The following is a 55,458-nucleotide window of genomic DNA, read 5'->3' as shown; positions in this document are numbered from 1 at the left end:
GTGGGCGGCCACGGTAGGCATCGCGCTGCTGGCGGTGGTGGGCGTCGCCTCGATCACCCTGTACGGGTCCCACGCGGCCCGCGTCGAGCGGCGGATCCCGCTGTCGGCGGCGACCGCCCGCTGAGACGGGAGGTCCAGGAGGGGCCAGGAGGAGACAAAAGGGGTTCCGGTGCGGTCGGCGCCGGGAAATCCCAGGTCGTTACACAACTTCCCCTGTCCTTGCGCGCACCCGTGCCCCAAGATGCGGTGCAGGACAAGGGGAGGGTGAATGGCCGCGATACGCACGCGTGCGAAGAAACGGGCAGCAGTGGTGTTCGGCGGGGCGTTGGCACTGGCCGCGCCCCTGGTGGTCGCGGGCGGCGGGGCGGCTCAGGCCGCTTCCTGCAACGTGACCACGGGGCCGTACCAGCGGCAGGTGGAACAGTTCCTGGGCAGGCCGGTGGACGGCGTCCAGTCGGCGGCCGACTGCAGTGCCATCCAGTCGTTCCAGGCCGCCCACGGGATAACCCCCACAGCGGGGTACGCGGGGCCTCTGACCTGGCAGACGATGAACACGATGCTGGCCCAGCGGGCGGCCGGGAAGAACCCGAACGCCGACCGCAAGTGCCCGACCAATCTGGGGCGGATCGCCTGCGTCGACCTGACCCGGCAACTGACCTGGATCCAGGACGGCGCGACGCTCAAGTACGGGCCGGTGCCCGTGCGCACCGGCAAGGCCGAGACCCCGACGCGGACCGGCCTGAAGAAGATCTACTACCGCAGCATCAACCACTGGTCGACGCTCTACAACGTCGCGATGCCGTACTCGCAGTTCTTCGACGGCGGGATCGCCTTCCACTCCACGCCCAAGAGCATGTGGAACCCCCCGGGTTCGGGCGGCTGCGTCAACATGACCACCGCCGACGCAAAGGCGTACTGGAGCATGCTGACCAACGGCGAGGACGTGTACGTGTACGGGCGCAAGCCCGGAACCTGATCCACCGGGCCGCTCGCGGCTGCCGTTGTCGGTGCCCTCGGGTAGTTTCCGAAGCATCGGAATCCTTCTGGGGAAACGGCAGCCATGAGCGACCTCGCTACGACACCACCGGAAGCGGACCTCGACGCCGCGATGGACCGCTACCGGGTGGAACTGACCGGATACTGCTACCGGATGCTCGGCTCGGCCTTCGACGCCGAGGACGCCGTGCAGGACACGTACATCCGCGCCTGGCGCGGCTTCGACAAGTTCGAGGGCCGTTCCTCGCTGCGCTCGTGGTTGTACCGGATCGCCACGAACGTCTGCCTGGACCTGCTGAGCGCGGGGAACAAGCGGGCCCGTCCGATGGACCTCACCGCCCCGCAGCACCAGGCCTCCGCCGTGCTCAACGAGCGGTCCGAGGTGACCTGGCTGGAGCCGGTGCCCGACGGCCGGGTGCTGCCGCACACCGCCGACCCGGCGGAGATGGCGCTGGCCAAGGAGTCCGTCCGGCTGGCGTTCGTCGCGGCGCTCCAGCACCTGCCGGCCAAGCAGCGGGCCGTGCTGATCCTGCGCGAGGTGCTGGCCTGGAAGGCCGACGAGGTCGCCCTGCTCCTGGACACCACGGTGGCCTCGGTGAACAGCGCGCTCCAGCGGGCCCGGGCGACGCTGGCCGGTCGCAGGATCCAGGAGAGCGAGGCGGCGGACCCGCTGGACGGGGAGCAGGCGAAGCTGCTGGAGCAGTACCTGTCCGCCTTCGAGGCGTACGACATCTCCCGCCTCACCGCCCTGCTCCACGAGGACGCGGTGCTGTCGATGCCGCCGTTCGACCTGTGGCTCCAGGGGCACGCGGACATCGCGGCGTGGCACCTGGGCCAGGGCATCGGCTGCAAGGGCTCCCGCCTGGTCCCGACGACGGCGAACGGCATGCCGGCGTTCGGCCAGTACCGGCCGGACCCCTCGGGCAAGGGGCACACGCCGTGGGCGCTCCAGGTGCTGGAGGTCTCAGGGGGGCGGATCGTCGGGCTGAACGCCTTCCTGGACACCGCCCGGTGGTTCCCGCTGTTCGGGCTCCCCGAGCAGCTCGACGAGACCGACGAGGCGCAGTAGGCCGCGCAGCCGCGGGCCCGCTCCGGTGACGCGGAACGGCCGGTCCCGGGCGGTGAGCCGCAGCCGGGCCAGGGCCTCGACGGCGCCCAGGCCCGGGGCGGTGACGGCCTCGGCGTCGCACACCACCGCGGCCGCGCCGGCCTCGTACAGCAGCTCCAGGCGGGCGCACAGCCCCGCCACGTCCTGCGGGGCCGGTCCGGGGCCGGGCAGGACGAGTCGCATGATCTCCACGCAGGGGTGACTGCCGGGCCCGACCGAACTCATCGCCGCCGGGCGCTCAGGTCACGGCGCGGGGTTCGTCGGCCCCTGCTGTGCGGTGCGTGCGCTCATGGTGTCGCTCATCAAACTGTTGACACCGAGCCCAGCATGGCGAAACGGGACCGGTGGGCGTCCACCGGTCCCGTTCACCCGTACGGGAAGCCGCAGGTCAGGCGATGCGGTCCAGGACGATCGGCGTGGCGGAGGACGCCGTGCCGGCCGGGGCCACGTCGTAGGAGCCCTCCAGGGAGGCGAGGGCGTACTCGAACTTCTCCGGGGTGTCCGTGTGCAGGGTCATCAGGGGCTGGCCCGCGGTGACGGTGTCGCCCGGCTTGGCGTGCAGCTCGATGCCGGCGCCGGCCTGGACCGGGTCCTCCTTGCGGGCGCGGCCCGCGCCCAGCCGCCAGGCGCCGACGCCGACGGCGTACGCGTCGAGGCGGGTCAGGACGCCCGAGGCGGAGGCGGTGACGACGTGCCGCTCACGGGCGACGGGCAGGGCCGCGTCCGGGTCGCCGCCCTGGGCGGAGATCATCCGGCGCCACACGTCCATCGCGGAACCGTCCGCCAGGGCCTTCGCCGGGTCGGCGTCCTTGATCCCGGCCGCGTCGAGCATCTCGCGGGCCAGCGCCAAGGTCAGCTCGACGACGTCGGAGGGGCCGCCGCCGGCGAGGACCTCGACGGACTCGCGGATCTCCAGGGCGTTGCCGGCGGTCAGGCCGAGCGGCGTGGACATGTCGGTGAGCAGGGCGATCGTCTTGACGCCGCTGTCGGTGCCGAGGGCCACCATCGTGGAGGCGAGCTCCCGCGCGTCCTCGATGTTCTTCATGAAGGCGCCGGAGCCGACCTTGACGTCGAGGACGAGCGAGCCCGTGCCCTCGGCGATCTTCTTCGACATGATCGAGGAGGCGATCAGCGGGATGGCCTCGACGGTGCCGGTGACGTCGCGCAGGGCGTAGAGCTTCTTGTCGGCGGGGGCCAGGCCGTCGCCGGCCGCGCAGATGACGGCGCCGGTGGTGTCGAGGACGTTCAGCATCTCCTCGTTGGACAGCAGCGCGCGCCAGCCGGGGATGGACTCCAGCTTGTCCAGGGTGCCGCCGGTGTGGCCCAGGCCGCGGCCCGACAGCTGCGGTACGGCCGCGCCGCAGGCGGCGACGAGCGGGGCGAGCGGGAGGGTGATCTTGTCGCCGACGCCGCCGGTGGAGTGCTTGTCGGCGGTCGGGCGGGAGAGGGAGTCGAAGTTCATCCGCTCGCCGGAGGCGATCATCGCGGCGGTCCAGCGGGCGATCTCGGCCCGGTTCATGCCGTTCAACAGGATGGCCATCGCCAGCGCCGACATCTGCTCGTCGGCGACGACACCGCGCGTGTACGCGTCGATGACCCAGTCGATCTGCTCGGGGCTCAGCTCACCGCGGTCCCGCTTGGTCCGGATGACGGAGATGACGTCCATGAGGTGACTTCCTTCTACGCGCATAGAGATGAGGGGTGGAACGAGGAGGAGAAGCCGACGGCCCTCCGCCCCGGCGGGGGCGGAGGGCCGTCGACACGGCTATCTCAGGTGGTCGGGCCCGAAGGCCTGCGGGAGCATCGCGCTCAGCGGCAGGATCCCGTCCGGGGTCTCGACGAGCAGCTCCGGCCCGCCGAACTCGAACAGCAGCTGGCGGCAGCGCCCGCACGGGACGAGGATCTCGCCCTTGCCGTCCACGCACGTGAAGTGCGTGAGCCGGCCGCCGCCCGTGGCCTGGAGGGAGGAGACCAGGCCGCACTCGGCGCACAGGCCGAGGCCGTAGCTGGCGTTCTCGACGTTGCAGCCGGTCACGACGCGGCCGTCGTCCACCAGGGCCGCGACGCCGACCGGGAAGCCGGAGTAGGGGGCGTACGCACGGGTCATCGCCTCCCGGGCGTACGTCCGCAGGGCTTCCCAGTCCGCCGCGCGGGGCGGGGTCACTTGCCCTGGCCCTTGCGGTACGGCATGCCGTCCGCCTTGGGCATCCGCAGGCGCTGCGCCGACAGGACGAGCACGAAGAGCGTCGTCAGGTACGGGGCGGCGTCCACGAACTGGCTGGGCACCTGGTCGGTGAAGGCGTACCAGAGGTACAGCAGGACCGCGAAGGCGCCGGAGACGCCGGCCTGGACGTACTTCTTCTTGTACAGCTGCCAGGCGAGGAGCAGCGTGAGCAGGATCGCGACCAGCAGCAGCATGGCGTGGACGTTCTCCGCGCCGCCGCGCAGCTTGAGGCTGTCGGTGAAGCCGAAGAGGCCCGCGCCCAGCGCCATGCCGCCCGGCATCCAGTTACCGAAGATCATCGCGGCGAGGCCGATGTAGCCGCGGCCGCCGGTCTGCCCCTCCTGGTAGATGGGGCTGGCGACGATCGACAGGAAGGCGCCGCCGAGGCCGGCGAGGCCGCCCGAGACGATCACGGCGATGTACTTGTACTTGTAGACGTTGACGCCGAGCGACTCGGCGGCGACGGGGTTCTCACCGCAGGAGCGCAGCCGCAGGCCGAAGGTGGTGCGCCACAGCACCCACCAGGTGCCGGGGATCAGCAGCAGCGCGACGACGGTCAGCAGCGACAGTTCGGTGACCAGGCCGCCGATGACGCCCGCGAGGTCGGAGACGAAGAACCAGTGCTTTCCCTGGAGGTCCTTCATCCAGTCGGACAACCCCGGCACGGTGATCTTGTAGATCTCCTCGACGCGCGGCGACTGCTTGGAGGAGCCGCCCTCCGCCTCGGCGAACGTGAAGTTCGACAGGTACTGGGTGAAGCCCAGCGCGAGGATGTTGATGGCCACACCGGAGACGATGTGGTTGACGTTGAAGGTGATCGTGATGATCGCGTGCAGCAGGCCGCCGATGGCGCCGCCGGCGATGCCGACGAGGACACCGGTCCAAGGACCCCACTGGTAGCCGGCCCAGGCGCCGAACCAGGTGCCGAGGATCATCATGCCTTCGAGGCCGATGTTGACGACGCCCGCGCGCTCGGCCCACAGACCACCGAGGCCGGCGAGGCCGATCGGGACCGCGAGGGAGAGGGCGCCGGAGACCTGGCCGACCGAGGTCAGGTCGTCGGCCCCGCTGATCAGGCGGACCAGGGAGACCAGCGCGAGCCCGCCCGCGATGATCAGCATGATCCAGGGGAGGGTGAGCTTCTTGCGGCCGCCCGGCTTCTTCGGGGCGGCGGATTTCGCGGAAACGGTGCTGGTGCTCACGCCGCGACCTCCTTGTCGGTCTTGATGGCGTGGCCCGCGGCCAGTTCCGCGCCGACCTTCTGCTGCTGGCGGCGGATTCCGTAGCGGCGGACGAGTTCGTACGAGACCACGACCGCGATCACGATCAGGCCCTTCATGATCGTGCCGATCTCCTTCGCGTACCCCTCGGTGTCGAGCGAGGCCGAGGCCTTGTCGATGAAGGCCATCAGGAACGCGGCGAAGAGGATGCCGACCGGGCTGTTGCGGCCGAGCAGCGCGATGGTGATGCCGGTGAAGCCGACGCCCACCGGGAAGGACAGGTTGTACGTGTGCGTCTCGCCCAGCAGCTGCGGCATGCCGGACAGGCCGGCGACCGCGCCCGAGATGAGCATCGAGGTGATGATCATCTTCTTGGCGTCCACGCCGGAGGCCTGCGCGGCGGACTCGCTGGCGCCGGTGGCGCGCAGGTCGAAGCCGAAGCGGGTGCGGTTGAGGACGAACCAGTAGACGATGCCGAGCGCGAAGGCCACGAACGTGAAGCCGTAGACCTCCAGGCCGTCACCGATCGTCAGGGCCGGGAACCAACCGGACTGGGCGATGTCGCCGGTCGTCAGGTCGTTGGAGCCCTCGGGCTGGACGCCCAGGTTCTTCGGCAGGATCAGCCAGGCGATCAGGCTGGTCGCGATGGCGTTCAGCATGATCGTGGAGACGACCTCGCTGACGCCGCGCTTGGCCTTCAGCACGCCCGCGATGCCGGCCCAGAAGGCACCGGTGAGCATGGCCACGACCACGATCAGCAGGATGTGCAGCGGACCGGGCAGCGCGACGGCGGTGCCGACCACGGCGGAGACCATCGCGGCGAGGCGGTACTGGCCGTCGACGCCGATGTTGAAGAGGTTCATCCGGAAGCCGATGGCCACGGCCAGGGCTGCCAGGTAGTACGTACCGGCCTGGTTCAGGATCAGGACCTGGACGTCCTCGTAGCCGGCGTTCTCCACCATGAGGCGCAGCGGCTCGATCGGGTCGATCCCCGTCGCGGCCAGCACGATCACGGTCAGCAGGAAGGCGCTCAGCAGGGCGAGCACGGGCCCGGCGAAGCCGAGGAGCAGCCGGTCCTTGTCGAATTTCTTCATCGGGCCTCGTCCTCCGGTGCAGCGGTACCCGCGTCGGTACCGGCGGCGGAGTGGTTGTCGGTGGCTTCCAGGTGCCCGGAGGCGGCGCCCGTCATGGCGGTGCCGAGCTCTTCGGGGGTGACGGTCGCGGGGTCGGCGTCCGCGACCAGGCGGCCGCGGTAGATCACGCGCAGGGTGTCGGACAGGCCGATCAGCTCGTCCAGGTCCGCGGAGATCAGCAGGACGGCCAGGCCCTCGCGGCGGGCCTCGCGGATCGCGTCCCAGATCTGCGCCTGCGCACCGACGTCCACACCACGGGTGGGGTGGGCGGCGATGAGGAACTTCGGGTTGTGGCTCATCTCGCGGCCGACGATCAGCTTCTGCTGGTTGCCGCCGGAGAGCGAGGACGCGGTGACGTCGATGCCGGGCGTGCGGACGTCGTACTCGCGCACGATCCGCTCGGTGTCCTTGCGGGCGGCCTTCGGGTCGAGGATGCCGCGCTTGGAGTTCGGCGCCTCGGTGACGTGGCCCAGGATGCGGTTCTCCCACAGCGGGGACTCCAGCAGCAGGCCGTGCCGGTGGCGGTCCTCGGGGATGTAACCGATCCCGCCCACGCGGCGCTTGCGCACCGTGTCCTTGGTGATGTCCCGGCCGTCCAGCGTGATGACGCCGGAGTCGGCGGCGCTCATGCCCATGAGCGACTCGATGAGCTCGGTCTGGCCGTTGCCCTCGACGCCGGCGATCCCGAGGATCTCGCCCTTGTGGATGGTGAAGCTGATGTCGTCCAGCAGGAGGCGTCCCACCGCGGTGTGCTCGCGCAGGGAGGAGTCCTGCGGGTCCGCGCCCGCCATGGTCTCCGGCTCGACGGAGACGACGTCGCCCGCGGCGACGGTCAGGTTCGACACCGTCAGCATCGGGGTGGTCGTCACGGTCGACTCGCGGGTCTCCGGCGAGGGCAGTTCCGCGCCGACCATCAGCTCGGCGAGCTGCTTGGTGGTGGCGGTCTTCGGGTCGGCGGTGCCGACCGTGGTGCCGCGCCGGATGACGGTGATGTCGTCGGCGACCTTCTTGACCTCGCCCAGCTTGTGCGAGATGAAGATGACCGTCAGGCCTTCGGACTTGAGCTCGCGCAGGTTGTCGAAGAGGGCGTCCACCTCCTGCGGCACGAGCACGGCGGTCGGCTCGTCGAGGATGAGGATCCGCGCGCCGCGGTAGAGGACCTTGAGGATCTCCACGCGCTGCCGGTCCGCGACACCGAGGTCCTCGACCAGGGCGTCGGGGCGCACGCCGAGACCGTAGGCCTGCGAGATCTCCAGGATCTTCTTGCGGGCCTTGGAACCGATGCCGTAGAGCTTCTCGCCGCCGAGGACCACGTTCTCCAGGACGGTGAGGTTGTCGGCGAGCATGAAGTGCTGGTGCACCATGCCGATCCCGCGGGCGATGGCGTCGCCGGGGCTGGAGAAGGTGACCTGTTCCCCGTCGATCGCGATGGTTCCCTCGTCCGGCTTCTGCATGCCGTAGAGGATCTTCATCAGCGTCGACTTGCCGGCGCCGTTCTCGCCGATCAGGGCGTGGACGGTGCCCTTGCGAACGGTGATCGCGATGTCCTTGTTGGCGACGACGCCGGGGAAACGCTTGGTGATGCCGTGCAACTCCACGGCGGGGGGCGGGCTGGACGCGTTGATGACGCACTCTCCTTGGCGCGGAAGGAGCTGGAGGCAGGGGAAGACAGGGCGGTCGATCGGCCGGGCGGGTGGGCGGGAGCTGGACGGTATCGCGTCCCCGATGCCTCTACGCGCGTAGCACTGTCGAAAGTGAAAACTTGCGACCAACTGGCCACGAGTGAACACGGAACGTGTCCGACGCGGTGCGGGGCCCGGGAGCGGCGATGACCGCTTCCCGAACCCCGAGCACCACAACGAACTGTCGAGCTGTCAGACGGAACCCTACGGGGCGGTCTTGACGGTGATCTTCTTGGCGATGATGTCGGCCTTGGCCTTCTCCACCGCGGCGATGACGTCGGTCATCTTCTTGTACTCCGGGTTGGAGTCGGCCAGGCCGACGCCGTCCTTGTCCAGGCCGTAGCGGATCTCACCGGTGGTCGGCTTGCCGTCCTTGACCGACTTGATCAGGTCGTAGACGGAGTCGGAGACGTCCTTCGTGACCGAGGTCAGGATGGCGTTCTTGTACTTCGACAGACCGGCCTGGTTGTACTGGTCGGAGTCGACGCCGATGGCCCACTTGCCCTTGGCCGAGGCGGCCTCGATGGCACCGGAGCCGGCCAGGCCCGCGGCGGCGTAGACCACGTCGGCGCCACCGGCGTCGATCTGGCCCTGCGCGGCGGCCTTGCCCAGGTCGGGCTTGGCGAAGCCGTCGAAGTTCGGCGGCTGGGTCAGGTAGGTGGCGAGCACCTTGGCGTTCGGGTTGGTGTCCTTGACGCCCTGCTCGAAGCCCGCCTGGAACTTCTTGATCAGCGGAACCTCGACGCCGCCGATGAAGCCGACCGTACCGGTCTTCGAGACCTTGGCGGCGGCGACGCCGGCCAGGTAGGAGCCCTGCTCCTCGTTGAAGACCAGGTTGGCGACGTTCTTGTCCTGCACCGAGGTGTCGTCGATGATGCCGAACGTGGTGTTCGGGAACTTCGGGGCGACCTTCTTGATGGCCGGACCGTAGGCGAAACCGACGCCGATGACCGGGTTGTTGCCCTTGCGGGCCAGCTCGGTGAGGCGCTGGACCTTGTCGGCCTCGCCCTCGCCGTCCGTGGGCTCCGCCTCGGCGCCCTTGACCTTCAGCTCCTTCTCGGCCTTTTCGAGGCCCGCGAAGGCGGCGTCGTTGAACGACTGGTCGCCGCGGCCACCGATGTCGTACGCGATGGCGGCACTGGCCTCGGAGGAGCCGGAGCTCGACGAGGAGGTGGTGCTGTCCGAGGACTTCTTACCGCCACAGGCGGTGGCCGAGAGGGCCAGCGCCGCGGACGCGATGCCCACGGTGGCGATCCTGGTGATCCGGCGCAAGGGGAGGCTCCTTCAAAACCTGACCGAAGCGCCACGACCGGCGCTGGTTTCGCGGCGATCGTAACGCGCGTAGATGTCAGTTAAAGGCCCGTTCATGAGTCGTTATCGGATCGTCGCGAACCGGACAGTGACCGATCGGTAACTGTTCCGTGTCCCAGCCCTTGCGTACCAAGGGCTGGACACCTCCACCCGATCTCCGGCGGTTGTCGTGGAGACCTCCGCCGGGCGTCGAACGGGACGCCCCCGACGGCCCGGTCCGGCGGCCGGATCGGCCATTGGATCGGGCACCGGATCGACTACCGGGCCGCCCCCGCGCCGGCCCCCGCGCGCAGCCCGTCGAGCAGTGCCGCCGCGGTGAAGAACTCCACGCCGACGCCGATCGCGGACTCGTCCACGTCGAAGTCGCCCCGGTGCAGGTCCCGCTTGGTGGGGTCACCGGGCGTGCGGGTGCCGAGGCGGGCCATCGCGCCGGGGACGTGCTCCAGGTACCAGGAGAAGTCCTCGCCGCCCAGGCTCTGCTCGGTGTCCTCGACGGCGTCGGCGCCGCGGCGGACCGCCATGGCCTCGCGCAGCAGCTCGGTGACCGCCGGGTCGTTGACCACCGGCGGGACCCCGCGGACGTGGTTGATCTCGAACTTGGCCCCGTGCATGGTCGCGACCTCGTCGATCGCCGCGTGGATCATGTCGGGTGCCTCGTGCCAGGCGCCCAGGTCCAGGCAGCGCACGGTTCCGGACAGCTCCGCGTGCATCGGGATGACGTTGCAGGCGTGCCCGGCCTCGATCCGGCCCCAGGTGACCGACATCCCCGAGCGCGCGTCCATCCGGCGGGTGAGCAGCGCCGGTACGTCGACGGCCACCCGGGCGGCGGCGGTCACCAGGTCGGTGGTCAGGTGGGGGCGGGCGGTGTGCCCGCCGGCGCCGGAGAGGCTGACCTCCAGGCGGTCGCAGGCCGAGGTGATCGGGCCGGGGCGCAGCCCGATCCGGCCGGCGTCGACGCGGGGGTCGCAGTGCACCGCGATGATCTTGCCGACGCCGTCCAGCACGCCGGACTCGATGGCGTCGCTCGCCCCGCCCGGCAGTACCTCCTCGGCGGGCTGGAACAGCAGGCGCACGGGCCGGGGCAGCAGCCCCTGCCGATCGAGCTCGGCGAGCACGAGGCCGGCGCCGAGGACGACCGTGGTGTGGACGTCGTGGCCGCAGGCGTGGGCGCGGTCGGGGACGGTGGAGCGGTACGCGACCTGCGTCTTGGCGTCCGGAATGGGCAGGGCGTCGATGTCCGCGCGCAGGGCCAGCACGGGCCGTACGCCGTCCCACTCCCCCACGTCACAGATCAGGCCGGTGCCGGACTTCAGCACGCGCGGGTGCAGGCCGGCCTGCTCCAGCCGGGCCTTGATCGCGGCCGTGGTGCGGAACTCCTGGTGTCCTAGCTCGGGATGCATGTGCACATCCCGTCGGAAGGCGATCAGTTCGGCACGCAGGTGGTCCGGAAGCTTGCCGGGCAGCTCGGGCCGGTCGGGCGTGCCGGGCAGGGCGGTCTGGGACTCGCGGGACATCAACTGGTTCACCCGTTGAAGGGTAGGCCCACGAACGGGTCAACTGGCCGGAGATCACAAAAAGTTCATGCCGTCAGGGGAAAGAATCCCCGCCTCTGGACGCATGATCGGATGCGACCGGGGGTAAACTCGCGCGCTCATCGGGCCGCGGGGGCGGCCTGCGCGGGCAGTCTGCGCACATCGCGGGCGGTGTCGGTGACTCCGGCCAGGAAGCTGCGGGCCCTCGGCGAGGCGGCTCCGGTGAGCCAGGCCGGATCGAGGGGGCACACGGCGACGGTGACCCCGGTGCCGGCCAGGGCGTACGGCAGCGTGTGGACGACCGTGGACGGGAAGCTGACGACGGTTCGGCCGATCGGGCCCCGCCGGGCGATCAGTTCCAGCGGCAGGTCGGGCCGGACGATCTCCAGCCCGCTCGCCTCGCTCAGCGCGCGCAGCTTCTCCGGGGACTCCCTGCGGTGCGCGAAGTAGCGGGTCACGCCGTGCTCGCGGGTCAGGGCGCGGACCGCCTCCAGGTAGCGGTCCGGGTCGACGACGCCGGTCTCCACCAGCGAGGTGCCGACCAGGTCGGTGCCCCGGGTCAGCCGCGGCGGCCCGAAGCGGGAGCGGGTCCAGGCGAAGTCGTTGACCCGCAGCTCCATGCCGGGCAGGGCCTCGACGGGCATGGACGTGAACACCTCCACCCGGCGGCGCGTCCCCGGGGTGAGCCGGCGGCGGGCCGTACCGGAGACCGGGGCGTACACGAGCTCGCGCGCCCGGGCGGCGGGGCCGCCGGTGGCGCGGTGCCAGCGGCGCAGTCGTTCGCCCCGGCCGAGCTGGGCGACGAACTCCATGGTGGCGGTGCCGTCGTCCACGACGACGAGTTCGGCGGCCCGGGCCGGCGCCAGCAGGAGCTGCACGAAGCGGGAGAACGGGTCGCCGACGACGATCCGTTCGGCGCCGCGCACGGCGGCGGTGAGCGAGGCCAGCGCCTTCAGGGGGGCGCCGGAGCCGCCGCGGGCCTCCTGCCAGTGGACGTCGTACCCCTCGTCGCGGGCGATCGAGGCGACGCGGCGCAGCTGGCCCCGGGACATGGGGTCGGTGGGTGGCAGCACCACGATCCGCGGCGCGGCGACGGCGGGGGTCGGCGCGCCGGCGCGCCGGTCGCGCTGGGGCGGTACGCCGTCGAGCAGGGGGCCGGCGCCGTTCGGGCGGGCGCCGGCGGGGGCGGCGTCGCGGGCGTACGCCCACTCCAGCACGTTCAGGAGCTGGACGGGGCTCTCGACGAAAGCCAGGGTGGGGGCGGCTGAGGCAGACACCACGTACTCCTCGTCAGGGGGCGGGGCCGGGGCGGGCGTCAGACGGCTGTCGGGACCGGGGCCTGGACGCGGCGGAGCTTCTTCATCGGGCCGAGTTCGGACGCGTAGACCCGCTTGACGCCGTCGCCGAGGGCGGTCTCGATGGTGCGGATGTCACGGACGAGGCGGGTAAGGCCGCCGGGTTCGACGGAGGCGGCCTGGTCGGAGCCCCACATCGCGCGGTCCAGCGTGATGTGCCGTTCGACGAAGGCGGCGCCGAGGGCGACGGCGGCCAGGGTGGTCTGCAGGCCGGTCTCGTGGCCGGAGTAGCCGATGGGCACGTTCGGGTACTCCTCCTGGAGGGTGTTGATGACCCGCAGGTTGAGCTCCTCGGCCTTGGCCGGGTAGGTCGAAGTGGCGTGGCAGAGCAGGATGTTGGCGCTGCCGAGCACCTCGACGGCGTGCCGGATCTGCTGCGGGGAGGACATCCCGGTGGACAGGACCACGGTGCGGCCGGTCGCCCGCAGGGTGCGCAGGAGTTCGTCGTCGGTCAGGCAGGCGGAGGCCACCTTGTGGGCGGGCGGGTCGAACTTCTCCAGGAAGGCGACGGCCTCGGTGTCCCAGGGGGAGGCGAACCAGTCGATGCCGCGCTGGGCGCAGTGCGCGTCGATGGCGAGGTAGTCGGCCTCGCCGAACTCGACGCGGTGGCGGTAGTCGATGTACGTCATCCGACCCCAGGGGGTGTCGCGTTCGATGTCCCACTGGTCGCGCGGGGTGCAGATCTCCGGGGTGCGCTTTTGGAACTTGACGGCGTCGCAGCCGGCTTCGGCGGCGGCGTCGATCAGGGCGAAGGCGTTGCCGAGGTCGCCGTTGTGGTTGATGCCGATCTCGCCGACGACGTAGACGGGGCGGCCGGGGCCGGCGGTGCGCGAACCGAGGCTGCGCAGGCGGGAGTCGGGGGTGACGGTCATGGCAGGGGGTGTCCTTCGTTCGATGCGGGCCGGGACCGGCGCTGCGGGCGCCGCGGGGGCGGGGTCGAAGAGCGGGGCGAGGAGGCGGGCGCGGGCGAGGTCGTGGGGGTCGTCGATCTCCAGGACCCGCGCCGGGTCGGTGGCGACGGGCAGGGTCCGCCCGAAGAAGCGGTGCCGGGCGGCCCGGAGGCCGGGTACGGACATGGCGTAGGCGGCGCCGGTCTCCAGCATTTCCGCGGGGCGGTCCTGGCGGCGGGGCCGGTACGCGGCGTCGTGGTTGACCCCCGTCCCGGAGCCGTCGGGCCCCGGACGCCAGAGGAACCCGTGGAACGGGGCCGCGGTCAGGGCCGAGTCGGCCGCCCCGCGGGCGACGGCGGCGGCCACGGACTCGACGTCCGAGGGCGTCAGGAAGGGGCTGGTGCACTGGACCAGGACCACCACGTCCACGCCCGCGCCGCCGGCCCCTCCCGCGGCGCCCGGAGCCTCCGCGGCCTCCGCGGCCTCCTCGGCCTCGAAGGCGTCGAGGGCGTGCAGGACCGCGGCCTCGCTGCTCGCGGTGTCCCCGGAGAGCGCGGCCGGTCGGCGGATCACCCGGGCCCCGGCGGCGCGGGCGGCGTCGGCGACCGCGTCGGAGTCGGTGGAGACGGCGACGTCGGTGACGGTGGGCGCGGCCAGGCAGGCGCGGACGGCGCGGGCGACGAGCGGTACCCCGCCGACCGGGGCGGTGTTCTTCCCCGGTACCCCCTTGGAGCCGCCCCGGGCCGGGATCACCGCGAGGACCCTCACAGCTCCCCCAACCGGCGGATGGCGGGGGCGACGCGCTGGACGCCGTGCCGGTAGGCACCGCGGGCGCCCTCGCGCAGCCGGGCGCGCAGCCAACGGCGCGGCCCGGACCCGGCGACCGACTGGCGGGCGGCCCCGGGCAACGGGGTCCCGTCGACGTCGAGGTGGTGGCGGGCCAGGATGCCGGGCAGGTACCCGGGCGCGGTGGCGGCGGTGTAGTACGGGGCGACGGCGGGGAGCCGGTCGCGGGAGAGCAGTTCGGCGAGCCGGGCCCGGGCGACGGCGTGCGCGTCGGGGGTCCCGCCCGGCGCCGGGGGGGTGCCCGGCGGGTGGGCCGTGACCCCTTGGGCGGCGAGCCAGTACGGGTCGGCCCGAGGCAGCAGGCCCTCGTCGAGGCGGTCCCAGGAGGTCAGGCAGCCGGAGCCGAGGAAGTGGTGGTTGCCGAGCGCCTCGCGGATGCCGAGGTCGGTCAGGACGGCGGTGGGGATGCCCCGGTGCAGGGACTCCAGGGCGGCGGTGGAGGAGACCGTGACCAGCAGGTCGGCGGAGTCCAGCACCTCGCCCATGTTCCCGTACACCAGGCGGCAGTTGGCCGGCAGGCCGCCGGGGAGCCGCTCGGCGAGCCGCTGGTAGGGGTGCTCCTCCAGGTGCGTGGTGTGCTCGCCCGGCTTGCTGCGCAGCTTGATCAGCACCTCGCGGCCCGGGTGGAGCCGGGCGTGCCCGGCGGCCCGCTCCAGGAGGTACGTACGGTCGGCGCGGCTCTCGGGGACGGAGGGCTGCACGGCGAAGACGACGGTGGGGGCGCGGCCGCCGGTGGGGGCGTACGGGGCGCCGCCGAGGAAGGGCAGGGCGGTCTCGGTGACGGCGCTCGGGTCGGCGCCGACGCCCTCGTACACGGCGCGGAACCGACCGGCGTCGTGCCGGGAGTTGGCCAGGACGAGGTCGGCGCCGTGCCGCAGCAGCAGTCCGTCGGCGAGCTTCTCGTAGACGACGCCGACGTACCCGGTGACGAGGACGGGCCGGTCGGCCGGGCCCGGCCACAGGGCGCGGACGCCGTGCAGGACGGCCTGGACGGCGCCGCCGACGAGCGCGAGGACGACCACGTCGTACCGTTCGCGCCCGAGGGCGTCGAGGAACTCCGCGCAGGTCACCTCGGTCGGCAGGCCGTCTGCCCCGACGCCGGCCTCGCCGAGTTGGCGCGGTGTGGGGGTGGCCCGGCCGCGCAACAGGTAGCCGGTGACCCGGCGGTGCTCCGGGTCCGGGGCGAGGCGGCGGGCCGTGAGCGCGCCCCATTTCCACCGCGTGTCGGAATCGGCGATGACGGCGACGCGGAGTTCGGTTCGGAAACTGCTGCTGAGTGGCACTGGCACCCGGCAGAAGTTATTCCGCATTTCCGGTGTTCGGCCCAACGAGCGCACAACGGCGGGTTAACAACCCGTCGACGACATGCGAATGCGTGCGGGTTAACGCGCCCGCCGCCCGTCGTTCACATGGAATCCGCGTACGGGCCATGGTGAATGACGGGCCGCCGCCTATTGTCTCGCAGGTGCTCAAGCTCTCTGTCGTCGTGCCGTTCTACAACGTGCGGACATACGCACCGGATGCCCTGAAGAGTCTCGAACTGAACGCCCGTGAGGATTTCGAGTTCCTGCTGGTCGACGACCGTTCCACGGACGGGACGTCCGAGCTGCTGGAACGGGCGGCCGTCGCGCTGCCCGGGGCGGTGCGCCTGAGACGGGACCGCAACGGCGGGTTGGCCTCGGCGCGCAACACCGGTCTGGACGCGGCCCGCGGCGAGTACATCACCTTCCTGGACGGCGACGACTGGCTGGAGCCGGGGCACCTCGCCCGTACCCTGGCCGCCATCGAGGCCCTGAACTGCGACTTCGTCCGTACCGACCATGTGCAGGTGACGGGTCGGACCCGGAGCGTGCAGCGCGTTCCGTACGGGCCGCAGGGCGTGCCGGCCGATCCGCGCGCGGGGATCCTGCCGGTCTCGCGGGCCACCTCGGTGGACTATCCGTACGCCTGGGCCGGGATGTACCACCGGCGGCTGCTGGACCGTGGGTTGCTGCACTTCACCGACGGACTGCGGACGGCCGAGGACCGGCCGTGGATCTGGCGGCTGCACCGGGAGGCGCGGTCCTTCGCCGCGGTCGGAATGCCCGGGATCTTCTATCGGCGCGGCATTTCCACGTCGTTGACGCAAATCGGCGACGAACGGCAGCTCGATTTCATCCGGGCATTCGATCAGGTCCTGTCGGACACGGCCGCCGATCCGGATTGCGAACTCTTGATCCACAAAGCGGTTCGAACGTATTGCGCGATTATCGCGCACCATGTCGGGTCCATCGAAAGGTTCGAACCGGCCGTGGCCAGAAAACTTCGGTCGATGAGCGCGGACGCGCTCGACCGCATGCCCCGGGCGGTACTGGACCGCACCCTGGCCTCGATGGACGCCGAACGCGCGGCCCTCCTGCGCACACTGCGCCGCCGTGCGCCGTACCGCCGCGGCGGCGCCGCCCGGACCGCGGGAGCCGTCGCGTGAACGGCCGCGGAGTCACCCAGCTCTTCCTCGCCTCGACCCTCTACGGGACGGCCACGCTCGCCGCCGCCCTCGACTCCGGCGCCCTCCCCCCGGCCGGCCGCCGGATCCTGCTGACCAGCAACCACTCCCCCACCCCCGAGATCACCCCGGGCCTGCCCGCCCTGCCCGGCTTCGCCGCGCTGCGGACCCGCTTCGACGAGGTGCTCGACTGGAACGCCGTCATCGCCCCGCAGCACCCCAGCAGCTGGGCGCCGCGCCCCGAGGACGTCCCGCTGTGGGAACGCCAACTGCGCGCCCTGTGGGGGCTCGGCGAGGACCGGGTCGAGCTGATCGTGGAGTCCCTCCAGGTGCCGCCCGCGCAGAGCCTGTGCCGGCTCTTCCCGGGCGCCGCGGTCGAGGTGTACGCGGACGGACTGATGTCCTACGGCCCCACCCGCTTCCGGCTCGACCCGCAGATCGGCATGCGGGTGCGGCGCGTCCTGCACCTGGACCTCGTACCGGGCCTGGAACCGCTGCTGCTCACCGAGTTCGGGGTGCCGGCGGAGGTGGTGCCGGCGGCGGCCGTCCTCAAGGTGCTCGCCGAACTCGCCGAACTCGCGGAACTCGCCGAACCGGCCACGGCGTACGAGGGACCCCGACCCGCGGCCGACGGCGAGGGCCCCGCCCTGCTGCTCGGCCAGTACCTCTCCGCGCTGGAACTCATGTCCCCGGCGCAGGAGGAGGAACTCCACGTGGACATGGTGCGGGGCGCCGTCGCCCGCGGCCACCGGGACCTGGTCTTCAAACCGCACCCCAGCGCCCCCGCGGCCTACTCCCGCGGGGCGGAGGCGGAGGCCGAACGCCTCGGAGCGCGCCTGACCGTGCTGGACGCCCCGGTGCCGGCCGAGACCCTCTACCAACAGCTGCGTCCGGCCCTGGTCGTGGGCTGTTTCTCGACGGGCCTGCTGACGGCCCGGGCGCTGTACGGGATCCCCGTCGCCCGCACCGGGACGGGCGACGTACTGGCCCGGCTGAGCCCGTACCAGAACAGCAACCGGATCCCGCTGACGCTGGTGGACGCGCTGGTCCCGGACCTGGCGACGGGAACGCCGGCCGCCGGGGCCGCCGACGCCGAGGAACCGGAACCGGCCCACCTGTCGGCGCTCGTCACCGCGGTCGGGTTCACCATGCAGCCGAAGGTGCTCGCGGAGCGCCGCGCGGACGCCGAGCGCTACCTGGCCCGGAGCCTGGACGACACCACCCGGCGGTACTTCACTCGCCGCCGGCTGACCACGCTGGGCCTGCCCGGCGGCGTCCCCGCCCCACTGGCGTTCCTGCCCCGCAGCCCGGCCGTGCGCCGGGTCGCGCACCGGCTGCGCCGCCGGTTCGGGGCGGTGCCCGGCAGCCGGCCGTAGCGGCGGCGCGCCTCGCCGCAGGGGCCGCCGCTCAGCTGGTGGCGAGCTTGGCGGCGAAGCCCAGGAAGAGCACGCCCGCCGCCGAGGTCGCCCCCGCCGAGAGGCGCTTGCGGCGGCGGAAGGCGGCCGACAACCGGGTCCCGGTGAAGATCAGGGTCGACAGGTACACGAAGCTCACCAGTTGCGACACCACGCCCAGCAGCAGGAACGACAGCGCCGGGTAGGCGTAGCCGGGGTCCACGAACTGCACGAAGAACGACAGCAGGAACAGGATCGCCTTCGGGTTGACCAGGCTGACCACCAGCGCCCGCCGGTAGGGCCGCTCGGCGGCGCCCGTCGGCTGCTCGCCGGTCAGCAACTCCTCCTGGTGGACCTTGCGGTCGCGCCACATGGCCCACGCGGCCCGCATCATGCCGACCGCCAGCCAGCCCAGGTAGCCGGCGCCGAGGAACTTCACGACGGTGAACACCAGCGGGCTGGCCTGGAGCAGCGCGCCCGCGCCGGCCGCGGTCAACACCATGAGGACGGTGTCCCCGGTGAACACCCCGGAGGCCGCCTTGTAACCCTCCTTCACCCCGCTGCGCGCGGCGACGGACAGCACGTAGAGCGAGTTCGGCCCCGGCAGCAGCACGATCAGCACCAGGCCGGCGAGGTACGTAGGAAGGTCTGTGACACCCAGCATGGGCAGGAGTGTCCCACAGGGACGCACCTGTACCGCCAGTGAGTTTCACGGGGTGGTCGGAGGGACCCGCGAGGACCGCCGGGGCGCCGCTGCGCGGGCGGGTCCGGGGGCTGGTACAACCGTCCCCCGACGGCCTCCGGTCACAATGGCGCAACATCCCGGAACCCTCCGCAACTCTCCGCGCCCCCGAAGCATCACTTGCATACACACGACGTTGAAATCGGGGGACCGCGATGTACCGCCAGAAAGTCATGATCCGTACGCTCGCCCTGGCCGCATCGGTCGCGCTCGCCGCGACCGCTTGCGGCCCGCAGGGCTCCGCTCCGGCCGCACCGGGCTCGTCCGCGTCGGCGCCGGCGGCCTCGCCGTCCGGGTCGGACAACAAGCCGGGCGGGTCCTCGCCGGCGCCCGGCGCCTCGGCATCGGCCTCGGCCGGACAGCCGTCGGCGCAGGGTGGCGCGAAGCCGATCATGGCGAACGGCGACGAGAGCGACCAGATCCGCGACCTCCAGGCCCGGCTGCGGCAGCTCAATCTGGTGTCGGTGGCCCCCACCGGCTTCTACGGGTCGAAGACCACGGCCGCGGTCAAGACGTTCCAGTCGAACAACGGGCTCCCGGCGACGGGCGCGGTCGACGAGGCCACCTGGCAGAAGGTCCAGAGCCTCAGCAAGGCGCCGACCGAGGAGGAACTGCGTCCGCCGACCAGCAACGAGCTCGCCGCCCCGGACCCGCGCTGCATGGAGGGCCGGGTCATGTGCATCAGCAAGGAGAGCCGCACCCTCGCCTGGATGATCGACGGCAAGGTGGTCTCGTCGATGGACGTGCGCTTCGGTTCGGAGAACACCCCGACCCGCGAGGGCCTGTTCAAGGTGGACCGCAAGGAACGGAAGTGGACGTCGACGCTCTACCACACGTCGATGCCGTACTCGATGTTCTTCAGCCAGGGTCAGGCGGTGCACTTCTCGCAGGACTTCGCGAACCGCGGCTACAGCGGGGCCTCGCACGGCTGCGTGAACGTCCGTGACATGGCCAGGCTGTCGGCCATGTTCGAGCAGGTGCAGGTGGGCGACAAGGTCGTCGTCTACTGGTGATCCGCTCCCGGTGATCCACCGGGCGGAAGTTGAGGGCGCGGGCAGGGCCGGGGGAACGTGCCCCGCCCGCGCCGGTTGCGCAGAGCCCAGGGGTACGGGGGGAACCCCGGCTCATGCGCGGCCGATGACCAGTCGGCTCGTTATGTACTGCGCCGGCGGTTCGAAAAGTGTTACTGGGGGTGTGCGAAGCCGTTCCCGGCGACGCGCCGGCCGGTTCAGCGACGGTTGCGGGAGCCGAGCGAGACGCCCGGGGCCGGGACACCGGTGGCGGGGGCGGGGACCTTCAGGACCTCGCCGCCGGGCCCGTCCCAACCGCCCTGCGGGAGGCCGTCGCGGGGCCCGTCCAGCACGGACTCGCAGTACCGGGGGATCTTCGCGAGGGCCCCGGCGAGCTTGCTGAGGCGCGAGCGGCGGTCGTCGTTCATCCGGCCCGCGCGGTAGTCCTCGCACAGGTCCGCGGCCCGCGCCAGCTTGTCACGGTCACGGTCCTTGCCGGCGCCGCCGCCGGCGCCCGGATCCGGCTTGCCGGTCCGGTCGGTGAACAGTTCCCGGCCGGCGTCCTCGGTCTCGTTAGCGCCCGATCCGGTGCTCGCGCTCGTGCCGGTCCCCGCGCCACCGCCGGGGAAATGGGACGCGGAGCCACTGCCCGAGGTGGTGCCCGGAGTCGTACGGCTGTCCGTGCCCGGCATCCGCGAGGTGCCCGGGGAGGCCACGAAGCCGTCGCCGCGCAGCGGGGCGGTGGGGTCCGGGCGCGGGATGAGCGGGGCGGGCTCGTCGCTCCCGTCGCCGGCGGGGCGGTCCGTGTCGGCGCTGACGGAGACGGCCGGCGCGGGGCCGGCGGCGTGCCGGGCCTCCCGGTCCAGCAGCCCGCTGCCCGCGACGGCCGCGATCCCGCCGACCGCGACGCCCGCCAGGGCCGCCGCGAGACCGAAACGGACCGGGGTGCTCGTACGCCGCTGCGCGGGGATCCGTACCCGGGGCACCGGGGTGAGGGAGATCAGGGGTTCGGCGGCGGCGGGGACGGGTGCGACGGGGGTGGGGCGCGGCGCCGGGGCCGTAGCGCGCGCGGCGCGGAAGGCGGCCAGGGCGGCGTCCTCGCCGGGCAGTTCCCGGTCGGGCCGCGCGGGCACGGTGAGGGAGTCCAGGGCGGCGCGCAGCCGGGCCTCGTCGGCGCGGGCCCGCGGGTCGGCGCCCGGTCCGGCGGGTTCTCCGCGCAGCAACCTGTCCGCCGCGGCTGCGTCCAGCCACCCGTTGTGCTCGTCGGCCATCACATGTCCTTCTGCGTCCGCCAACGTGAATGCGTCACACCGGTTTGTTCCACGAGGCCCCCGGCGCGGCCGCGTTGCGCCGGTACGGCGTCCAGATCGCGCTCCCGTGCCTGATCATCGGCATTATGGCCGACGCGGAAGGCGGATTCCGCTTCGTTTTCGGAACTGGCCAGCAGTTCCGCGAGTCTCTTCAGTCCCCGGTGCGCGGCGGTCCGGACCGCGCCGGGCCGCTTGCCCAGGGTCTCGGCCGCGCTCTTCGCGTCCAGGCCGACCACCACGCGCAGCACGACGGCCTCGGCCTGGTCCTGCGGGAGCTGGGCTATCAGCGCCATGGTGCTGCCGGTGGACAGGGCCTCCATGGCGGCGCCCGCGGTGTCGCTGTCGGCGGCGTGAGCGGTGAGTTCGCTCTCGTCGCCGCCTATGGCGGGCCGCCGGCCGCGCATCCGGATGTGGTCGAGGGCCCGGTTGCGGGCGATGCGGGCGGCCCAACCGCGGAAGCGGTCGGCGTCCCCGGTGAAGGAGTCGAGGTCGCGGGCGATCTGCAGCCAGGCCTCGGACGTCACGTCCTCCGCGTCGCCGTCGCCGACGAGCGTGCGTACGTATCCGAGCAGGCGCGGGTGCACGGCGCGGTACACAGTCCGGAACGCGTTCTCGTCGCCGTCCTGTGCCGCGAGCACCGCGGCGGTCAGCTCCGCGTCGTCCCCCAGCAAAGTCCCCAACCCGTTCACTGTCCTGTACGTGTGGCGCAAATCCGCACGTTACGGCTTTCAAGCACCTCTCGTCCACGAGTTGTACAACCTGCAACCAACCCTGCGCGGAGCGGGGTGTGACACAAAACGCACTCGCGGCGCTGACAGGGGTACGGGCTTGTCGCACGAGTCCGTGTCGGATGGCGACCGGGGCCTCTCCTGTGGGGGGTGGCGGCCTCGGTCGTCCTCCTCCTTTGCACATCCTCCCGGGTGCCGCGGGGCGCACCCGCCGGATCCGGCCACGCGCCGGCGACGGACACCTCCGGACACCGGGGGACATCGCCGGACGGCCGGCCCGTCGCGGCACAACTCATCCTTTCGGCTCACTTCCGGGTGAAATCTCCGCACGGGTACGACACTCTCCCGGGGAGATCGCTAGCGTGGCGGTACACCCGCGCCGCGCCCCGAGGAGAACTCCGCTGTCCAGCCACCTTCCGGCACAGGTCCGCGGCACAGCCTCCGGTTCCGGGCCGGCCCGGTTCAACTCCCTGGCCCCCGAAGCCGCCCGGGCGGCGCTGCTGCACTGCTGCGGCAGCCGACGCTGGGCGCACCGGGTCGCCACCCACCGCCCCTACCCGGACACCGCCTCGCTGATCGCCGCCGCGGAGGAGGCCTCCTACGACATGTCCCAGGCCGACCTCACCGAGGCGCTGGCCGCGGAGTCCTCGGCGGAACTGGGGCACGGGGCCCCGTACGCGGCGATGCTGGCGCTCGACGCGGCCCGGGCGGAGTACGAGCGCACCTTCCGGCACGCCTTCGTGATCTGTCTGGACGACCACCCGCCGGAGGAGCAGGTGGACCAGCTGTTGGCCGCGATCCGCCGCAGAATGGCTCACGAGATCGACGAGGAACGCTCGATCTCGGCCGAGGAACTGCGCCTCGTCGCCCGCGGCCGGCTCCTCCGACTGCTGGACCGGCTGCCCTCGGCGCCGGAAGGCTCGACCGGGACGGTCCCCGACGGTGGACCATATGAGGCCGATTTCGGGCTATTCGCCCCTGTGGGATAGTCCGTCCGTGCCTGTTTGATCACACCGATGGCCCCCGCGCAAGGGAACCGACAAAGCGTCGCTACGATGTCCGGGGCCGGAGGACCGTACCCGGCCGGGCCCGACCGACAAAGAAGCCGGCTGGCCCCCGCCCCGCTTCCGGAGGGTTTTCCGTGCCGGCTGGAACGTTGTACCGCGGCCGGGAAGGAATGTGGTCCTGGGTGGCTCATCGAGTCACCGGCGTCCTCATCTTCTTCTTCCTGTTCGTACACGTCCTCGACACCGCTCTCGTTCGCGTCTCACCCGAGGCGTACGACGATGTCGTGGCTACCTACAAGACTCCGATCGTCGCGCTGCTGGAGTACGGCCTCGTCGCCGCAATCCTGTTCCACGCGCTCAACGGTCTTCGTGTCATCGCTGTGGACTTCTGGTCCCAGGGTCCCCGTCACCAGAAGAAGATGCTCTGGTCCGTCGTGGGCATCTGGGTCGTGCTGATGGTCGGGGCGCTGTACCCCGTCCTCGGCCACGCCTACCTCGAACTGTTCGGGAAGTGACACGCATGTCTTCTGACACTTCTTTCGACAAGGGCATCGGCGGCGTGGAGGGCGTGTCCCTCTACGACGTCGACAACCCGGCGCCGTACATCGAGGCCCCGCGCAAGCGGACCAGCAAGACCCCGCGCTCGACCCGGGGCAACTTCGAGATGGTCGCGTGGCTCTTCATGCGCCTCTCGGGCATCGTCCTGGTCGTGCTCGTGCTCGGCCACCTGCTCATCCAGCTGGTGCTGGACGGCGGCGTCTCCAAGATCGGCTTCGCCTTCGTGGCCGGCCGCTGGGCGTCCCCGTTCTGGCAGATCTGGGATCTGCTGATGCTGTGGCTGGCCATGCTGCACGGCGCGAACGGCCTGCGTACCGTCATCAACGACTACGCGGAGCGTGCCAACACGCGGCTGTGGCTGAAGGGCCTGCTCTACACCGCCACGGTGTTCACCATCCTTCTGGGCACGCTGGTGATCTTCACCTTCGACCCGAACATCCGCTAGGCAACGGGGCTGAGGCGAATCCCATGAAGATCCACAAGTACGACACCGTCATCGTCGGCGCAGGTGGCGCCGGCATGCGCGCCGCCATCGAGGCGACGAAGCTCAGCCGCACCGCCGTGCTGACGAAGCTCTACCCCACCCGCTCCCACACGGGCGCCGCGCAGGGCGGCATGGCTGCCGCGCTGGCCAACGTGGAGGACGACAACTGGGAGTGGCACACCTTCGACACGGTCAAGGGCGGTGACTACCTGGTCGACCAGGACGCCGCCGAGATCCTGGCGAAGGAGGCCATCGACGCGGTCCTCGACCTGGAGAAGATGGGCCTGCCGTTCAACCGCACCCCGGACGGCACCATCGACCAGCGCCGCTTCGGCGGGCACTCCCGCAACCACGGCGAGGCGCCGGTCCGCCGGTCCTGCTACGCCGCGGACCGCACCGGCCACATGATCCTCCAGACGCTGTACCAGAACTGCGTCAAGGAGGGCGTGGAGTTCTTCAACGAGTTCTACGTCCTGGACCAGCTCCTGGTCGAGGAGGACGGCGTCACGAAGTCGGCCGGCGTGGTCGCGTACGAGCTCGCCACCGGCGAGATCCACGTGTTCCAGGCGAAGTCCGTCATCTACGCCTCCGGCGGCACCGGCAAGTTCTTCAAGGTGACCTCCAACGCGCACACCCTCACCGGTGACGGCCAGGCGGCCTGCTACCGCCGGGGTCTGCCGCTGGAGGACATGGAGTTCTTCCAGTTCCACCCGACGGGCATCTGGCGCATGGGCATCCTGCTGACGGAGGGCGCCCGCGGTGAGGGCGGCATCCTCCGCAACAAGGACGGCGAGCGCTTCATGGAGAAGTACGCGCCGGTCATGAAGGACCTCGCGTCCCGTGACGTCGTCTCGCGCTCCATCTACACGGAGATCCGTGAGGGCCGCGGCTGCGGTCCCGCCGGTGACCACGTGTACCTGGACCTGACGCACCTGCCGCCGGAGCAGCTCGACGCGAAGCTCCCGGACATCACCGAGTTCGCCCGCACGTACCTCGGCATCGAGCCGTACACGGACCCGATCCCGATCCAGCCCACCGCGCACTACGCCATGGGCGGCATCCCGACCAACGTCGAGGGTGAGGTCCTGCGCGACAACACCACCGTCGTCCCGGGCCTGTACGCGGCCGGCGAGGTCGCCTGCGTGTCGGTGCACGGCGCGAACCGGCTGGGCACGAACTCGCTGCTGGACATCAACGTGTTCGGCAAGCGCTCGGGCATCGCCGCGGCGAAGTACGCCCACGCGCACGACTTCGTCGAGCTGCCGGAGAACCCGGCGCAGCAGGTCGCCGACCTGGTCGAGCAGCTGCGCGACTCCACGGGCCACGAGCGGGTCGCCGACCTGCGCCTGGAACTCCAGGAGACGATGGACGCCTGCGTGATGGTGTTCCGTACGGAGCAGACCATCAAGACCGCGGTCGACAAGATCGCTGAGCTGCGCGAGCGGTACAAGAACGTCTCCGTCCAGGACAAGGGCAAGCGCTTCAACACGGACCTGCTGGAGGCCATCGAGCTGGGCAACCTGCTCGACCTGGCCGAGGTCATGGCCGTGTCCGCGCTCGCGCGCAAGGAGTCCCGCGGCGGTCACTACCGCGAGGACTACCCGAACCGCGACGACGTCAACTTCATGCGCCACACCATGGCGTACCGCGAGGTCGACTCCGACGGCAAGGATTCCGTCCGGCTGGACTACAAGCCCGTCGTCGTCACCCGCTACCAGCCGATGGAGCGTAAGTACTGATGGCCACCCCGACCCTGTCCAAGACGGACCAGATGGAGGCGGCCGCCGCCGCTTCGCCGTTCATCACGGTGACGTTCCGGATCCGCCGGTTCAACCCGGAGGTCTCGGAGGAGTCGACCTGGCAGGACTTCCAGGTCGAGATCGACCCGAAGGAGCGCGTGCTCGACGGTCTCCACAAGATCAAGTGGGACATCGACGGCACGCTGACCTTCCGTCGCTCGTGCGCGCACGGCATCTGCGGCTCCGACGCGATGCGGATCAACGGCAAGAACAGGCTCGCCTGCAAGACGCTGATCAAGGACATCAACCCGGAGAAGCCGATCACCGTCGAGGCCATCAAGGGCCTCACGGTGATGAAGGACCTCGTCGTCGACATGGAACCCTTCTTCCAGGCGTACCGGGACGTCATGCCGTTCCTGGTCACCAAGGGCAACGAGCCGACGCGCGAGCGCCTGCAGTCCGCCGAGGACCGCGAGCGCTTCGACGACACCACCAAGTGCATCCTGTGCGCCGCGTGCACGTCCTCGTGCCCGGTGTTCTGGAACGACGGCCAGTACTTCGGCCCGGCGGCGATCGTCAACGCGCACCGCTTCATCTTCGACTCGCGCGACGAAGCCGGTGAGCAGCGGCTGGAGATCCTGAACGACAAGGACGGCGTGTGGCGTTGCCGCACGACCTTCAACTGCACCGACGCGTGCCCGCGTGGCATCGAGGTCACCAAGGCGATCCAGGAAGTCAAGCGCGCGCTCATCACGCGCCGCTTCTGATCCTCCCCGTCGCCGCGCCGGAGGCCCGCACCCCCGAGGGGGTGCGGGCCTCCGGCGCGTCCCGGCCGGCGCCGCGCCGGCTCGCGGCGGCCCGAAGGGGCCCGCCGGGCGGGTACGGAGGCACCGGCCGCTGTGGAAAGATCGGCCGTATGAGTGAGCAGCAGCCGAATCCGTATGCGGGCGGGCCGGGCGGGCAGCCCGGGCCGGGTGACTACACGTGGGGCCCGGGCGAGCCCAGTTACGGTTACCCGCAGCCCTATCCGACCGCGCCGCCGCCCTACCAGCCGACCATGGGCGCGGGCCTGCCCGCGCCCGTTCCCGGCCCGATGGGCGGCTCGTTCGCGCTGGGCGACATCACCATCGCGGGCGACCAGATCATCACGCCCTCGGGGACGATGCCGCTGCGGGGCGCGATGTGGAACGCCACCGACTTCTCGCGGACCGAGGAGAAGATCCCGACGCACGCGATCGTGCTGGCCATCGTCTTCGCCCTGTTCTGTCTGATCGGCCTGCTGTTCCTGCTGATGAAGGAGAAGGTCACCACCGGCTACATCCAGGTGACGGTGACCAGCGGCGGTCGCCACCACTCGACGATGATCCCCGCGAGCGACCCTTACGCCATGCAGTGGGTCATGGGGCAGCTCAACCACGCCCGGTCCCTGAGCATCTGAGGTCCGCGCGCCCGAACGCGCGCCCCGATGCCCGAACGCGCACCCCCACGCCCGCCCGCCCGCACGACCGCCCGCCCGAACCACCGCCGACCTGCGGAGATCCGTGGAAACGCGGTGGCGACGGGGTCCCGGCCACGGGCGAATCACGGGATGCCCCTTTCTCATGAGGTGACCGGCCCCGGCCCCGTACAGCGACCCCGGCGCCGTCCCGGCGCTGCTGGACCGACTCGGCGTCGGACGCGCCGCGTTCGTCGGCTCCTCCTACGGCGGCCGGATCTCGCTGCGGATCGCCGCCCCCACCCCGAGCGGGCCTCGCGCCTGGCACTGCTGGGGGGACGTGCGTCTTCGAATGCGTTCAAAAGTTTGCTTGAACCTGTTCAAAAAGAGGTCTAGAGTCAACGACGTCAGCAGTTGAACACGTTCAAAGGGGCTGGGGCAATGGACCTCACCGTGGTCGCGTACGTCATCTACCTGCTCATCAGCATCGGACTCACCGTCTGGGTGGCCCGCACGCTCAGCCGCAACGGCCGGGTCTTCATCGGTGACGTCCTCCAGGGGAACGAGAAGCTCGCCGACGCCGTCAACCAGCTCCTGGTGGTCGGCTTCTACCTGGTCAACATCGGGTTCGTGACCCTCTACCTGCGGTCGAGCGAGGACATCCTCGCGGCCCGCGACCTCTTCGAGGCACTGTCGGTCAAGCTCGGCGTCGTCCTGCTCGTGCTCGGCGTCATGCACCTCGGGAACGTGTGGGTGCTCAACAAGATGCGCCGCCGGGGCGTCATGGAGCGTCAGCACACCCCGCCCGTCGCCCCGCAGGGGTGGACCCCGCAGACCGGGGTCTGAGCGATGGGACCGTCGTCGCCGCCCGTACGGCACCTGACCGTCCTCTACGACGCCAACTGCCCGGTCTGCGTGCACATCCGGCAGTGGTTGCTCGCGCAGCGCTGCCTCGTACCGCTGCGGCTCGTGCCGGCCGGGTCCTACGAGGCGCGGCGCCGCTTCCCGCGGCTGGACCACGCGGCGACCCTGCGCGACATCACGGTGGTCGGTGACAAGGGGCAGGTCTGGAGCGGTACGGACGCCTTCATCGTCTGCCTGTGGGCGCTCGTGGAACACCGGCCGAGGGCCAACTGGCTGGCCACCGCGGCCGGCCGACCCTTCGCCAAGGCGGCCATGTACACGGTCTCGGCCGTACGGCAGGCGGTACGGACCGACCCCGCAGCGGAGCCCGGGGAACCACTCTGTGACGAGCAGTGCCCCGCACCCCGATAAGGTCGGACACCGTGACAGATCAGAAGGCGCCCAAGAGCGAGCAGACCCGGACGCTCATCCTCGAAACCGCGCTCCGGCTCTTCCAGGAGCGCGGGTTCGACAAGACGACCATGCGGGGGATCGCCAAGGAGGCGGGGGTCTCGGTCGGAAACGCCTACTACTACTTCGAGTCGAAGGAACACCTGGTCCAGGGGTTCTACGACCGGATCGGCGCGGCCCACCAGGCGGCCGTCCGGCCGATCCTGGACCAGGAGACCGACCTGCAGAAGCGGCTCGCCGGGGTCCTGACGTCGTGGCTGGACATCGCGGCGCCTTACCACGAGTTCGCCTCCCAGTTCTTCAAGAACGCGGCGGACCCGGAGAGTCCGCTCAGTCCCTTCTCACCGGAATCCGAACCGGCGCGCAAGGCGGCGATCGACATGCACCGCGAGGTGCTCGCCGGTGCGAAGACGAAGGTTCCCGAGGAACTGGCCGACGTACTGCCCGAGCTGATGTGGCTTTCGCAGATGGGGCTGGTCCTGTACTGGGTCTTCGACCGCTCGCCGGACAGCCGCAAGACCCGGCGGCTCGCGGAGCGCGGCGCGCAGCTGACGACGCGGGGCATCGTCCTGGCCAGGTTCCGGGTGCTGCGGCCGTTGGTGCGCGAGGTGCACGAGCTGTTCGCGGACTTCCTGCCGGGCATGGCCCAGACGGCGGTCGCGCGCGGCAAGCGGGCCTCGGACCCGCACCCCGACGAGGCGTAGCCGGACAGCCGACCCGCAGGCCCGTCGGACGGTCGGCCGGTCGGACGGTCGGACGGTCGACGTCAGGCCCCGAGGACCAGGAGGCCGGCCACGGCCGGGCCGAAGGCGCCGCCGAGCTGGTGGGCCAGGGTGAACAGGCCGATGGCGGCGGGGCGCCGGCCCGCGTCGGGGGCGGCGGCCACGGCGTGCGTGGACAGGACGGCGTTGGCGGCGGTGGCGGTGAACACGCCCGCCGCCGTGGCCGCCAGGAGCAGCGGGCCCGAGTCGGCGAGGACGGCGGTGAGGGCCGAGGCGGCCCCGAGCGCGGCCAGGACCGTACGCAGGACCCCGCGGCCGATCCGGGCCGAGGCGGCGGCGAGCGGCCAGGACAGGGCGGATCCGGCGAGCAGCGCCACGAGTTGCCCGGTCCCGACGGCGGCCGGATCCCAGCCCGCGCGGTCGGCGAGCAGCCGGGGCGCCGTCAGCAGCACCGTGAAGTAGGACGTCGACACGGCGAGCGCGAGGAGCGCGGACCACAGGAAGGCGGGCCTGCGGAGCAGAGCGACGGGGACGAAGCCGTCGGGCCGCCGGCGTACGTGCAGGACGAGCAGGGCGGCGGCGGCCAAGGCCGCGCCCAGGGCGGCGAGCGGGGCCGTCGCCAGCATCACGAGGGCGGTGACGAGGGCGGTCAGCAGGACGGCCCCGCGGGCGTCGAACCGGCCCGGGGCGGGCGCGGACGCGGCCCGTGAGGCGGCGGCGCGCCGCGCGACGGCGGGGACGGCGAGCAGGGCGACCACCGGGAGGGCCAGGGCGAGGCGCCAGGAGGCCGTCTCCGTGAGGGCCCGGCCGAGGAGCGGTCCGGCCGCGCCGAGCACGCCGAAGCCGGCGCTGACGACACCCATCCGGCGGGCGGTCCCCGCGAGGGCGACGGCGGCGGCCACGAACCCGGCGCCGCCCGCGGCCTGAACGCAGCGGCCGAGCAGGGTGAGCGGCAGCCAGGGGGAGACGGCGACGGTCAGGGCGCCGACCAGGACCAGCGCGGCGGACAGCCGGAGCAGGACCGCCGTACCGCGGTGGCGCAGCAGGCCGGCGAGCAGCGGGCCGGCGACGGCCACGGCCCAGCCGAAGGCGGTGAGCAGCTGGGCGGCGGCGCCGACGGGGACGTCGAGGGAACGGGCGATGTCGGGGACGATCAGCACCGGCGCGTTGGCCCCGGCCGCCAGGGGGGCGGCCAACAGGGCGAGCAGCAGCGCCGGGACGGGACGGCCGGCGGGGGTGGTTCGGGTGGGGGTGCGGGTGGGGGTGGTTCCGGTGGGGGTGCCGGAGGTCGGGGCGGCCGGCGCGACGGCGGCGGCGCTCGCACTGCGGATGGCGGACATGGGCGGACCCACCTCACTTCTCTCAACCTTTACCTTCTCAACGTTGAGATAAAAGCGGGCCCGCTACCTCAACGTCAAGTCTCTTAACGTTGAGGTATTCTCGACCCATGGAGAACGACATGGTGGCCCACGTCATCGACCAGTGGACCGCGGAGCGCCCCGACCTGGCCGACGACCTGTGGCCGGTGGAGGCACTCGGCCGGATCCAACGGATGACCCGGATCATCGAGAAGCAGCTCAAGACGTTCATGACCGAGCACGGCCTGGAGGTCGGCGAGTTCGACGTGCTGGCGAGCTTGCGCCGGTCGGGTCCGCCGTACGCGCTGACCGCCGGGGCCCTGATCCCCGCCGCCATGGTGACCTCGGGCGCCATCACCAACCGCATCGACCGGCTGGAGGCCAAGGGGCTCGTCGAGCGGGTGCGTGACGACGTCGACCGGCGTTCGGTGCGCATCCGGCTCACGGAGCGCGGCCTGGAGATCAGCGGGAAGGTGATGGAGGCTCACCTGCGGCACTACGCCCGGCTGCTGGACCCACTGGGCCGCGACGGGACGGCCGCCGTCGCCGAGGCCCTGCGGACCCTCCTGCTGGCCCACGGGGACACGCCCGCGTTCGACTGAGCGGGGCGGGCCGGCGCCTCGGAGGGGGTCCGACCCGGGCCCGTCAGAGCCAGTTCAGCTCCCACAGGCGCCACACGCCCGTGCCGTCGGAGAGGTACTGCGCGCCGGTGACGGCCTCGCGGGACAGGACGTAGTCCTTCTTCTGCCAGAGCGGCAGCAGCGGGACCTGTTGGGCGACGACCTTCTGCAGTTCGCGGAAGTCGGTGGCGGCCCCCGCCCGGTCCGAGAAGGACTGGGTACGGGTGATCAGCTCGTCGACGCCCTGGTCGGAGTAGCCGTTGTTCATGCTGGAGCCGGCGCCGACCAGCGGGGCGAGGAAGTTGTCGGCGTCCGGGAAGTCGGCGATCCAACCGATCGTGTAGGCGTCGTACTCCCCCGCCGCGTAGCCCTTCTGGAAGTCGGCCCACGCCTCGACGGGCTTGACGGTGACCCGGAACAGGCCCGTGGACTCCAGCTGCCGCTTGATCTCCGTCGCCTCGGCCACGTTCGCCCCGCGCGTGTTGACGCCCAGCGTCAGCGGGACGGCGGTGGTGACGCCGGCGTCCTTGAGGAGCTTGCGGGCGAGCGTCCCGTTGGGAGAGGGGTACGCGTCGTAGAAGGGCGTGCTGTGCGCCGCGATGCCCGCCGGGACGAGCGAGTACAGCGGGGTGACGGTGCCCTTGTACACGTCCCCGGAGATCTTCGAGCGGTCCAGTACGGCGGCCACGGCCTGGCGGACGGCCGGCTTCTCGGCCGCGGCGCCCGGACGGACGTCGAAGACCAGGTTGCGGGTCTCGGTGCCGCCGGAGGTCTGGTAGCGGATGTCCTTCAGGCCCGGGTTCAGGCCCGCGAGGACCTCGGGCGGCATGTCGCGGTGCGCGACCTCGACCTTCCGCTCCCGCCAAGCCCTGTCGAGGTCGGCGGAGTCCGCGAAGTAGCGGACGGTGACGCTCGTCCGCGCGGGCCCGGCCCGGCCCTTGTACGCCGGGTTCGGCTCCAGCTCGGCGCTCGCGCCGGGCCGGTACGCGCCGAGGGTGTACGGGCCGGTGCCGTCGACCTGGTCGCCCTCGCGGAGCGCCTCCGCCGGGTACTTCTCCTTGTCGACGATCGAGGCCGCGCCCGTCGCGATCTTGAAGGGGAAGGTGGCGTCGCGGGCCGACAGGTTGAAGGTCACCGTGCGGCCCTCGGCGCTCACCGACGCCGGCGTGTTGAACAGCGGGGCCGGCCCCTGCTCCGAGTTGATCCGCTTGATCCGGTCGAAGGAGAACTTCACGTCCTCGGCCGTGACCGCGCGGCCACCGGAGAACTCCAGGTCCGGACGCAGCTCGCACCGGTAGGTCGTCAGGTTCTGCCCGACGAACGCGCAGGAGGAGGCGGCGTCCGGGACGGGGTGTCGGAGCCGGGCTTGATGGTCAAAAGCGACTGGTAGACGTTGCTGAACAGGGCCCAGGAGCCGGCGTCGTAGGCGCCGGCCGGGTCGAGCGCCGAGACGACGTCGCTCGTCCCGACGTGGATCACCCTCCTGCCGTCGTCCCCGGTGGGCAGCATCTGCCACCCGCCGACGCCCGCGGCGGCCAGGACCATCACGATGCCCCGGTCGGCCCTGGTCAGGCCTGGTATGAGGCGAGTTCGACCACGGTGATGTCGGACGGCGCCCCGACCCGGACCGGCGGCCCCCACGCGCCCGCGCCGCGGGACACGTACAGCTGGGTGTCGCCGTAGCGCTCCAGGCCCGCGACGGTGGGGTTGGCCAGCTCGGCGAGGTAGTTGCCGGGCCAGAGCTGTCCGCCGTGGGTGTGGCCGGACAACTGGAGGTCCACCCCGTGCCGGACGGCGTCGTCGATCACGACCGGCTGGTGCGCGAGGAGCACCGACGTACGGGAGCGGTCGCGGTCGCCGAGCGCCGCCGCGAAGTCGGGGCCGTGGCCCTCGGTCTCGCCGGCGATGTCGTTGACCCCGGCGAGGTCGAAGTACGGCAGTTCGCGGCGGGCGTTCTCCAACGGGGTCAGGCCGAGTTCGCGGACGTGGTCGACCCACTGCTGGGCGCCGGAGAAGTACTCGTGGTTGCCGGTGACGAAGAAGGTGCCGTGCCGGGCGGTCAGCCCGCGCAGCGGCGCCGCGGCGGGACCGAGGTCCTGGACGTCACCGTCGACGAGGTCCCCGACGATCGCGATCAGGTCGGGCTGCGTGCGGTTGACGGTGTCGACGATCCGCTGGGCGTGGGCCCGACCGAGGACGGCGCCGAGGTGGACGTCGCTGACGACGGCGATGCGGAAGCCGTGCGCGGCACGGGGCAGCCGGGCCAGCGGCACCTGGACCCGCTTCACGCGCGGCCCGCGGAGCACCCCGTAGGTGCCGGTGCCGACGGTGGCGGCGGTGGCGACCAGGGCCGCGCCGCCGAGCGCCCGCGACACGAACAGCCGACGGGTGACCCCGTCGGGCCCCTCGCCCGGAGCGCCCCCGGTGACCGGCGCGGGGGCCGTGGCCACGTCACCCGGTCCGGAGCCGGCGGCGCCGGTGTCGGTCTCGGTGTCGGCCGCGGTGGGGGCCGCGTCCTCGCGGACCAAGGGCTCCGGCGCCCGCTCCGGCGCGCCGGTGGCCGGCGCCGTCGTACGGGCCGGGCGGCGCAGCCAGACGCGGCGGACCACCTCGGCCACCAGCACTGCCAGCGTCAGGTAGAGCAGCACCGCCAGCCACATGAAGCCGGGCCAGGCGACCAGCCGCTGGAGCCAGAACGGCGCGCCCGCGCGGCCGGCCGTGAGGGCCGCGACCGCCAGCACCGGCAGCACGAAGGCAGCGACGGTGCCCGCGCGGCGGGCCGGGCCGCCCGCGCGCGTCGTGTCGCGGACCAGCCGGATCCAGAGCCAGCGGTGGACGGAGGCCAGCAGCGCGAGCACCGCCAGGACGATCAGCACAAAGACAAATACGGTCATCTTGATTCCCGACGCAGAGCCATCACACTACGCAAGCCGATCACACCAACGGCCGTCCCCAGGAGAAAGGAAGCCACCGCAAGGAGAAGGTGGACCCAGAAGTACCCCGTAGGGTCGCCGGCCGCGTCGAAGGACAGGCCGCTGCCGTTCCTCCACAGGTTCCGGACGAAGGAAATCCAGATGAACCAGCTCCACACTCCGAAGGCGAGCAGGAACCAGGAGGAGGTTCGGCTGAGTTTCATGACCCCAGTATCGGTTCGGTACCCAGGACGGACGCGTCGGGGTGGGCTGTCCCGGCGGTGGTTGCGGCGGGTTGGCCGGTCCACGACGGCAGACAGTCCATCAGGATGTACTTTCACCTGCGTGTCTGCAAAGAAGACCGCGCTGACGGTCCTGTCCGCCGCGCTGCTCGTTCCCGCCATGCTGGCCGCCCCCGCCCACGCAGCCCAGGAACCGGCGCCGCCGGCCGCGGACGGCAAGGGGCAGCCGCTCAGGGCCAAGGCGGCTCCGGCGCCCCCCGCGTCGATGTCGACCGTCGGCGGGGCCTCGCTCGGACAGCCCGGCACCCAGGTGAACCTGCTGCCCGGCGCGCCCGCCCTGCCGGCGAACCTCACCGGGCGGTCCTGGATCGTGGCCGACGCCGAGACGGGCGAGGTGCTGGCGGCCCACAACGCGCACTGGCGGCTGCCGCCGGCCTCGACGATGAAGATGCTGTTCGCGGACACCGTGCTGCCGAGCCTGCCCAAGGACCGGGTGCACAAGGTCACCGACGAGGAGATGTCCGAGGTCGGGCCGGGCAGCAGTCTCGTCGGGGTGAAGGAGGAGCTGGAGTACACGGTCCACGACCTGTGGCTCGGGGTCTTCCTGAAGTCGGGCAACGACGCCGTGCACGTACTTTCGGCCATGAACGGCGGCATCGAGAAGACCGTCAAGGACATGCAGGCGCACGCCGAGGAACTCCAGGCGCTGGACACCCACGTGGTCTCGCCCGACGGGTACGACGCCCCGGAACAGGTGTCGAGCGCCTACGACCTCACCCTCATCGCCCGCTCCGGCCTGCAGAAGCAGGACTTCCGCGAGTACTGCGGCACGGTGACGGCGCAGTTCCCGGGCCGGCAGGAGGGCGGCAAGCCGCGCGAGTTCTTCGAGATCCAGAACAGCAACCGGCTGATGACGGGCGCCGGCGGCATCAGCCCGTACAAGGGCATCGCCGGGGTGAAGAACGGCAACACCACCATGGCGGGCTCGACCTTCACCGGAGCCGCCCAGCAGGGGTCGAAGAAGCTGCTGGTCACGGTCATGAACCCGGACACGGGCGGGGCCAACTCGGTCTACGAGGAGACGGCCGCGCTCTTCGACTGGGGCTTCGCGGCCGTCGGGAAGGTCCGGCCGGTCGGTGAGCTGGTGCCGCCGAAGAGCGAGGACACCAAGTCGCACGGCTCCCCCGCCCAGTCCCACGAGAACAACCCCAGCGCGGGCGGCGACGACTCGGGCAGCAGCGGCATCGGTACGGCAATGGGCATCGCGGGCGGTGTACTGGCCGTCCTGGCGGGCGGGGCCTTCGTGGTGAACCGCCGCTGGCCCCGCGGTCGCCGCGGCCCGGGCGGCGGCCAAGGCGCGTAAGCCCTGGCCGGGCGGGGGGCTACCGGGGCGCACCGGTCGGGCCGTGCGTGCGCCTTGGCCGAGGCGGCCAGGCCGTCGAAACTCGGCCGGCGAGGCCGCCGGGCAACCGGGACTCGGGCGTGGCAGGCGTCAGGCAACCGGAACTCGGCCGGACAGGCCGACAGGCAACCGGGACTCGGCCGGGCAGGCCGACAGGCAACCGGGACTCGGCCAGGCAGGCCGACAGGCAACCGGGACTCGGCCAGGCAGGCCGCCGGGCAACCGGGACTCGGGCGTGGCAGGCGTCAGGCAACCGGAACTCGGCCGGGCAGGCCATCGGGCGGTCGGGGCTCGGGCGGCGAGGCCGTCGGGCAACCGGAACTCGGACAGGCAGGCCGTCAGGCGGTCGGGGCTCGGGCGGTCAGGCCGGTCGCGGCGTGGGGCCGGGTTCCGGCTCCGGTCGCGGGTCGCCCTTGCCGTCCCCGGAACCGGCCCCGGCCCCGGCCCCGGACTCGGACCCGTCCCCGGCCGCGCCCGCGGCTTCGGCTTCGGCTTCGGCTTCGCGGGTTGCCGTCCACGCGGCGCAGAAGAGCAGCAGTTTGGCCATGAAGTTGATCCACAGCAGCAGGGCGATCGGCACGCCGAAGGCCCCGTACATGCTCTTGCCGGCGACCTCCCGGATGTAGCCGCTGAGCAGCAGCTTCAGCAGCTCGAAGCCGGCGGCGCCGATCAGGGCCGCCTGGAGCAGGCGGGCGCGCGGGGGTTCGACGCCGGGCAGCAGGGTCAGGACGTAGAGCAGCAGCAGGAACGCCGCGACGACGCCCACGAGGAAGGCCGCGGTGCGCAGCAGCACGCCGCCCGCGCCCCCGGAGGACAGGCCGAGCGCCTCGCCGGACTTGCCGACCGCGCTGGATCCGATGATGGAGGCCGCGGCGGAGGCCAGGCCCGCGCCACCGAGGCCGAGGAGGACGAGGGCGTCCTTGCCCTTGCGGGCGATGGGGTTGCCCTCGTCCTCGTCGTCCTTGTCCCACACCGCGCGCAAGCAGTCCCGCATCGAGCCGACCCAGCCGATGCCGGTGAACAGCAGCAGGGCGGCGGCGACGAGGCCGATCGTCCCGGCGTTCGCGACGAGGCCGTTGATGTCGAGCTGGTCGGAGATGCCGGGGACCTGGTCGGAGAGGTTCTTCTGGAGCCGGTCGAGCTGTTCCTGGCTGAGCAGGCCCGCGCCGACGGCGGCGGCCACCGTGATCAGCGGGAAGAGCGCGAGGAAGCTGATGAAGGTGATGGCGGCCGCGAGCCGGGTCCAGTGGACGCGGTCGAGCCGTTCGTAGGAACGCCACGCGTGCGTCCGCATGGCGGTGGACACCAGCGGCCCGATCACCGGGAGTTTCGTCAGCCAGTCCATGGGGCCACCGTAATTGAGCTGCCGGAAATAGCAGGGATTGCCGGTTTCGGGTACTACGGTCGTCGATTGTGACTTTTTTCCCGACGGCCCGTCCGTTCCACGTCCTGGTCCTGCGCAGCGTCAGGTTCCGCACCGTCCGGGCCCTGCGACCGCTGCGTCAGGAGCGACGGCCCGTCGCCTCGGCGGCGGCGCCGGCGGGTGAGCCGGACTGCGCGGGAATGCCCGTCGGGCCGGTGCCGAACGGGTACTCGTGCAGCTTGCGCCAGACCCCGTCCGAGCCCTGCTCGTAGAGCGCGAAGCCCTCGCACAGCCACTCGGCGGCGTAGTCGGCGAGCTCGGAGTAGGCCCGGTCCATCGCCTCCTCGGAGATTCCGTGGGCGACCGTGACGTGCGGGTGGTACGGGAAGGCCAGCTCGCGGCTGATGGGCCCCTCGGGGTCCCGGACGCAGCTCTGGAGCCGGGTGCAGCCCGCGGCGCCCTCGGCGAGCTTGACGAAGACGACCGGCGAGAGGGGACGGAAGGTTCCCGTCCCGGCCAGTCGCATCGCGAAGGGACGGAAGGACAGCGCGACCTCGGCCAGGTGTGCCCGGATCCGCGGCAGCCGGTCCGTGTCCACCTCGGTGGGCGGTACGAGGGTGACGTGCGTGGGAATGCCGTGCGCGGCGACGTCCCCGAAGCCCGCGCGCAGCTCCTGGAGTCGGCTGCCGTACGGCTCCGGGACCGCGATCGAAACGCCGAGCGTTGCGGTCCCCACGTCTGTCTCCTCCGTGTGTCTGTGTGCGCGGTGGCGTAACGGTGCGGCCGCCGGTCGGGGCGGTGCGGCACCGCCGGTCCGGCGGTGCTGCCGCCAGTGTGGCGGCAGCACCCCCCCTACCGCCAGGGGCGTCGGTCCGTCAGTGCTTCGCGGGCAGGAAACCGAGGCGGTCGTACGTCTGTGCCAGGGTCTCCGCGGCGACCGCCCGGGCCTTCTCCGCACCCTTGGCCAGCAGGGAATCCAGCGTCTCCGGGTCGTCCAGGTACTCCTGGGTGCGCTGCTTGAACGGTGTGACGAAATCGACCATCACGCCGGCCAGGTCGGTCTTCAGCGCGCCGTACCCCTTGCCCTCGTAGCGGGTCTCCAGGTCGGGGATGCTGTCGCCCGTGAGGGTGGAGTAGATGGTGAGCAGGTTGCTGACGCCCGGCTTCTCCACGGCGTCGAAACGGATCTCCGCCTCGGTGTCCGTGACCGCGCTCTTGATCTTCTTCTCGGTGACCTTGGGCTCGTCGAGGAGGTTGACGAGGCCCTTGGGGGACGACGCCGACTTCGACATCTTGATCGCCGGGTCCTGGAGGTCGTAGATCTTCGCGACCTCCTTGACGATGTGCGCGGCGGGCAGCGTGAAGGTCGGGCCGAAGCGGGTGTTGAAGCGCTCGGCCAGGTCGCGGGTCAGCTCGATGTGCTGGCGCTGGTCCTCGCCGACCGGGACGGCGTTCGCCTGGTAGAGCAGGATGTCGGCGACCTGGAGGATCGGGTACGTGAACAGGCCGACGGTCGCGTTGTTGACGCCGCCCTTGGCGGACTTGTCCTTGAACTGCGTCATCCGGCTCGCCTCGCCGAACCCGGTGATGCAGTTCATGACCCAGCCGAGCTGGGCGTGCTCGGGCACGTGGCTCTGGACGAAGAGCGTGCAGCGCTCGGGGTCCAGGCCGGCCGCGAGGAGCTGGGCGGCGGAGAGGCGGGTGTTCGCGCGGAGGTCCTTCGGATCCTGCGGCATGGTGATCGCGTGGAGGTCGACCACCATGTAGAAGGCGTCGTGCGTCTCCTGCAGGGCGACGTACTGACGGATGGCTCCGAGGTAGTTCCCGAGGTGGAACGAACCGGAGGTGGGCTGGATACCGGAGAGCGCGCGCGGACGATCAGAAGCCATGGCCACATTCTCTCAGGTGCGGGGGCGCGCTCCGGCCCGGCGCCGGCCGGAACCGGTGCGCCGCGACGACGGCCCGTGCGCCGCGGCCCCGACGTGCGGCGGGACCCGGCCGCGTACCGGGCGGTAGCGGGGCGGCCGGATACCGCCCCGGCCGAGCGACCGCTTTGCGCCGCCGGCCGGGGGTCCGCCGTACCGGCCGAGCGACCGCTTCGGACCCCCGGCCGCCCCGTTCCCCGGGCGGGGAACGGGCCGGCCGGCCGGGCCGGCGGGCCGTCCGGCCGTCGGATCGTCAGGCGAGCGGCAGGCCGGGCGCCGGGAAGGCCGCCATCAGGTCCGTGACCTCCGCGCGGATCGCGGCCAGGGCCGCCTCGTCCCCCTTCGTGGCGGCGTCGACCGACCGGGAGATCCAGTCCGCGACCAGCGGCATGTGCTCCGTCGTCAGGCCGCGCGAGGTGAGCGACGGGGTGCCGATGCGGATGCCGGACGGGTCGAACGGCTTGCGCGTGTCGAACGGGACGGTGTTGTAGTTGACCACGATGCCCGCCCGGTCCAGCGCCTTCGCGGCGACCTTGCCAGGGACCTCGCGCGAGGTCAGGTCCATCAGGATCAAGTGGTTGTCCGTACCGCCGGACACCAGGTCGAAGCCCCGGTCCGACAGTTCGGCGGCCAGCGCCTTCGCGTTGGCCACCACCGCGTGGGCGTACGCGGTGAACGACGGCTGGTCGGCCTCGTGCAGGGCCACCGCGATGCCGGCGGTCGTCTGGTTGTGCGGACCGCCCTGCAGACCGGGGAAGACCGCCTTGTCGATGGCCTTGGCGTGCTGCTCGCGGCACATCAGCATCGCGCCGCGCGGACCGCGCAGGGTCTTGTGGGTGGTCGTCGAGATCACGTCGACGTGCGCCGCCGGGGACGGGTGCGCACCGCCCGCGATCAGACCGGCGATGTGGGCGACGTCCGCGACGAGGACGGCGCCCGCCTCCTCGGCGATCGAGGCGAAGGCCGCGAAGTCGATCGTGCGCGGCAGGGCCGTACCGCCACAGAAGATGATCTTCGGGCGTTCGGCGAGGGCCAGCTCGCGCACCGCGTCGTAGTCGATCCGACCGGTCCGCTCGGAAACGCCGTACTGCACGCCACGGAACCAGGAGCCCGTCGCCGAGACGCCCCAGCCGTGGGTGAGGTGCCCGCCCATCGGCAGGGCCATGCCCATGACCGTGTCGCCGGGCTTCGTGAACGCCAGGTAGGCGGCCAGGTTCGCCGGGGAGCCCGAGTACGGCTGCACGTTGGCGTGGTCCACGCCGAACAGGCCCTTCGCCCGCTCGACGGCCAGGGCCTCGACGCGGTCGATGTTCTGCTGGCCCTCGTAGTAGCGGCGGCCCGGGTAGCCCTCGCTGTACTTGTTCTGGAGCACCGTGCCGGAGGCTTCGAGCACGGCGGCGGACACGTAGTTCTCACTGGGGATCAGGCGCAGGGTCTCGGCCTGGAGCGTTTCCTCCGCCGCGACGAAGGACGCCAGTTCGGGGTCGGTCGCGAAGAGGGCGGGGTGGCGGCGCGCGTTCATGGCGGCTCCTCCGGGGTCGATGTCGACAACTCGTCCCCGCGAGGCCCAGGCGAGCGGCCCTGTGTGCGGTCGTGCGCGCACGGCTCCCCCGGAGTCCGTTCTCCGTGCGCCAGTCGCCGTGCGTGGCGCCCACCCTAGCGGGCGCGCCACGAGAAAGGTTTCTCCGTCCGGTCCGCGAGCGAGGATGGACAGTGACGCCACCCTCGTCACAGGACCTGACCGACGATCGGAGACCCCGTGTCGACCACTGCTGATGCCATCCGCGCCGCCGACGCGCACAGCGCACACAATTACCACCCCCTGCCCCTCGTCGTCGCGTCGGCGGAGGGCGCCTGGATGACCGACGTGGAGGGCCGCAGGTACCTCGACATGCTCGCCGGGTACTCGGCGCTCAACTTCGGTCACGGCAACCGCCGGCTGATCGACGCCGCCCGCGCCCAACTGGAGCGGGTCACCCTGACCTCCCGCGCCTTCCACCACGACCGCTTCGCCGACTTCTGTACGGAGCTGGCGGCGCTGTGCGGCAAGGACATGGTGCTGCCCATGAACACCGGCGCCGAGGCCGTGGAGACGGCGGTGAAGACCGCCCGCAAGTGGGGCTACGAGGTCAAGGGCGTGCCGGACGGCCGGGCCAGGATCGTGGTCGCCGCCGACAACTTCCACGGCCGCACGACCACCATCGTGTCCTTCTCCACCGACCACGAGGCCCGCGACCACTTCGGCCCCTACACCCCCGGCTTCGACATCGTCCCGTACGGGGACCTCACGGCGCTGGCGAACGCCGTCACCGAGAACACCGTCGCCGTCCTGCTGGAGCCCGTCCAGGGCGAAGCGGGCGTCCTGGTCCCGCCCGCCGGATACCTGCCGGGCGTACGGGAACTGACGCGCGAGCGGAACGTCCTGTTCATCGCGGACGAGATCCAGTCGGGCCTCGGTCGGACCGGGAGGACCTTCGCCTGCGACCACGAGGGGGTCGTCCCCGACGTGTACGTCCTGGGCAAGGCGCTCGGCGGCGGCGTCGTGCCGGTGTCGGCGGTGGTGGCCGACCGGGACGTCCTCGGGGTGTTCCGGCCCGGCGAGCACGGGTCCACCTTCGGCGGGAACCCGCTCGCCTGCGCGGTCGCCCTGGAGGTGGTCGCGATGCTGCGCTCGGGCGAGTACCAGCAACGCGCCGCCGAACTCGGCGACCACCTGCACCGGGAGCTGAACCTGCTGGTCGGCGCGGGCGCGGTGACCGCCGTGCGCGGGCGCGGGCTGTGGGCCGGCGTGGACATCGACCCGGCCCGCGGGACGGGCCGGGAGATCTCCGAGCGGCTGATGGAGCTGGGGGTCCTGGTGAAGGACACCCACGGCTCCACGATCCGCATCGCGCCGCCGCTGGTGATCTCCAAGGAGGACCTGGACTGGGGGCTGGACCAGCTCAGGTCCGTCCTCGCCGGCTGATCGGCCGGCCGGTCGGCGGGCCGGGCGCCCGCCGACCGGTCAGAGGATGACGTGGGGCAGGAAGCGGGCGTACTCGTCCGTGACCGGTCCCGCCGATTCCCGGATGCCGAGCCCCGCCGACTCCTCCTCGACGACCCACGCGCCGAGCACGACGCGGTTGCCGTCGAAGTCGGGCAGCGGCGCGAGCGCCTGGAAGACGTACGTCTCCCCCTCGGTCGGGACGAACGGCTCGCCCCGCCCGCCCGCCTCGTGCAGCGTGACGCCGGCGCCCTCGCGGCCCAGCAGCGGCTTGGCCACGTAGCCGGGACCGCCCGCGTCGGCGAGCTCGCGCGGGCCGTCGAGGTAGGCGGGGAGCAGGTTCGGGTGCTCGGGGAACAGCTCCCACAGGACGGCCAGGAGCGCCTTGTTGGCGAGCAGCATCTTCCACACCGGCTCGATCCAGGCGGTGGTCCCGGAGCCGCCGCCGTGGTCGTAGGTGCCGAGCACCTGCGGGCCGAACTCGTCGGTGGCCAGCCATTCCCACGGGTAGAGCTTGAAGCAGCCGCGAATGAAGCGGAGCTTCTCGTCCACGAAGCGGCCCGCCAGACCGTCCCAGCCGATCTGCTCCACCGACAGGGCGTGCGTGGCCAGTCCGGCCTGTTCGGCGGTCTCCTGGAGGTAGGCGACCGTCATCAGGTCCTCGCCCAGCTCGTCCGTCTCGGAGTGCGCGAAGTGCAGCGGGCCGGGCGGCAGCAGTTCGGCCTGTCGGCGCCAGGCGTCGACGAGCCGCTCGTGGAGGGAGTTCCACTGGTCGGCGCCGGGGAAGCGCTCCTCCATCCAGAACCACTGCGGGCTCGCCGCCTCCACCAGGGAGGTGGGGGTGTCCGCGTTGTACTCCAGCAGCTTGGCGGGGCTGCCGGTGCCGTCGTAGCGCAGGTCGAACCGGCCGTAGAGGGAGGGCTGCTCGGCGCGCCGCCGCCAGGACTCGGTGATGAGCGCGATCAGCTTCGGGTCGGTGAGCCCGAGGTCGGCGAAGCGGTTCCGCTCGACGATGTGCGCGGCCGCGGCCAGGCACATGGCGTGCAGTTCCTCGACGACCCCCTCCAGCGCCTCGACCTCCGGGAGCGTGAAGGAGTAGTACGCGCTCTCGTCCCAGTAGGGGCGCAGGGAGTCGTCCGGGAAGCGGGTGAGGGGGTAGATCAGGCCCTGCTCCTCGACGGTCTTCTGCCAGTCGGGGCGGGGTTCGATGGTGTGGCGTTGCACGGGCTCAGCCGCCGCTGGAGCCGGAGCTCTTGTGGCCGCCGATGCCGCCGCGGGTGACGGCCGACTTGTCGAAGCTGCCGCCGGTCACCTTGCCGGCGCTGACGTGGCCGCCGTAGTAGTACGCGCCGCTGCCGCCGCTCTTGCAGTCCTTGTTGTTCAGGTGGTTCAGCGTGGTGCGGGACGCGCAGCGCTTGTCGGGCTCGTCGTTGCTTCCGCAGGCCACGAGGGTGGCGGCGAGCAGGCCCATGCCGCCCAGGGCGACCGCTCCCGACCGCATCCGGCGCCGGGTGGTGTTGCTGGTGTCCATGTGAATTTCGCTCCCCCTGTGTGACGTGTACTGCCGACGGCTGTCCGACAGCGTAGAGCGGGGGCACGCGGGGATGGAATCCGGCCGCCGTCACACCCTTGTCACGGTCGTGACCTACAGTCGCTTCGTGCTGATTGGGATGATTTGCGCACTGGGTGCGGCGGTCTGCTTCGGTACGGCGTCGGTGCTCCAGGCGGTGGCGGCGCGGGCGACGGCGCCGGGGACGGGTTCCGGCGTGGACGCCGCGCTGTTCCTGCGGGCGGTCCGGCAGTGGCGCTATCTGGTCGGACTCGGGCTCGACGGGGCCGGCTTCGTGCTCCAGATCGTAGCCCTGCGGCACCTGCCGATCTACGCGGTGGGCGCGGCGATGGCGTCCAGCCTGGCGGTGACGGCGGTGGTGGCGGCGCGGCTGCTGCACGCGCGGCTGTCGGGGCGCGAGTGGGGCGCGGTGGCCGTGGTGTGCGCGGGGCTGCTGATGCTGGGTCTGGCCTCGGGTGCGGAGGGCTCGGGCACCGGGTCGACGGCGCTGAAGTTCGGACTGCTCGCGGCGGCGGCGCTGGTCCTGCTGGTGGGGGCGGCGGCGGGCCGACTGCCGGACGGGCCGCGGGCGCTGGTGCTGGGCCTGGCGGCGGGTACGGGCTTCGGGGTCGTGGAGGTGGCGGTCCGGCTCATCGACTCGCTGACGCCGCGCGAGTTCGCGAACCCCGCGCTGTACGCGCTGCTGCTGGGCGGCGCGGCGGGGTTCCTGCTGCTCACCTCGTCCCTGCAGCGCGGCTCGGTGACGGCGGCGACGGCCGGGCTGGTGCTGGGCGAGACGGTCGGCCCGGCGCTGGTGGGGGTGATCTGGCTGGGCGACCGGACCCGGGAGGGGCTGACCTGGCTGGCGGTCCTCGGCTTCGCGGTGGCGGTGGCGGGCTCGCTCGCCCTCTCCCGCTTCGGGGAGCCGGAGCCGGTGTCGGGGGCGGGGGCGGAGTCGGGGGCGGGGCCCGACCCGTCGACGCCGGCGAGTTCCTCCTGACCAGCGGCGGCCCCCAGGGGCAGCGCGGCTGACCCGCGACGCGACCGGCGCGGTCAGCGGCGGCGACCTCGCGGGCCGCCGGGCCCTCGGCGGGCGGGGTGCGCGGACGGCGTCCCGGGCTGGTGCGCGGGCGGCGTCCCGGCCCCGTTCATCCGGCCGGCCGCGCAAGGGATGCCGCCCGCCCCCGGTCGGTGCAGGCTGCGGGCAAGGACAGCCATCACCGCACAGACGAGGACCGTGCCATGTCCCACCTCCGGCGCATCGGCGTCATCACCGGGGCGGCCGCGCTGCTGCTCACCGCCACCGCCTGCTCGGGCCTCGGCCGGAGCACGGTCGGCACCCTCACCTTCCGCGGCCACGACTCCCCGGCCGAAGTGACCTACACCAACACCCCGGTCAAGGGCTGCCACCGGATCAACGTGCCGGCCGGCGCCACCCACGTCGAGAACAACACCGCCGTCGACGTCGTGCTGTACCGGACGCCGGACTGCAAGAAGCCGGACCCGGAGGGCGGCAGCTACATCGCCACCACCCTCTCGAACGTCACCGCCCCCGAGAGCCTGCCCTGGCGCAGCTTCAGCGTCATCCACTGAGCACCGACCGGCAGCCGGCCGGTCAGGGCAGGACCGCCAGCAGGGCGGCCAGGGTCGGGGCCCAGGCACTGTCGGACGGGGCGCCGTACCCCACCACCAGGGCGTCCCGCACGGGCAGCTCCGAGTCCGGGTGCCGGTGGCGCGCCAGGCCCTCCAGGGCCAGGTCCTGCCAGGCCGCGGCCTGCACCAGCGAGCGTTCCGCGCCCGCCGGCAGGTCCAGCACCGCGTGCAGCCCCGCCGCGATCCCGGACACGGGGACCCTCCCGGCCAGGGCGGCCACCAGCTCGTCCCGGCGGCGCCGCTGGCGCAGCCGCATGCCGCGCACGTGGCGGTCGTAGGCCCCCGAGCCGATGAACCGCGCCAACGTCAGCTGCTCCAGCGCGCTGGAGGTCCAGTCGCTGCCGCCCTTGGCCACCAGTACCTCGTCCAGCAGGTCGGGCGGGACCACCATCCAGCCCATCCGCAGCGCCGGCGACAGGGACTTGCTCGCCGTGCCCAGGTAGACCACCCGGTCCGGGTCCAGGCCCTGGAGGGCGCCGACGGGCTGGCGGTCGTAGCGGAACTCCCCGTCGTAGTCGTCCTCCAGGATCAGGCCGCCGCGGGTGCGCGCCCAGTCCACCGCCGCCGCCCGCCGGCCGGGCGTGAGGGCCGCGCCCGTCGGGAACTGGTGCGCGGGGGTGAGCAGTACGGCGCCGGTGCGGGGGCCGAAGCCGGCCAGGTCCGTGGTGCGGGCCCCGTCCCCGTCCAGCCACAGCGGGCGGGTCGTGAGGCCGGCGCCGGTGAGCAGGTCGCGGTGGACGTCGAGGCCGTAGCCCTCCACCGCCACCTCCCGGACCCGGCGCTCGCGCAGCACCCGGCCCAGCAGCATCAGCCCGTGGGTGAAGCCCGCGCACAGCACGATCCGGTCCGGATCCGCGTACACCCCGCGCGCCCGCGCCAGGTAGCCGGCCAGCGCCTCGCGCAGCTCGACCCGGCCGCGGGCGTCCGTCGCGTAGCCGAAGGCCTCGTTCGGGGCGTCGGTCAGCGCCCGCCTGGCCGCCGCGAGCCAGGCCGTACGGGGGAAGCCGCCCAGGTTGGGCGAACCGGGCAGCAGGCTGTACGCGGGCCCCCGGCGCGCGGGGTGCCGGGTCCGTGCGGCGGCGGCCGCCCGGCGCGGCCGGGCCCGCTCGGCGACCCGGGTGCCGGAACCCTGCCGGGCCGTCAGCCAGCCCTCGGCGACGAGTTCGGCGTACGCCTCGGCGACCGTGTTGCGGGCGATCCCGAGGTCGGCCGCGAAGGACCGGGAGGACGGCAGCCGGGTGCCGGGCGCGAGCCGTCCGCCGCGCGCGGCCTCCCGCAGCGCCTCGGTGAGCGCGGCGCGCAGGCCCCGGCCGGCCGCGAGGTCCAGGTGCAGGTCGGCACCGAAAGTGGCCCATGATCCCGTCATGGGGATGGACCATAGTCGCGGGCCGCCCGGTCCCTACGGTGGAGGCATGAGCAACCACAGCGCGTCCACCGCACTCGCCGCCGCACACACCCCCCGCATGCAGCTGGCCAAGCTGGCCCCCGAGTTCTACAAGGCCGTCATCGGGCTGGAGATCGCCTCGAAGAAGGGCCTGGACCCGGCCCTCGTCGAACTGGTCAAGATCCGTGCCTCGCAGGTCAACCACTGCGCGTTCTGCCTCGACATGCACACCAAGGACGCCCTCGCGGCGGGCGAGAGCGTCGAGCGCGTCGTGCAGCTCGCCGCCTGGGAGGAGTCGCGGCACTTCTACACGGAGAAGGAGCTGGCGGCGATCGAACTGACCGAGGCCGTCACCGTCCTGACGGACGGTTTCGTACCCGACGAGGTGTACGCGCGCGCCGCCGCGCACTTCGAGGAGGCGGAACTGGCCCAGCTGATCGCCGTGATCGCGACGATCAACGTCTGGAACCGGATCGGCGTCACCACCCGCAGCACCCCCGGCCACTACACCCCGGGCCAGTACCAGCAGGGCTGAGGACGGATCCGGGGTGCCGGTCGGCCGGTCACCGCGGGCGGAACGACTCCACGGCGGCCGTCAGGCGGGCCCGTACGGTTTCTCCGTCGGCGGCCGGGCCGGCCGCCAGCAGCGCCCACCGCCCGCCGCCCGGCGTGGTCACGATCCGCTCCACGCCCCGGCGGCGGTTGCCGGTCTCCGCGCTGTCGTACTCGTAGACCAGCTCGCAGGCACCGCCTGCGACCGGTTCGAGGGAGACCTCGCGGTAGCCCGGGTTCGCGCCCAGGGTCCCGGAGGACATCCGCAGCAGCTCGCACTCGCCCGTCGCGGCGGACTCGGTGATCCGGAAGACCTGGAGCAGGGCGCTGCGGTCGCCGGGCAGCCGGTAGAAGGATCCGCTGCCGTTCTCGTCAGGGCTGCGCTGCCAGCCGTCGGGGACGGCCACCGAGAAGCCCGCCCCGTCGCGCACCACGGTGTAACCGGCGGGGCCGGTACCGGTGCTCGGGGCGGCGCTCGCGCCCGTACCGGCGCCCGTGCCGGGGACCGGGCCGGGCGTCGTCGGCGCGCCCGTACCGGGCCCGGTACTCGGGACCGGGCTCGGGACCGCGCTCTGCGCGGGCGCGGCGCCGGTCGGGGCCGCCGACGGCTCCTCGGAGGTGGTCAGCGAGACCGCCGGGCCGGGGCCCGCCGCGTTCTCCGTCCCGCCCTGCCCGGTCAGGACGAACCACCCCGCCACGAAGGCCCCGCCGACCATGACGGCCACCGCTCCGACCAGCAACGGCCCCCGCGCCTTCGACGCCGGGCGGGCCCGGGGCGGCAGCGGAACCACCACCGGCGGCTCCGGCGCCCAGGCGACGTGCTGCGGCAGGGGCGGAAGCGGCAGCCCGGAGGGCGGCGCCACCGGGTGGGGGAAGTCATCCTTCACCGGCGGCACGGAAGGCGCGGACGGCAGGGGCGGCGCGGGCGGCGCGGGCGGCACGGACGGGAGGTCGTCCCGTGCCGGCGGCACGGACGGCAGGGGCGGCGCGGAAGGCGCGGGCGGCAACCCCGGACGCGGCGGCTCGGCGGGGCGCGCGGGTGCGTCCGTGCGCGGTGGCTCGGCAGGACGCGGGGGATCGAGGGGACGCGGCCCCCAGTCCCACCGCTGCGACTGTGGTTCCCGCTCGTCCTCGCTCACCTGGCGACCCTATTTTCCGCTCGACGCACTCGACAGTCGCATTCACGCCAAAGCGCCCCGGCCAGGTTTGGCCGGGGCGCTCGACGTTCAGGGGATCGGCCGTCCGGGCGGGCCGGACGGGCGGATCAGATCAGGCCGAGCTCGCGCACCGCGTCGCGCTCCTCGACGAGCTCCGCCACGGACGCGTCGATGCGCGCACGGGAGAACTCGTTGATGTCCAGGCCCTGGACGATCTCGTACTTGCCGTCCTTGGTGGTGACGGGGAAGGAGGAGATGATGCCCTCCGGGACGCCGTAGGAGCCGTCCGACGGGATGCCCATCGAGGTCCAGTCGCCCGCGGCGGTGCCGTTGACCCAGGTGTGCACGTGGTCGATGGCGGCGTTGGCGGCCGAGGCGGCCGAGGACGCGCCACGGGCCTCGATGATCGCGGCGCCGCGCTTGGCGACGGTCGGGATGAAGGTGTCGGCCAGCCACTGCTCGTCGGCGACGACCTCGGCGGCGTTCTTGCCGGCGATCTCCGCGTGGAAGACGTCCGGGTACTGGGTCGCCGAGTGGTTGCCCCAGATGGTGAGGCGCTTGATGTCGGTGACGTCGGCGCCGGTCTTCTTCGCGAGCTGCGAGATCGCCCGGTTGTGGTCCAGACGGGTCATCGCGGTGAAGCGCTCGGCCGGTACGTCCGGAGCGGCGGCCTGCGCGATGAGCGCGTTGGTGTTGGCCGGGTTGCCCACGACCAGGACCTTGATGTCGTCCGCGGCGTGCGCGTTGATCGCGGCGCCCTGCGGCTTGAAGATGCCGCCGTTGGCGGAGAGCAGGTCACCGCGCTCCATGCCCTTGGTGCGCGGGCGGGCGCCCACGAGCAGCGCGACGTTGGCGCCGGCGAAGCCCTGGTTCGGGTCGTCGAAGATGTCGATGCCCTTGAGCAGCGGGAAGGCGCAGTCGTCGAGCTCCATGGCGGTGCCCTCGGCGGCCTTCATGCCCTGGGGGATCTCCAGGAGGCGGAGCTTGACCGGCACGTCCGCGCCGAGCAGGTGGCCGGAGGCGATGCGGAAGAGCAGCGCGTAGCCGATCTGGCCGGCAGCGCCGGTCACGGTGACATTCACGGGAGTGCGGGTCATGGCCTTCTCCGTTAGACAGCTGGCGGTGGGGCGTCCCTGCCCCATGTGCTGGTCCCCGGGTGCGGGGCGGACGCCGCTTCGCAGCCTGTGAATCTTGACGTGAAGAGACATCCGCCGTCAGGCTATCCGACCCGCGGGGCCCCCAACCCCCGGCCCCGTGTGGTCCACGGCACACGCGCCGCGTCCGAACCGCCGGCGAAGGGGCCCCCGTAGGCGTCCATGGCCTCGGTGAAGGCGGTCGGGCTGACGGCGTCGATCCGCTGACGACCGGGCAGCTCGATCGCGGCGGCCCGGACGAACGCCTCGACCGCGCCGTTGACGAGCGAGGCGACCGAGCCCGTCAGGGGCTCCCGGGCCACCGGAACCGGGCGGCACGGCGGCCGTGACGGCCCGCCGCGCCGGTCCGGCGCGCGGACCGCTCAGCGGACGGTGAAGCGGACCGCGGTTTCCAGGAACGGGATCGTCAGCCACGGACCGGGCTCGATGACCATCGCGAGCAGCGTGATCGCCACGCCCAGCAACCCGTACGTGACCATGTCCGTGAAGCGGGAGCGCACCGCGAGCATGCCCACCGAGGGCAACGCGCGCCGCATCACGGCCGCCGCGAGCAGGGCGATGCCGATCGCCAGGCAGCCCGCGCGCGGCCGGCCCGTCGCGGTCAGCAGCAGCCCCACCGCGGTCGCGGCGAGGACGCCGAGCATCGGCCACTGCCGGGCGGGCGTGGACACGGCCCCGGGGATGGCCCGGCCGCCGCCCTCGGGGCGGGCCGTGTCCTGGGTGACGGCGGGGAAGCGCCGCGACCGCGCGGCCGCCCGGTCCGACGCCACGGGGCCGACGGCCCCTTCGGGCCCGGCCTCCGCCGGCTCGGGCGCCGCCGGCTCGGCCGCCGGCTCCGGTCCGCCGTCCGCTCCCGCGCCGGTGTCCGTCCCCGTTGCGGCGTCGGTACCGGGCTCCGGGCGCGTGCCCGGTCCACCCGGCTCCGGCTCGCCCCCGGCGGTCGGGCCGCCGTCCGCGTCGTGCTCAGCCCGCACTGGTGATCCGCTCCGCCGCCTCGACCACGTTCACCAGCAGCTGCGCGCGGGTCATCGGGCCGACGCCGCCCGGGTTGGGCGAGATCCAGCCCGCCACCGCGGCGACGCCCGGGTGGACGTCCCCGACGATCTTGCCGCCCTCGTCGCGGCTGACGCCCACGTCGAGCACCGCCGCGCCCGGCTTCACGTCCTCCGGCTTGACCAGGTGCGGCACGCCCGCCGCCGCGACGATGATGTCCGCCTGTCGCAGCAGCCCGGAGAGGTCGCGCGTACCGGTGTGGCACAGGGTCACGGTGGCGTTCTCGGACTTGCGGGTGAGCAGCAGGCCGATGGACCGGCCGACGGTGATGCCGCGGCCCAGGACGACCACGTGCGCGCCGTTGATGGCCACGCCGTGGTGGCGCAGCAGTTCGACGATGCCGTACGGGGTGCAGGGCAGCGGGCCAGGCTCGTTGAGCACCAGCCGGCCGAGCGACATGGGGTGCAGGCCGTCCGCGTCCTTGGTGGGGTCCATCAGTTCCAGGACGCGGTTGGTGTCGATGCCCTTGGGGAGCGGCAGTTGGACGATGTAGCCCGTGCAGTCGGGGTTGGCGTTGAGCTCCCGCACGACCTCCTCGATGTCCTCCTGGGAGGCGGTGGCGGGCAGTTCGCGCTGGATCGAGGCGATGCCCACCTCGGCGCAGTCCTTGTGCTTTCCGTTGACGTACCAGCGACTGCCCGGGTCGTCGCCGACGAGCAGCGTGCCGAGGCCGGGGGTGATGCCCCGGTCCTTCAGCGCCGCCACCCGGGCGGTCAGTTCGGACTTGATCGCGGCTGCGGTGGCCTTGCCATCGAGAATCTGGGCGGTCATGTCGCCATCCTCCCGGATGGAGTGGCCCCGGTTCCAGTCAAGGTGCTCGACGGGGTCCCCCGTTGATTGCACTTGCACAACAAGTAAGGGGCCCAGCGGCAACCGGCTGGACAAGCAACCGTCGGCCCGACGACGATGCATCGAACCAGAGTGCCGCGGGCAGTGCCGGGGGGCGGACCGCAAGTTGCAGAGTTCCTCCGCGCGTGTTGCCGTGCGTCCCCGCACTTCCACGGAGGAACACCCAAAGATGAGCTTCGGCGACCCGAACAACCCGTACGGACAGCAGCCCCAGGCCCCGCAGGGCCAGCAGCCCGGCTACGGCTACCCGCAGCAGGCCCCCCAGGGCGTCCCCGCGCAGGCCGGCTACGGCTACCCGCAGGGCACCCAGGCCGGCCCCGGCGGCTACCCGGGCATGCCGGTCACGATGCCCGGTGGTGTCAAGGCCGCCCGCGTCATGCTCTGGGTCATCGCCGGCCTCCAGATCGTCGGCGTCGGCGTGCTGTTCGCGGTGATCGCCCTGATCGAGCAGCTGAAGAAGGACCCCGAGCTCCAGGGCAACGCCCAGTTCGCGGACATGGCCAAAATGGGCTCCGGCGTGGTGTTCGCCCTGATCGCCCTCGCGGTGGTCTACCTGATCGTCTCGATCGTGCTCGCGGTCAAGATCGGTAAGGGTGGCAACGGCACCCGCATCGGCATCATCGTCTACGCGTCCCTCGGCATCCTGCTGAGCCTGTACCCGTTCTTCCCGCTCAGCCTGGTGCACCTGGTGCTGCTGATCCTCGTCATCGTCTTCGTGGCGAAGTCGGACGGCTCGGCCTGGTTCAACCGCCAGCGCTGATCCCCGCTCAACGGCGAAGGCCGCGTCCCGCAGTGCGGGGCGCGGCCTTCGTCGTGCGAGGGGCCCGGGGTCAGTGGAAGAAGTGGCGGGTCCCGGTGAAGTACATGGTCACGCCGGCCTTCTTCGCGGCCTCGATCACCTGCTCGTCGCGCACGGAACCACCCGGCTGGACGACGGCCTTGATGCCGGCGGCCGTCAGGATCTCCAGCCCGTCGGGGAAGGGGAAGAACGCGTCGGAGGCGGCGTACGAGCCCTGCGCGCGCTCGGCGCCCGCCCGCTCGACGGCCAGCTTCGCCGAGTCGACGCGGTTGACCTGGCCCATGCCGACCCCGACCGAGGCGCCGTCCTTGGCGAGCAGGATCGCGTTGGACTTGACGGCCCGGCAAGCCTTCCACGCGAAGGCCAGACCGGCCAGTTCCTCGGCGGACAGGGCGTCACCGGTGGCCAGCGTCCAGTTCGCCGGGTCGTCGCCCTCGGCCTGGAACAGATCGGACTGCTGGAGCAGCGCGCCGCCGCTGATCGGCTTGAGGTCGCCCGGCTGGTGCGGGGTGCCGTCCACCTTCAGGACGCGGATGTTCTTCTTCTTCGCGAGGACCTCGACGGCGCCGTCCTCGTAGGCGGGCGCGGCGACGACCTCGGTGAAGATCTCCGCGATCTGCTCGGCGAGCTCGACGGTCACCGGCCGGTTCACGGCGATGACGCCGCCGAACGCCGACAGCGGGTCGCAGGCGTGCGCCTTGCGGTGGGCCGCGGCCACGTCGGTGTCCACGGCGATGCCGCACGGGTTGGCGTGCTTGATGATCGCGACGCAGGGCTCGGCGTGGTCGTAGGCGGCCCGGCGGGCCGCCTCCGTGTCGACGTAGTTGTTGAAGGACATCTCCTTGCCGTGCAGCTGCTCGGCGTTGGCGAGCCCGCCCGGCTGACCGTCCGTGTAGATCGCGGCGGCCTGGTGCGGGTTCTCGCCGTAGCGCAGGGTCGACTTGCGCTCCCAGGCGCCGGCGAGGAACTCGGGCAGCGCCGCGTCCTCGGACTCGGGCGCGTACGCGTTCGTGAACCAGGAGGCGACGGCCACGTCGTAGGCGGCGGTGTGCTGGAAGGCCTCGGCCGCGAGCCGCTTGCGGGCGCTCAGGTCGAAGCCGCCGTTCTTCGCCGCGTCGAGGACGTCGGCGTAGCGGGCGGGGCTCGTGACGACGGCGACCGACGGGTGGTTCTTGGCCGCGGCGCGGACCATCGAGGGGCCGCCGATGTCGATCTGCTCCACGCACTCGTCCGGCGTGGCGCCCGACTGGACGGTCGCGAGGAAGGGGTAGAGGTTGACGACGACCAGGTCGAAGGGCTCGACGCCCAGCTCGGCGAGCTGGTTGCGGTGGTCCTCCAGGCGCAGGTCGGCGAGGATGCCGGCGTGCACCCGCGGGTGCAGGGTCTTGACGCGGCCGTCGAGGCACTCGGGGAAGCCGGTGAGCTCCTCGACCTTGGTGACGGGCACCCCGGCCGCGGCGATCTTCGCGGCGGTCGAGCCGGTGGAGACGAGCGCGACGCCCGCCTCGTGCAGGCCGCGGGCCAGCTCTTCCAGTCCCGTCTTGTCGTAGACGCTGACGAGCGCACGACGGATCGGCCGCTGGGTCGTGGTCGGTTCGTTGTTGTTCGCGCTGGCTGCGGGCTCTACGCGCTCTGCGGCGGTCACTGGATCGTTACCTTTCGTCCCTCAATGCGATAGCCGTGCCGGGCCAGGCGCCCCACGACGTCGACGAGCAGCTGACGCTCGACTTCCTTGATCCGCTCGTGCAGAGCGGCTTCGCCCTCCGCGTCCCTGATCTCCACGACACCCTGGGCGATGATCGGCCCGGTGTCCACGCCGCCGTCCACGAAGTGGACCGTGCAGCCGGTGACCTTCGCGCCGTAGGCGAGGGCGTCCCGTACGCCGTGCGCGCCGGGGAAGGCGGGGAGGAGGGCGGGATGGGTGTTGATGAACCGGCCGCCGAAGCGGTCGATGAAGCTCGCGCCCACGATCTTCATGAACCCGGCGGAGACGACGAGGTCCGGGGCGTGGGCGGCGGTCGCGCCGGTGAGCGCCTCGTCCCACTCCGCACGGCTGCCGTAGGCCTTGACGGGACACACGAAGGTGGGGATCCCGGCCTTCTCCGCCCGTTCCAGGCCGGCGATGTTCTCGCGGTCCGCGCCGACGGCGACGACCTCGGCGCCGAAGCCCTCGGCTCCGCCGGGGTGGGCTTCGATGGCGTCGAGCAGGGCCTGGAGGTTGGTGCCGGAGCCGGAGACCAGCACGACCAGGCGGGAGGCGGGCATGGGAGGCCCTTTCTTACGGGAATGCCGTCGTTGGTCTTGTGTGGTCGTACGAAACTACGACGTGCCGACTCATGGGCAACCGTACGAAGCCACCGACCGCCTGCAACGATACCCGCACACCCGACCGCCCCCGAGGGACGGGGGGACGGGCGGGCGGTAGCGTCTGCATACGAGCCGCGCACGCCGCGGAGCGCGCCGCCGGACGCGGCACCCACCGCGTCCACGACACAGGGGAAGTAACGCACTCGATGCCGGACCGCCGTCAGCCCGACTCCTCGACCGACGACAACCCCTTCGCGGCTCCCCCCGAGGGCCGGCCCGACCAGCCGTGGAAGCCGCGCGGCGGCGGCCCGGGCCAAGGCCCGGGCCAGGACCCCGGCCCAGGTCAGGGGCCCGGCCAGGGCCCCGGCGGAACCCCCGAGGGGGGTGGCGGTCCCGCGCGCTGGGACCCGATGGACCCCGTGCAGCGCCGGGCGCGGTACGCGCTGCTGGCGGGTATGTGGGGCTTCTTCTTCGGCATCTTCGGCATCCCCTCGATGGGGCTGCTGCTGGGCGCGCTCGCCATGTACTGGGGCATCAGCGCGCTCCGCGGCGGGCCGGCTCCGGAGTCCGGGGCCGCCGCGGCGGCCGTCTTCGGCGGCGCGGCGCAGCCCGCGCGCACCGGGTCGAAGCCCGACCGGCTCGCCGCCCTGGGGCCCGCGGCCCGCCCGCAGCGGGCGGCCGCGGTCAGCGGCCTGGTGACGGCCTCGCTGGCGCTGCTGCTGGCGGCGAGCTCGTACGCGCTGCAGATCGCGTACAAGGACTTCTACGTCTGCCGCGACGACGCCCTGACGCGCACGGCGGAACTCCAGTGCAACACCCTGCTCCCGGACAACGTCATCGGCGACATCCTGAAGGTCCAACGCTGACGCGAACCGCTCCCCGCACGCGGACGGCCGGCCCCGGAAGGGCTCGGGGGCGGGCACCCCCTGGATCCGGGCGGCCACCACGGCCTGCGGCAACAGCCGTTCGGG

General features: G+C 72.3%; 54 protein-coding genes and 2 pseudogenes (1 of these 56 only partly in view). 23 read left to right on the top strand and 33 right to left on the bottom strand.

The genetic code is table 11. The annotated features are described in order from the left end of the window. The 3 genes from AB0D46_RS22385 to AB0D46_RS22375 all read left to right on the top strand — a co-directional run. A protein-coding gene (locus tag AB0D46_RS22385) for an MFS transporter (protein WP_362879830.1) crosses the window boundary here: on the top strand, window positions 1–124 show its 3' end. Its footprint begins 1,193 nt before the window's first position; 124 of the gene's 1,317 nt are visible here — the last part of the coding sequence; the start codon falls outside the window, past its left edge; its stop codon occupies window positions 122–124. Window positions 125–268: 144 nt separating this feature from the next. Then, window positions 269–976, top strand: a complete 708-nt coding sequence (locus AB0D46_RS22380; RefSeq protein ID WP_362879829.1) for a L,D-transpeptidase — start codon at window positions 269–271, stop codon at window positions 974–976. Between the two features lie 84 nt (window positions 977–1,060). Further along, window positions 1,061–2,065: a sigma-70 family RNA polymerase sigma factor gene (locus tag AB0D46_RS22375; RefSeq protein WP_362879828.1), complete on the top strand. Its 1,005-nt coding sequence runs from the start codon at window positions 1,061–1,063 to the stop codon at window positions 2,063–2,065. Here the strand turns inward: AB0D46_RS22375 and AB0D46_RS22370 are convergent. The 12 genes and pseudogenes from AB0D46_RS22370 to AB0D46_RS22315 all read right to left on the bottom strand — a co-directional run bounded on the left by AB0D46_RS22370 (window position 1,961) and on the right by AB0D46_RS22315 (window position 15,586). Further along, window positions 1,961–2,287 (bottom strand): STAS domain-containing protein, encoded by a 327-nt coding sequence (locus AB0D46_RS22370; protein ID WP_362879868.1) that lies wholly within the window; start codon window positions 2,285–2,287, stop codon window positions 1,961–1,963. The genes AB0D46_RS22375 and AB0D46_RS22370 overlap by 105 nt on opposite strands. Before the next feature lie 205 nt (window positions 2,288–2,492). Next, window positions 2,493–3,770 carry a thymidine phosphorylase gene (locus tag AB0D46_RS22365; protein WP_362879827.1) on the bottom strand — a complete coding sequence of 426 codons (1,278 nt, stop codon included), beginning with the start codon at window positions 3,768–3,770 and terminating at the stop codon, window positions 2,493–2,495. Between the two features lie 99 nt (window positions 3,771–3,869). Next, window positions 3,870–4,268 (bottom strand): cytidine deaminase, encoded by a 399-nt coding sequence (locus tag AB0D46_RS22360; RefSeq protein ID WP_362879826.1) that lies wholly within the window; start codon window positions 4,266–4,268, stop codon window positions 3,870–3,872. Then, on the bottom strand, window positions 4,265–5,530 hold the full coding sequence (locus AB0D46_RS22355; protein WP_362879825.1) for an ABC transporter permease: 1,266 nt from the start codon (window positions 5,528–5,530) through the stop codon (window positions 4,265–4,267). Before AB0D46_RS22355 ends, AB0D46_RS22360 begins: the two co-directional genes overlap by 4 nt. Next, window positions 5,527–6,642 (bottom strand): ABC transporter permease, encoded by a 1,116-nt coding sequence (locus tag AB0D46_RS22350; protein ID WP_362879824.1) that lies wholly within the window; start codon window positions 6,640–6,642, stop codon window positions 5,527–5,529. The genes AB0D46_RS22355 and AB0D46_RS22350 overlap by 4 nt, the downstream gene beginning before the upstream one ends. Continuing rightward, entirely contained in the window at window positions 6,639–8,279 is a 1,641-nt protein-coding gene (locus AB0D46_RS22345; RefSeq protein ID WP_362879823.1) for an ABC transporter ATP-binding protein, read from the bottom strand. The genes AB0D46_RS22350 and AB0D46_RS22345 overlap by 4 nt, the downstream gene beginning before the upstream one ends. Window positions 8,280–8,567: 288 nt before the next feature. After that, the gene (locus AB0D46_RS22340) at window positions 8,568–9,635 is read right to left on the bottom strand and encodes a BMP family ABC transporter substrate-binding protein (protein WP_362879822.1); all 1,068 of its coding nucleotides are present in this window, start codon (window positions 9,633–9,635) and stop codon (window positions 8,568–8,570) included. Window positions 9,636–9,931: 296 nt separating this feature from the next. Next, the gene (locus AB0D46_RS22335) at window positions 9,932–11,188 is read right to left on the bottom strand and encodes an amidohydrolase (protein ID WP_362879867.1); all 1,257 of its coding nucleotides are present in this window, start codon (window positions 11,186–11,188) and stop codon (window positions 9,932–9,934) included. Window positions 11,189–11,325: 137 nt separating this feature from the next. After that, window positions 11,326–12,483, bottom strand: a complete 1,158-nt coding sequence (locus tag AB0D46_RS22330; protein WP_362879821.1) for a hypothetical protein — start codon at window positions 12,481–12,483, stop codon at window positions 11,326–11,328. 38 nt (window positions 12,484–12,521) lie between these two features. Continuing rightward, the gene (locus tag AB0D46_RS22325; protein ID WP_362879866.1) at window positions 12,522–13,433 is read right to left on the bottom strand and encodes an N-acetylneuraminate synthase family protein; all 912 of its coding nucleotides are present in this window, start codon (window positions 13,431–13,433) and stop codon (window positions 12,522–12,524) included. A gap of 372 nt (window positions 13,434–13,805) precedes the next feature. Beyond that, window positions 13,806–14,204 (bottom strand): annotated as a pseudogene (locus AB0D46_RS22320) (NTP transferase domain-containing protein); the annotation flags it as partial. 11 nt (window positions 14,205–14,215) lie between these two features. Further along, window positions 14,216–15,586 carry a DUF6716 putative glycosyltransferase gene (locus AB0D46_RS22315; protein WP_362879820.1) on the bottom strand — a complete coding sequence of 457 codons (1,371 nt, stop codon included), beginning with the start codon at window positions 15,584–15,586 and terminating at the stop codon, window positions 14,216–14,218. 176 nt (window positions 15,587–15,762) lie between these two features. On the opposite strand from AB0D46_RS22315, the gene AB0D46_RS22310 reads away from it, so the two are divergent. Together AB0D46_RS22310 and AB0D46_RS22305 are read left to right on the top strand one after the other, a co-directional pair. Next, window positions 15,763–16,764, top strand: coding sequence for a glycosyltransferase family 2 protein (locus AB0D46_RS22310; protein WP_362879865.1), 1,002 nt, complete (start codon window positions 15,763–15,765; stop codon window positions 16,762–16,764). Then, a complete protein-coding gene (locus AB0D46_RS22305) occupies window positions 16,761–18,158 on the top strand; it encodes a polysialyltransferase family glycosyltransferase (RefSeq protein ID WP_362879819.1) in 1,398 nt (465 codons plus the stop codon). The genes AB0D46_RS22310 and AB0D46_RS22305 overlap by 4 nt, the downstream gene beginning before the upstream one ends. Window positions 18,159–18,189: 31 nt before the next feature. On the opposite strand, the gene leuE is transcribed toward AB0D46_RS22305, so the two are convergent. Beyond that, window positions 18,190–18,840 carry a leucine efflux protein LeuE gene (leuE, locus tag AB0D46_RS22300; protein ID WP_362879818.1) on the bottom strand — a complete coding sequence of 217 codons (651 nt, stop codon included), beginning with the start codon at window positions 18,838–18,840 and terminating at the stop codon, window positions 18,190–18,192. Between the two features lie 233 nt (window positions 18,841–19,073). On the opposite strand from leuE, the gene AB0D46_RS22295 reads away from it, so the two are divergent. Then, on the top strand, window positions 19,074–19,931 hold the full coding sequence (locus AB0D46_RS22295) for a L,D-transpeptidase family protein (RefSeq protein WP_362879817.1): 858 nt from the start codon (window positions 19,074–19,076) through the stop codon (window positions 19,929–19,931). A 215-nt stretch (window positions 19,932–20,146) separates the two neighbouring features. Here AB0D46_RS22295 and AB0D46_RS22290 read toward each other — a convergent pair whose 3' ends face one another. After that, window positions 20,147–21,199, bottom strand: coding sequence for a hypothetical protein (locus tag AB0D46_RS22290; RefSeq protein ID WP_362879816.1), 1,053 nt, complete (start codon window positions 21,197–21,199; stop codon window positions 20,147–20,149). Beyond that, window positions 21,199–21,909, bottom strand: coding sequence for an RNA polymerase sigma factor (locus AB0D46_RS22285; protein ID WP_362879864.1), 711 nt, complete (start codon window positions 21,907–21,909; stop codon window positions 21,199–21,201). The genes AB0D46_RS22290 and AB0D46_RS22285 overlap by 1 nt, the downstream gene beginning before the upstream one ends. 419 nt (window positions 21,910–22,328) lie before the next feature. On the opposite strand from AB0D46_RS22285, the gene AB0D46_RS22280 reads away from it, so the two are divergent. The 9 genes from AB0D46_RS22280 (at window position 22,329) to AB0D46_RS22240 (ending at window position 29,207) form a co-directional block, all read left to right on the top strand. Further along, the gene (locus AB0D46_RS22280) at window positions 22,329–22,955 is read left to right on the top strand and encodes a 2-oxo-4-hydroxy-4-carboxy-5-ureidoimidazoline decarboxylase (protein ID WP_362879815.1); all 627 of its coding nucleotides are present in this window, start codon (window positions 22,329–22,331) and stop codon (window positions 22,953–22,955) included. 152 nt (window positions 22,956–23,107) lie between these two features. Then, window positions 23,108–23,488: a succinate dehydrogenase, cytochrome b556 subunit gene (gene sdhC, locus AB0D46_RS22275; RefSeq protein ID WP_362879814.1), complete on the top strand. Its 381-nt coding sequence runs from the start codon at window positions 23,108–23,110 to the stop codon at window positions 23,486–23,488. A 5-nt stretch (window positions 23,489–23,493) separates the two neighbouring features. After that, window positions 23,494–23,976: a succinate dehydrogenase hydrophobic membrane anchor subunit gene (locus tag AB0D46_RS22270; RefSeq protein ID WP_362879813.1), complete on the top strand. Its 483-nt coding sequence runs from the start codon at window positions 23,494–23,496 to the stop codon at window positions 23,974–23,976. A 23-nt stretch (window positions 23,977–23,999) separates the two neighbouring features. Then, on the top strand, window positions 24,000–25,754 hold the full coding sequence (sdhA, locus tag AB0D46_RS22265; protein ID WP_362879812.1) for a succinate dehydrogenase flavoprotein subunit: 1,755 nt from the start codon (window positions 24,000–24,002) through the stop codon (window positions 25,752–25,754). Then, on the top strand, window positions 25,754–26,521 hold the full coding sequence (locus AB0D46_RS22260) for a succinate dehydrogenase iron-sulfur subunit (protein WP_362879811.1): 768 nt from the start codon (window positions 25,754–25,756) through the stop codon (window positions 26,519–26,521). Before sdhA ends, AB0D46_RS22260 begins: the two co-directional genes overlap by 1 nt. A gap of 149 nt (window positions 26,522–26,670) precedes the next feature. After that, window positions 26,671–27,192 (top strand): hypothetical protein, encoded by a 522-nt coding sequence (locus AB0D46_RS22255; protein WP_362879810.1) that lies wholly within the window; start codon window positions 26,671–26,673, stop codon window positions 27,190–27,192. 438 nt (window positions 27,193–27,630) lie between these two features. After that, a complete protein-coding gene (locus AB0D46_RS22250; protein ID WP_362879809.1) occupies window positions 27,631–28,035 on the top strand; it encodes a hypothetical protein in 405 nt (134 codons plus the stop codon). A gap of 3 nt (window positions 28,036–28,038) precedes the next feature. After that, complete coding sequence (locus AB0D46_RS22245) at window positions 28,039–28,464, top strand: DCC1-like thiol-disulfide oxidoreductase family protein (RefSeq protein ID WP_362879808.1); 426 nt, start codon at window positions 28,039–28,041, stop codon at window positions 28,462–28,464. An 11-nt stretch (window positions 28,465–28,475) separates the two neighbouring features. Next, window positions 28,476–29,207 carry a TetR family transcriptional regulator gene (locus AB0D46_RS22240; RefSeq protein ID WP_362879807.1) on the top strand — a complete coding sequence of 244 codons (732 nt, stop codon included), beginning with the start codon at window positions 28,476–28,478 and terminating at the stop codon, window positions 29,205–29,207. 62 nt (window positions 29,208–29,269) lie between these two features. On the opposite strand, the gene AB0D46_RS22235 is transcribed toward AB0D46_RS22240, so the two are convergent. Then, window positions 29,270–30,565 carry an MFS transporter gene (locus tag AB0D46_RS22235; protein ID WP_362879806.1) on the bottom strand — a complete coding sequence of 432 codons (1,296 nt, stop codon included), beginning with the start codon at window positions 30,563–30,565 and terminating at the stop codon, window positions 29,270–29,272. Between the two features lie 107 nt (window positions 30,566–30,672). Here AB0D46_RS22235 and AB0D46_RS22230 point away from each other — a divergent pair, with 107 nt between their 5' ends. Beyond that, window positions 30,673–31,185 (top strand): MarR family transcriptional regulator, encoded by a 513-nt coding sequence (locus AB0D46_RS22230; protein WP_362879805.1) that lies wholly within the window; start codon window positions 30,673–30,675, stop codon window positions 31,183–31,185. 43 nt (window positions 31,186–31,228) lie between these two features. On the opposite strand, the pseudogene AB0D46_RS22225 reads toward AB0D46_RS22230, so the two are convergent. The 3 genes and pseudogenes from AB0D46_RS22225 to AB0D46_RS22215 all read right to left on the bottom strand — a co-directional run bounded on the left by AB0D46_RS22225 (window position 31,229) and on the right by AB0D46_RS22215 (window position 34,339). After that, window positions 31,229–32,748 (bottom strand): annotated as a pseudogene (locus tag AB0D46_RS22225) (ABC transporter substrate-binding protein). 23 nt (window positions 32,749–32,771) lie between these two features. After that, the gene (locus AB0D46_RS22220; protein ID WP_362879804.1) at window positions 32,772–34,097 is read right to left on the bottom strand and encodes a metallophosphoesterase; all 1,326 of its coding nucleotides are present in this window, start codon (window positions 34,095–34,097) and stop codon (window positions 32,772–32,774) included. Continuing rightward, the gene (locus AB0D46_RS22215; RefSeq protein WP_362879803.1) at window positions 34,094–34,339 is read right to left on the bottom strand and encodes a hypothetical protein; all 246 of its coding nucleotides are present in this window, start codon (window positions 34,337–34,339) and stop codon (window positions 34,094–34,096) included. The genes AB0D46_RS22220 and AB0D46_RS22215 overlap by 4 nt, the downstream gene beginning before the upstream one ends. A 121-nt stretch (window positions 34,340–34,460) precedes the next feature. Between AB0D46_RS22215 and AB0D46_RS22210 the strand changes: the two genes are divergently transcribed. Beyond that, complete coding sequence (locus AB0D46_RS22210) at window positions 34,461–35,720, top strand: D-alanyl-D-alanine carboxypeptidase (RefSeq protein WP_362879802.1); 1,260 nt, start codon at window positions 34,461–34,463, stop codon at window positions 35,718–35,720. 400 nt (window positions 35,721–36,120) lie between these two features. On the opposite strand, the gene AB0D46_RS22205 is transcribed toward AB0D46_RS22210, so the two are convergent. The 4 genes from AB0D46_RS22205 to glyA all read right to left on the bottom strand — a co-directional run bounded on the left by AB0D46_RS22205 (window position 36,121) and on the right by glyA (window position 40,569). Continuing rightward, window positions 36,121–37,104 carry a YihY/virulence factor BrkB family protein gene (locus AB0D46_RS22205; protein ID WP_362879801.1) on the bottom strand — a complete coding sequence of 328 codons (984 nt, stop codon included), beginning with the start codon at window positions 37,102–37,104 and terminating at the stop codon, window positions 36,121–36,123. 157 nt (window positions 37,105–37,261) lie between these two features. After that, a complete protein-coding gene (locus AB0D46_RS22200; protein ID WP_362879800.1) occupies window positions 37,262–37,858 on the bottom strand; it encodes a 2'-5' RNA ligase family protein in 597 nt (198 codons plus the stop codon). 139 nt (window positions 37,859–37,997) lie between these two features. After that, a complete protein-coding gene (trpS, locus tag AB0D46_RS22195; protein WP_362879799.1) occupies window positions 37,998–39,011 on the bottom strand; it encodes a tryptophan--tRNA ligase in 1,014 nt (337 codons plus the stop codon). Between the two features lie 289 nt (window positions 39,012–39,300). Next, window positions 39,301–40,569, bottom strand: coding sequence for a serine hydroxymethyltransferase (gene glyA, locus AB0D46_RS22190; RefSeq protein WP_362879798.1), 1,269 nt, complete (start codon window positions 40,567–40,569; stop codon window positions 39,301–39,303). A 237-nt stretch (window positions 40,570–40,806) separates the two neighbouring features. Between glyA and rocD the strand changes: the two genes are divergently transcribed. Then, window positions 40,807–42,012 (top strand): ornithine--oxo-acid transaminase, encoded by a 1,206-nt coding sequence (gene rocD / locus AB0D46_RS22185; protein WP_362879797.1) that lies wholly within the window; start codon window positions 40,807–40,809, stop codon window positions 42,010–42,012. Between the two features lie 39 nt (window positions 42,013–42,051). Here the strand turns inward: rocD and AB0D46_RS22180 are convergent, their stop codons facing one another. Both AB0D46_RS22180 and AB0D46_RS22175 read right to left on the bottom strand, forming a co-directional pair. Beyond that, complete coding sequence (locus AB0D46_RS22180; protein WP_362879796.1) at window positions 42,052–43,254, bottom strand: glutathionylspermidine synthase family protein; 1,203 nt, start codon at window positions 43,252–43,254, stop codon at window positions 42,052–42,054. A gap of 4 nt (window positions 43,255–43,258) precedes the next feature. Continuing rightward, window positions 43,259–43,561: a hypothetical protein gene (locus AB0D46_RS22175; protein ID WP_362879795.1), complete on the bottom strand. Its 303-nt coding sequence runs from the start codon at window positions 43,559–43,561 to the stop codon at window positions 43,259–43,261. 139 nt (window positions 43,562–43,700) lie between these two features. On the opposite strand from AB0D46_RS22175, the gene AB0D46_RS22170 reads away from it, so the two are divergent. Beyond that, window positions 43,701–44,579: a hypothetical protein gene (locus AB0D46_RS22170; protein ID WP_362879863.1), complete on the top strand. Its 879-nt coding sequence runs from the start codon at window positions 43,701–43,703 to the stop codon at window positions 44,577–44,579. A 242-nt stretch (window positions 44,580–44,821) separates the two neighbouring features. Then, window positions 44,822–45,172, top strand: a complete 351-nt coding sequence (locus AB0D46_RS22165) for a hypothetical protein (RefSeq protein ID WP_362879794.1) — start codon at window positions 44,822–44,824, stop codon at window positions 45,170–45,172. Window positions 45,173–45,194: 22 nt separating this feature from the next. Here AB0D46_RS22165 and AB0D46_RS22160 read toward each other — a convergent pair whose 3' ends face one another. Continuing rightward, on the bottom strand, window positions 45,195–46,598 hold the full coding sequence (locus AB0D46_RS22160; RefSeq protein WP_362879793.1) for a PLP-dependent aminotransferase family protein: 1,404 nt from the start codon (window positions 46,596–46,598) through the stop codon (window positions 45,195–45,197). Window positions 46,599–46,644: 46 nt separating this feature from the next. On the opposite strand from AB0D46_RS22160, the gene AB0D46_RS22155 reads away from it, so the two are divergent. Next, window positions 46,645–47,151 carry a carboxymuconolactone decarboxylase family protein gene (locus AB0D46_RS22155; protein WP_362879792.1) on the top strand — a complete coding sequence of 169 codons (507 nt, stop codon included), beginning with the start codon at window positions 46,645–46,647 and terminating at the stop codon, window positions 47,149–47,151. 28 nt (window positions 47,152–47,179) lie between these two features. Here AB0D46_RS22155 and AB0D46_RS22150 read toward each other — a convergent pair whose 3' ends face one another. The 5 genes from AB0D46_RS22150 to AB0D46_RS22130 all read right to left on the bottom strand — a co-directional run bounded on the left by AB0D46_RS22150 (window position 47,180) and on the right by AB0D46_RS22130 (window position 51,303). Beyond that, on the bottom strand, window positions 47,180–48,055 hold the full coding sequence (locus AB0D46_RS22150; protein ID WP_362879791.1) for a hypothetical protein: 876 nt from the start codon (window positions 48,053–48,055) through the stop codon (window positions 47,180–47,182). A gap of 377 nt (window positions 48,056–48,432) precedes the next feature. Then, a complete protein-coding gene (locus AB0D46_RS22145; protein WP_362879790.1) occupies window positions 48,433–49,422 on the bottom strand; it encodes a malate dehydrogenase in 990 nt (329 codons plus the stop codon). A 122-nt stretch (window positions 49,423–49,544) separates the two neighbouring features. Continuing rightward, entirely contained in the window at window positions 49,545–49,781 is a 237-nt protein-coding gene (locus AB0D46_RS22140) for a hypothetical protein (protein ID WP_362879789.1), read from the bottom strand. Between the two features lie 60 nt (window positions 49,782–49,841). Further along, window positions 49,842–50,453, bottom strand: coding sequence for a DUF3017 domain-containing protein (locus AB0D46_RS22135; protein WP_362879788.1), 612 nt, complete (start codon window positions 50,451–50,453; stop codon window positions 49,842–49,844). Continuing rightward, window positions 50,443–51,303, bottom strand: coding sequence for a bifunctional methylenetetrahydrofolate dehydrogenase/methenyltetrahydrofolate cyclohydrolase (locus AB0D46_RS22130; RefSeq protein ID WP_362879787.1), 861 nt, complete (start codon window positions 51,301–51,303; stop codon window positions 50,443–50,445). The genes AB0D46_RS22135 and AB0D46_RS22130 overlap by 11 nt, the downstream gene beginning before the upstream one ends. Before the next feature lie 247 nt (window positions 51,304–51,550). Between AB0D46_RS22130 and AB0D46_RS22125 the strand changes: the two genes are divergently transcribed. Beyond that, entirely contained in the window at window positions 51,551–52,141 is a 591-nt protein-coding gene (locus AB0D46_RS22125; protein ID WP_362879786.1) for a hypothetical protein, read from the top strand. A gap of 70 nt (window positions 52,142–52,211) precedes the next feature. On the opposite strand, the gene purH is transcribed toward AB0D46_RS22125, so the two are convergent. Continuing rightward, the gene (purH, locus tag AB0D46_RS22120) at window positions 52,212–53,753 is read right to left on the bottom strand and encodes a bifunctional phosphoribosylaminoimidazolecarboxamide formyltransferase/IMP cyclohydrolase (protein ID WP_362879862.1); all 1,542 of its coding nucleotides are present in this window, start codon (window positions 53,751–53,753) and stop codon (window positions 52,212–52,214) included. A 68-nt stretch (window positions 53,754–53,821) separates the two neighbouring features. Next, window positions 53,822–54,445, bottom strand: a complete 624-nt coding sequence (gene purN / locus AB0D46_RS22115) for a phosphoribosylglycinamide formyltransferase (protein ID WP_362879784.1) — start codon at window positions 54,443–54,445, stop codon at window positions 53,822–53,824. Window positions 54,446–54,693: 248 nt separating this feature from the next. Between purN and AB0D46_RS22110 the strand changes: the two genes are divergently transcribed. Further along, window positions 54,694–55,353 (top strand): hypothetical protein, encoded by a 660-nt coding sequence (locus AB0D46_RS22110; protein WP_362879783.1) that lies wholly within the window; start codon window positions 54,694–54,696, stop codon window positions 55,351–55,353. Window positions 55,354–55,458 lie beyond the last annotated feature (105 nt).

Source organism: Streptomyces sp. NPDC048383 (genome assembly GCF_040651775.1).
GTDB lineage: Bacteria > Actinomycetota > Actinomycetes > Streptomycetales > Streptomycetaceae > Streptomyces.
Note: the sequence above shows the minus strand (reverse complement) of the source record. Positions and strands in the feature narration are given on the sequence as shown.

Coding starts and splice junctions, on each gene's coding strand:
- AB0D46_RS22350 (WP_362879824.1), bottom strand. CDS start 6,642: ATGAAGAAATTCGACAAGGACCGGCTGCTCCTCGGCTTCGCCGGGCCC.
- AB0D46_RS22230 (WP_362879805.1), top strand. CDS start 30,673: ATGGAGAACGACATGGTGGCCCACGTCATCGACCAGTGGACCGCGGAG.
- AB0D46_RS22270 (WP_362879813.1), top strand. CDS start 23,494: ATGTCTTCTGACACTTCTTTCGACAAGGGCATCGGCGGCGTGGAGGGC.
- sdhA (WP_362879812.1), top strand. CDS start 24,000: ATGAAGATCCACAAGTACGACACCGTCATCGTCGGCGCAGGTGGCGCC.
- AB0D46_RS22295 (WP_362879817.1), top strand. CDS start 19,074: ATGTACCGCCAGAAAGTCATGATCCGTACGCTCGCCCTGGCCGCATCG.
- AB0D46_RS22160 (WP_362879793.1), bottom strand. CDS start 46,598: ATGACGGGATCATGGGCCACTTTCGGTGCCGACCTGCACCTGGACCTC.
- AB0D46_RS22220 (WP_362879804.1), bottom strand. CDS start 34,097: ATGACCGTATTTGTCTTTGTGCTGATCGTCCTGGCGGTGCTCGCGCTG.
- trpS (WP_362879799.1), bottom strand. CDS start 39,011: ATGGCTTCTGATCGTCCGCGCGCGCTCTCCGGTATCCAGCCCACCTCC.
- AB0D46_RS22255 (WP_362879810.1), top strand. CDS start 26,671: ATGAGTGAGCAGCAGCCGAATCCGTATGCGGGCGGGCCGGGCGGGCAG.
- AB0D46_RS22110 (WP_362879783.1), top strand. CDS start 54,694: ATGCCGGACCGCCGTCAGCCCGACTCCTCGACCGACGACAACCCCTTC.
- AB0D46_RS22170 (WP_362879863.1), top strand. CDS start 43,701: ATGATTTGCGCACTGGGTGCGGCGGTCTGCTTCGGTACGGCGTCGGTG.
- AB0D46_RS22175 (WP_362879795.1), bottom strand. CDS start 43,561: ATGGACACCAGCAACACCACCCGGCGCCGGATGCGGTCGGGAGCGGTC.
- AB0D46_RS22155 (WP_362879792.1), top strand. CDS start 46,645: ATGAGCAACCACAGCGCGTCCACCGCACTCGCCGCCGCACACACCCCC.
- AB0D46_RS22130 (WP_362879787.1), bottom strand. CDS start 51,303: ATGACCGCCCAGATTCTCGATGGCAAGGCCACCGCAGCCGCGATCAAG.
- AB0D46_RS22215 (WP_362879803.1), bottom strand. CDS start 34,339: ATGAAACTCAGCCGAACCTCCTCCTGGTTCCTGCTCGCCTTCGGAGTG.
- AB0D46_RS22370 (WP_362879868.1), bottom strand. CDS start 2,287: ATGCGACTCGTCCTGCCCGGCCCCGGACCGGCCCCGCAGGACGTGGCG.
- purN (WP_362879784.1), bottom strand. CDS start 54,445: ATGCCCGCCTCCCGCCTGGTCGTGCTGGTCTCCGGCTCCGGCACCAAC.
- AB0D46_RS22260 (WP_362879811.1), top strand. CDS start 25,754: ATGGCCACCCCGACCCTGTCCAAGACGGACCAGATGGAGGCGGCCGCC.
- AB0D46_RS22250 (WP_362879809.1), top strand. CDS start 27,631: ATGGACCTCACCGTGGTCGCGTACGTCATCTACCTGCTCATCAGCATC.
- AB0D46_RS22380 (WP_362879829.1), top strand. CDS start 269: ATGGCCGCGATACGCACGCGTGCGAAGAAACGGGCAGCAGTGGTGTTC.
- AB0D46_RS22290 (WP_362879816.1), bottom strand. CDS start 21,199: ATGGCCGACGAGCACAACGGGTGGCTGGACGCAGCCGCGGCGGACAGG.
- AB0D46_RS22375 (WP_362879828.1), top strand. CDS start 1,061: ATGAGCGACCTCGCTACGACACCACCGGAAGCGGACCTCGACGCCGCG.
- AB0D46_RS22205 (WP_362879801.1), bottom strand. CDS start 37,104: ATGGACTGGCTGACGAAACTCCCGGTGATCGGGCCGCTGGTGTCCACC.
- AB0D46_RS22365 (WP_362879827.1), bottom strand. CDS start 3,770: ATGGACGTCATCTCCGTCATCCGGACCAAGCGGGACCGCGGTGAGCTG.
- AB0D46_RS22145 (WP_362879790.1), bottom strand. CDS start 49,422: ATGACCCGCACTCCCGTGAATGTCACCGTGACCGGCGCTGCCGGCCAG.
- AB0D46_RS22245 (WP_362879808.1), top strand. CDS start 28,039: ATGGGACCGTCGTCGCCGCCCGTACGGCACCTGACCGTCCTCTACGAC.
- AB0D46_RS22335 (WP_362879867.1), bottom strand. CDS start 11,188: ATGTCCCGCGAGTCCCAGACCGCCCTGCCCGGCACGCCCGACCGGCCC.
- leuE (WP_362879818.1), bottom strand. CDS start 18,840: ATGCTGGGTGTCACAGACCTTCCTACGTACCTCGCCGGCCTGGTGCTG.
- AB0D46_RS22235 (WP_362879806.1), bottom strand. CDS start 30,565: ATGTCCGCCATCCGCAGTGCGAGCGCCGCCGCCGTCGCGCCGGCCGCC.
- AB0D46_RS22165 (WP_362879794.1), top strand. CDS start 44,822: ATGTCCCACCTCCGGCGCATCGGCGTCATCACCGGGGCGGCCGCGCTG.
- AB0D46_RS22125 (WP_362879786.1), top strand. CDS start 51,551: ATGAGCTTCGGCGACCCGAACAACCCGTACGGACAGCAGCCCCAGGCC.
- glyA (WP_362879798.1), bottom strand. CDS start 40,569: ATGAACGCGCGCCGCCACCCCGCCCTCTTCGCGACCGACCCCGAACTG.
- AB0D46_RS22325 (WP_362879866.1), bottom strand. CDS start 13,433: ATGACCGTCACCCCCGACTCCCGCCTGCGCAGCCTCGGTTCGCGCACC.